The organism is Rufibacter ruber (assembly GCF_001647275.1).
GTDB classification, from domain to species: Bacteria; Bacteroidota; Bacteroidia; order Cytophagales; family Hymenobacteraceae; genus Nibribacter; species Nibribacter ruber_C.
In genome coordinates, this window is record NZ_LRMM01000046.1 from 1 (window position 1) to 41,010 (window position 41,010).

Genomic DNA, 41,010 nt, shown 5'->3' on the forward strand with positions numbered 1-41,010 from the left:
GCCTGTTTTTCAGAAAACAGGCCGAAAACAGAAGACTAGTTCAAGAATTTCAGGAAGTGAATAGAGCCAAGCAAGTATGATTCAGCATGTAGACAACCCGGTGTTGGAAGTGCACGACCTGACGGTAAGTTACCAGCGCAAGCCTGTGCTGTGGGACGTGGACCTCACCTTGCCCCCCAAAGCCCTGGTGGGGATCATTGGGCCTAACGGCGCGGGCAAGTCTACCCTTATTAAAGCGGTCATGGGGCTGCTTCCGCTGAACAGCGGCTACGTGCAGCTGTTTGGGCAGGGGCTGGACCAGGTCAGGAAAAAAGTAAGCTACGTGCCGCAGCGCGAATCTGTGGACTGGGATTTCCCGGCCTCTGCGCTTGATGTGGCACTCATGGGAACGTATGGGCAGTTAGGTTTATTTAAACGCCCCACCGCCCTCCACCGCCAGCAGGCCATGGAAGCACTTGAGAAGGTAGGCATGCAGGACTTTGCCAACCGGCAAATATCCCAGCTCTCAGGCGGGCAGCAGCAGCGGGTTTTCCTGGCCCGGGCCCTGGCGCAGAACGCAGATCTGTACCTCATGGATGAACCCTTTGCGGGCGTAGACATCGCCACAGAAACTGCCATCATTGAGCTTCTGCGGCAGATGCGCGAAGCGGGCAAAACGGTAGTGGTGGTACACCATGACCTGCAGTCTGCCCAGGATTATTTTGACTGGATCATCCTGCTCAACATGCGTCTGATCGCCTCCGGCCCCACCGCTGAGACGCTCACCCCTGCCCTGCTGGAAAAAACCTATGGAGGGCGGCTCACTGAGCTAAGCCGGGTAAGTGAACTGCTCCACAAGAAGAACTTCCCCATCAGGGAAACCAAACCGGCCAAGAAATGAATGCCTTGTGGGAATTCCTGAGCATGAGTGATGCCAACGTGCGCTACGTAACGCTGGGCTCTGTTTTACTGGCGGCCAGTTCTGCCGTGGTGGGCTGTTTTACGGTACTGAGAAAAAGAGCGCTGGTGGGTGACGCCGTGGCCCATGCCGTGCTGCCCGGCGTCTGCCTGGCATTTTTGTTAAGCGGTGAGAAAAACCCGCTGCTGCTGCTCCTGGGCTCCTTTGTCACCGGCTGGCTGTCTCTCATCGCCATTGACACCATCACCTCTAAGAGCCGCATTAAAGAAGACACGGCCATTGGGCTGGTGCTGTCAGTGTTCTTTGGGGTGGGTATTCTGTTTCTCACGGCTATCCAGCACTCCGGCAACGAGAACCAGAGCGGGTTAGACAAATTCCTGTTCGGCAGTGCCGCGGCGTTGGTGGGCCAGGACCTGATCACGTTTGGCGCCGTGGCTACGCTCCTGCTCCTGAGTGTGCTGCTGCTGTACAAAGAATTTAAACTGGTTAGTTTTGACATGGCGTACGCCCGCACCATTGGCCTGCCCGTGCGGGCCCTGGAACTGGTATTGACCACCCTCACCGTTTTGGCGGTGGTAGTGGGAATCCAGTCGGTGGGGGTGGTGCTCATGTCTGCCATGCTGATCACGCCCGCCGCCGCCGCCCGCTTCTGGACAGACCGCCTGGGGGTCATGGTCACCATTGCCGCCCTCATGAGTGCCGTGTGCGGGGCCGCCGGGGCCTTTGTCTCCTTCACCGCCCCGGCCATGCCCACCGGCCCCTGGATTGTCATGATCCTTTCGCTGCTGGCCATCCTCTCCTTTCTGCTGGCCCCCCGGCGGGGTCTTGTGGCGCGGCTTTTGTTACAACGGCGTGTGCGTAGGCAAATGATGCGGGAGAACATCTTGAAAACGCTTTTCCTGCTGGGCGAATCAAAGAACGAACAAGGCCTCAGCTATACCAGAAAACAGATCAGTGAACGCAGAAAAATGCCCTTGCTCACCATGCAGGAGAGCCTGCGCGTACTGCGCAGCAAGGGGCTGGTCACCCACGGCTCTTCCGGCTGGTCTCTGACAGAGGCGGGCATGAAGGAGGCGCAGCGGGTGGTGCGCCTGCACCGGCTTTGGGAGCTATACTTAACTGAATACCTGCAGGTGGCCTCAGACCATGTGCATGAAGACGCTGAATCTATTGAACACGTACTTACCCCAGAGCTGGAGAAACGGCTGGAAGAACTTCTAAACTACCCTACCGCAGATCCGCACCAAACCGTTATACCCCAACAACCATGAACTTAGACGCCTTCTGGATCATCCTGACCGGCTCTCTGGTAGCTGTATGCTGCAGCCTGCTGGGCTGCTTCTTAATACTGAGGCGCATGGCCATGGTGGGAGACGCCATCTCCCATGCCGTACTGCCGGGCATTGTACTGGCGTTCCTGTTCAGCGGCACCCGCGAAGTCTGGTCTATGCTGCTGGGTGCGGCGGCGCTGGGGGTGGCGTGTACCTTTCTTATTGAATTCTTCCATAAGAAGGCCAGGGTATCGGCAGACGCCTCTATTGGCGTCACCTTTACCTGGTTGTTTGCGTTGGGCATTATCCTGATCTCAGTCTATGCCGGCCAGGTAGACCTGGACCAGGACTGCGTGCTGTACGGCGAGATCGCCTACGTGCCCCTGGACACCTGGATCACCGCCGCCGGGCTGCACCTGGGGCCGCGCACCGTTTGGATGATGGGTGGTGTTTTAGCCCTCATTCTCCTGTTCATCCTGGTATTCTACAAGCAGCTGTACCTGACTTCTTTTGACCCGGCTTTTGCTACTGCCATTGGGCTCTCCACCACCCTCTGGTACTACCTGCTCATGGGGGCTGTGTCTCTGACCACTGTGGCTGCGTTTGAATCTGTGGGGGCCATTCTGGTGGTGGCGCTGATGGTGGGGCCGCCAGCCACCGCCTATCTGCTCACAGACAACCTCAAGGTGATGCTGGGGCTTTCTTCCGCCTGCGGAATTGTAGCGGCTGCCCTGGGGTATTACCTGGCGCTGTGGCTGAACGGATCTGTGGCAGGAGCCATATCCGTCATCATAGGACTTCAGTTTTCTCTGGCGTTTGTTCTTTCCCCCACCCACGGCCTGGTTTCCAGAAGCCGAAAAGTGCACCCCTCCCCCGCCGTTGTTCCTTCTTGAGAGTACCTCTCAAATCTGAAGGCGGGCTATTTCAGGAAGACAGCACCTCAGTTCGGGAAAAGACAACAATAGAAATGCTCTTTTTACGTCTTTAACGTTAGGTAGCTTCTTGAACAGGAACTGTTTTGGAGCTACTTTTTGTAAAACAGAGGAAAACCAGCCAACCCATGTACCTTCTGCTCTTTATCCTGACCTTTATCCCCTTCAAAGACCAGCCGCCTCTGCCAAAAGAGGCTTCTGGTCCCGCTTCTGTTGCCGCCCCTAAGGCAAAAGTAGAATGGCTCACGCTGCCAGAAGCCCTGGAACGGAGCAAGAAGCACCCAAAGAAGATCCTGATAGACGTTTATACTGACTGGTGCGGCTGGTGCAAAAAGATGGATAAACAGGTGTATGCAGACCCGGCCGTGGCCAATAAGCTGGCGCAGGATTATTACGTGGTCAAGCTCAATGCAGAGCAGCGGCAACCCATTACCGTGAACGGCACCACCTACCAGTACCTTGAAAAGTACAAAGCCCATGAACTGGCGCTGTCGTTGCTGCAAGGGCAGATGAGTTACCCTTGTACCGTGGTTTTAAATGAGAAGCTACAGGTAATGCAACGGGTGCCGGGTTTTGTTCCGGCCAAGGACTTTCTGCGGGTGCTGGCGTATTTCTCAGGCAAATAGCCTATCTTTTGATTCATCTTAATAGCCGCTGCGCAAGAAGCCGCCCCAGTATTCTGGAGCAGTTTTCTACATTCTTCTGTTTTTAGGCTATTTTTGTAAAAACAGGCCAAAAACGGCTTTTGATCTCTTAGAACCTTCTGAACTTGATACCCTCTACCCTTTCTAATGATACCATTGTGGCACTGGCCACCGCCTCAGGCCACGGCGCCATTGCCGTAATACGGATTTCCGGGCCAGACGCCATCCCGCTGGTAGACGCGGTTTTCAAAGGCAAGAACCTGGCCCACCAGCCTTCCCATACCCTGCATTTCGGTACAATACGGGAGGGTGACCAGATTCTGGACGAGGTAGTGGTTTCCCTGTTCAAAGGCCCTGCGTCTTACACCAAAGAAGATGTGGTAGAGGTTTCCTGCCACGGTTCGCCTTTCATCACAGAGCAGTTGATCAAACTGTTTCTTAAAAAAGGGGCCCGCCTGGCCTTGCCCGGTGAATTCACCAAAAGGGCTTTCTTAAACGGCCAGTTTGATCTGGCCCAGGCCGAAGCGGTGGCCGACCTCATTGCCTCAGACTCGGCCCTCACCCACCAGATTGCCATGAAGCAGATGCGGGGTGGCTTTTCAGCCGAAATCAAAGCACTGCGGGCCCAGTTGATTCACTTTGCCTCCATGATTGAGCTGGAGCTGGACTTTAGCGAGGAAGATGTAGAGTTTGCAGACCGGGCGGGCTTACGGAGACTGATCACCACGCTCCAAAAGCTGATCTCAGACCTGCTGCAATCGTTTGAGATGGGCAACGTGCTCAAACATGGGGTAGCCACGGTGATTGCCGGTAAACCCAATGCCGGTAAGTCAACCCTGCTGAACGCCCTGCTGAACGAGGAAAAAGCCATTGTCTCAGACATACCGGGAACCACCCGTGATGTGATTGAAGATGAGGCCACCCTGGGCGGCATAAGGTTCCGGTTCATTGACACCGCCGGCCTGCGGGAAACCTTAGACACCGTGGAAGCCATTGGGGTAGCCCGAACCAAGGAGCAGCTCCAAAAGGCGGCGGTGGTGCTGTATCTGTTTGATGTGACCTCCACTTCTCCCGCCCAGCTGCAAGAGGAGCTGCAGCAGTTGCAGCTTCCAGGGGTGCCACACCTGCTCCTGGCCAACAAGAAGGATTTAGCCACCCCCCAGCAGTTGGAAAGCTTTATACACCTGGAGAACCTGGTCTTTCTTTCCGCGGGGCAGAAAGAGGGGCTGGAAGAATTGCAGAAGGCGTTGCTGGCGCTGGTACATGCCAATGAGGCGCTGACCGGTGACCGCACTATTGTGACCAACCTCCGGCACTTCCAGGGTCTGCAAAAAACCGACGAGGCACTGCAGGAAGTTCTGCAGGGGCTGGATAACGGCCTCACCGGTGATTGGCTGGCTTCTGATATCAGAAGATCCCTCTACTACTTAGGCGAAATCACCGGCGAAATCACCACAGATGATTTGCTGGACAACATCTTTACCAAATTCTGCATTGGAAAGTAGCCACACCTCCTTAAACTTAACATTTATAAATTGTGTGCCCTTATTCAGAGGTGAAAAGGTTGAGTCACCTTGAACTCAAAGTTGCTTATTTGTAGCCAAATAATGAATTCCCCAAGTTTTATCAGCATCTGCAACCACCTTATGAAGAAATTGATCTTGGCTATAGCGCTTGCCTTTGTTGGCCATTCAGTAACGGCACAAACCATTTCAGCAAACCGAATACAGGTTACCGTTGGGTTAGCCAGCCCTATAGGGAAATTCAGGGATATGGGGCATAACTTTGAACCTATGGGGTTCGCCAAAACAGGAGTTCAATTTGGGCTCAGTTACCAAGGAAGTCTTACTAAAAATATTGGCTTGGGAGCCACTTTCAACCACCGGATCAACCAACTTGATTTAGAAGGGATTGCAAGAGCAGCTAAAGCTGGAGAGAATGGCGGGCCAGCTGATCCTTACCTTTCTACATTTTTACTGGCAGACTTCTATTGGAAAGTCCCGGTGAAGAAGGTGGAGCTTTATACAAAAGCCTCAGTAGGCGGCGCCTTTAACCAATCACCAAAGGCGGAGCTAAAAGGCGCAGGAAACTCGCTAACCATTCTACCAGCTAATAAGTTTGCATTGGCTTATGGCGTGGCTGGGGGCGCTAGGTATGACTTTGGCAAAATGGGCCTAGGATTAGAGATTGGCTTAGTGGGCACTTCCCCAAAATTTGGGTATGATATGAGCGCTATGGGAGGAAGCAAAGATTTAAAGATTGTTCAGCCAATGAACGCAATTCATGTATCTTCCATTTTCTCTTATAGAGTAAGCCACTAGCCTCACCTTGCCTATTTAAATTATTTTGCCCTATTATATCTAACTGGTTTAACTGTATTTCCAAGAATTTTACCGCTACCAAAACGGCAGAAGCGAAAGGCAGGTATTTTCCAGGAGCTTGTATACAGAATTCCCTTTTACATTGACCTAGCTTTACAGTAATATAATTGCCCCATGTAAACTTATACGTTAAATGTTATTAATAAGGCAATCATAGTAATAGGTAAAACAGCATTCTTAAAGGCTATACTAAAGTAACACTCCGTGCTAAATATCATTTATGAAGATGCGCAGTATGAAGCCATCAACAAGCCCAATGGGCTACTGGTGCACCGCACGCGCATTGCCGAGGAAAGGAAAGAGTTAGCACTGCAGATGTTACGGGACCAATTGGGGTATAAGGTGCATGCGGTACAACGTTTAGTCAGAAGCACCTTTGGCGTGCTGCTCTTCGCCAAATCATCCCAGGCTACCGCGCCATTGGTGCAGGCGTCTGCTAAGCGTGAGCCGGATAAAATTTACCTAGCAATAGCAAGAGGCTTTGCGCCCTAAGAAGGTACCATGGACAGTCCCATACGGCCAAGGGACAACGTACTCAATAAGCCGCAAGCCATACCGGGAACCATAAGACGGACCAGCTTTTACCACACGCTGCTCACAATGGCGGCAGAGCTTCTACTCTTTCGGGATTCTGATATAAAACGTGGTACCTTTTCCCTCTTTGCTGTCAAACCAGATGGTGCCCCTATGCCATTCCACCAGGGTTTTACAGATAGACATGCCCAGGCCAATGCTCTCCTCTCCCAGTAAGCCGGGTCTTCTGGCATCGGTAAATTTCTCAAAGAGGGTAGAATGGTATTTCTGGGGAATACCTACGCCGGTATCCTCTACTTTTACCAGAACAGTAGTTTCCTCATCTTCCAGGAAAACGGTAATGGTTCCCCCTTCGGGGGTGAACTTGATGGCATTAGAAAGAAGGTTGGTAAGGACCTGCAGGAATTTCAGATCATCTACCATGGCAAAAATCTCATCTTTGCTGCTCACGAAACTCACTTTCTTGCTCAGGAAGGTCCCCTTCTCCCCCCCATATTCTTCTATGGCTTCTTTCAATTTCTCCACCAGATTCACCCTTCTGGTGATCAACTCTGTTTTTTCAGATTCCAGAAACTCCTGGCTCATGAATTCCCTGATGAGGGCGGCCCCCTTTCGGCTATTCTGTTCAATGAGTCTGATGATCTCCAGGGCTTGTGCTTTCCCCTCTGGCGGAAAAGTCTGCTCTAACATTTGAGCAAGGCTGTGAATGATGCCTAAAGGGCCAGATAGGTCATGGGAGAGGATATTCAGGATGGAGTCCTTCTTGTTTGAGAATTTTTTAAGGTGGTCGTTGTATTCCCGCACGGCGGTTATGTCTTCGGCCCGGCCTATTATCACCTTGTCCCCCTCTGCCCGGGCAAGGAGGGAAAGCTGCAGACACACCCATTGCTCCTCCTGTTCTGGGAGCTGCACTCTCAGCTCCAATTGGTGCACCCTTCCTTTATCCAGCAACAAGCGCAGACTTTGCCGCACATACTCCTGGTCTTCCGGATGTACCAAAGACAGCAGGCCCTGCGGGTTCACAAGAACGTTTGCCCCCTGATAAGTTTCTATAAAAGACGGACTTTGATAGATGAAGCTTTCCTGGGAAACACTATAGGCAAAAAAAGCCTGTCCGGTTTTTTCTAAGAGCTGCTGGTAAAAATCAGAAGGATACGGTTCCAGTGACATGGGTGTAAGATAATCTCCTATGTTAAACATAAAGTATAGTACCGTTTTTATATAACAAAGGTTGAATAATAAAGGAGAGCCTGCTCTGAAGGGGGTGCAGAAACGAATGTGCAAGTACTGGTTTTTAGCAGCTCTGGCGGCTTTCTGCCATGGGGGTGTTTCTGTTTATGGCGTACTTTTCTGAAATCAGGCCCAAACCAAGGCTAACGGTTCTCACCCGGCAAAGTGCCATTCACAGAACCTGCGTTCACCCTCTCCATACCGCGCAGCTTAGAACCGCATATGCAGAACTTTTCTCTGACACGCTTTCCCAGTAAAATGGGAATTTACGCATGCTCTCCCTCAGGAAAGGTCTGGACTTATTTGAAGGAGCTTCCGGTAAAAGACAGGCTATGCACTACTCCCCGGTATAGCATTCTGGGGCAGAGGGAGCGCATGAGCAGCTGCTCAGTGGTGGGGTCATAATTCTGGAATCCGTTTTGCCAGTAGTTGATCCCGTGGTGATCATAGGGGTTGTGCTCGCAGGTTAGGTTCCCCTTTTCATGCACGCAGAGCAACCCCCAGTGCAGGGGCAGTTCGCGTTCTGTTACTACACCTGCCGGGGCACAGATAAACCGGAACTTCCCAATCTCCCGTGCCGGGTCCTGGTATCCGAAGCGCTGCATCTCGTGTTGAAACGCCTCTTTTGTCAGTACCACCTCCACATAGACACTTTTCCCAAAGGAAGCCACCCCAAAGACAAACGGCCCGCCGACAGGTGCCGGAACGGGCGTATTTCCTTTCATTGAAAATCCACAACCGGCCTGCTTCAAAACCCATTCCTGAGCAAGGTGTAGTAAATCTTCTTCTGTCATTTGGCTATTTCCTCTGCGGGATTCCTGTACGGTTCTGGAGGCAAAGGTAATTAAAACCGCTGTGGGAGAAGGCACCTAACTTGCTTTATTCTGCCTGAAGGAGCAGGTTGTTGCTGTACAAAGGCAAAAAAGCGTACAAGACGACTGCCGGCACTACCTCTTGCTGTAAGGGGAACCAAGCCGGTTGGCTGATTCTAAAACCACTCCATTTGCCAACCCGCCCTTGCCGCAGCTCCCATTCCTGGCGGAGAACGGGAGTAGATAAAAGCTGTTTTCGGCCTGTTTTCTTGAAACAACGCGAAAACAGCTATTTTAAAAGCAGGCAACAGGGGGGCAAACCAAAATCTCACGCTACCTCCAGACCCTAAAGAGCCAAATGCAACCTACCCGTTCTCCTGTAGCAGATAAGATAGGGCAGAGATTTTCTAAGCTGATTCTAACCGGATTACCACCCCTTCATCTCCGGACAGGTCTATTTTATCCTGCACCGGTTGGCCATCCCGCTCCGGTAGGGTTGCCACCTCTATCCTTCCCTTGAAACTGAAGTCTTTGGGTTTGAAATAGCAGGTGCGGTGGCTCAGGTTCAGCACCACCAGAAAACGGCTGTCTGCGTCTTCCCTTACAAAGGCCATCATCTGCCGGTCTGCGAAAACAGGTGTGTAGCTGCCCACGTTGAGGGCCGGCTCCTGCTGCCTGAGCTGAATTAATTTTCTGTAAAGGGTGAGCATTGAATAAGGATCGTGCTCCTGCGCCTCCACATTCACCCGCCTGTAATCTGAGGCAAGCCGCAACCAAGGGTGGGCAGAAGAAAAGCCGGCGTGCTCCTGACCGTTCCATTGCATGGGCGTGCGGGCGGGGTCACGGCTCAGGTTCAGGTCAGGCATGTTCAGCCCCTGCGGGTCCCGTACCTCCTCCGCCGGAATGGGCACATCGCGCATGCCAATCTCCTCTCCGTAGTAAATGGTGGGGGTTCCCCTTAACGTAAGCAGAAGCATGGCCGCCACCCGCGCCTGCGAGTAGCCCACCCTGCTGGCAATTCTGGGCTGGTCATGGTTGCCCAAGACCCAATTGGGCCAGCCGCCCTCGGGCAGAGACCCTTCGTACTGGTCAATAACCGTGGCAATCTGCTGCGCCTCCCACGGCAGCACCAGCAGCTGAAAGTTAAACGGCAAATGCACCCCCGTGTGGTTCACCCCATAATAAGAGACCAGCCGGTTCAGGGGCAAGTAAATCTCACCTATCAGTACCCGGTCCTCGTACTGGTCTGTCACCTGCCGCATCATGGCCACTATCTCATGCACTGCCGGCTGGTCAGTAGAATACACGGGCAGCAGCTGGTCATAGTTGTTCATGTGCGGCTGGTAGTCAGGGTTCACCGGGTTGTTCCGGAACTGGTCATCTTTCACCATATGGAAGATCACATCTACCCTGAAACCGTCAATCCCTTTATCCAGCCAGAAGCGCATCACCTCCATCATGGCCTTCTGCACCTCGGGGTTGCGCCAGTTCAAATCTGGTTGCTCTTTCAAAAAGCCGTGGTAATAGTACTGCTGGGTGTGTTCATCCCACTCCCAGGCGCTGCCGCCAAACATGCTCAACCAGTTATTGGGCTCAGCGCCGTCTGGGTGGGCGTCTTTCCAGATGTACCAGTCCCGCTTGGGGTTGTCCCGTGATGATTTTGACTCCTGAAACCACGCATGCTGGTCTGAGGTGTGGTTGGGTACCAGGTCCAGCAACAGTTTCATATCCCGCCGGTGCACCTCGGTCAGTAACTGGTCAAAGTCGTCCATACTCCCAAAGAGCGGGTGAATGGCTCTATAGTCAGAGATGTCATAGCCAAAATCTGCCATGGGCGATGGAAAAATGGGGGAAATCCAGATGGCTGTCATCCCCAGGTCCTTCAAATAATCCAGCCGGGAGATGATGCCCTGCAGATCTCCCACGCCGTCTGCGTTGCTGTCTTGAAACGATCTGGGGTAAATCTGGTAGATGATGCCGTCTTGCCACCAATGGTAATGCTGGGTTGCTGCTGCCATGTTCAATAAAGTAGTTGTCAATGATTCGCCTTCGTGGTTCAAACAGGTACACTGGCAGCGTTGCCAGTTGCTGCTCCTGCCTGCCCTTTACCTCCGGGCGCCTAAATTGGGCACCTAAGTTGAAGGAACAGGCAAACGTTTGAAGACAGTGTTTCTTTTTGTTTTATCTGGAGTACGTAAAAAAATACGCATCAGAATAAATACTGATCTCCGGCAACTGCCAGAAAGTGGCAGAGCCGGGCTTACCACCAGTCTCTGTTTTTGGCTTATTTTATGAAAAACAGTCCAAAAACAGCCCATTTCTGCGTATAGAAAGAGAAGGAGCTTTATCACAAGAAAAAAATTGAAATGGCAGAGGTAGTAGTCAGTGCCGCGCAACCCAATGGCTTGGTAGCACAAATACAGATGGGAGTTCACCAGTTTACCATAGATGAATCTGACGTACAGAAACAGGGGGCGCCCGTGCCGGGACCCAATGACTATATTCTCAGCGCCCTGGGGGCGTGTACGGTGGTGACCCTCCAAATGTACGCCCAGCGCAAAAACTGGCCGCTGGAAAAGGCGGAGGTGCGGCTGTCACAGATGGTGCTGGAGGCCACCTCTCCCCTCACCGTAAACCAGCCCCACCCCAAGCGCATGCTCATCACCAAACGGCTGAAACTGACCGGGCCGCTTACCCCTGAGCAGATTAAACGCCTGGAAGAAATTTCTTCCCGCTGCCCGGTGCAAAAGACGCTGGAGGCCGGTGTGGTGGTGCAAACCTTCCTTGATGAAACCCTGCCCACGTAAGCCCTTTCCCGGCTGTGAAACAACCATCTGCTCCCCCGTGAGTAAAAGTAATAGAAAGAATAAACGAAAGGCTATGCAGATCTTAAAGTTCAAAACCGACATCAGCGGCCAGGAGGCTATTGACAAAGTAACCCCGCTGCTCAACCAGAAAGAGAACATCAGCAAATGGGACATTGACCCCAACTCAGATGATAATATTCTCAGCATCTCAGGAGAGAAAATTGACCCGCAGCAGATAGAGAACCTGGTACAGGAGGCAGGGTACAAAGCCGAACCCTTGCGTATTGTAGGTACAAGCGGCGAAGGTCTGTAAGGCACCCTCTTAAGAAAACACCGTTTCTGTTTTCGGCCTGTTTTTCTAAAAGCAGCCCGAAAACAGATACGGGGGAAGGTGTGCCGAGACCTAAAGGGAGCCGGTGAATTCTTCTTTTGGGATGCTACGTGCGGTTCAACTCATCTAAACTGTTGTTCCTGCGTTTGGGGGGTGTTCACCAGGTAATTGTGCGCGGTTATAAACTGTTGAGGGTGCTGCGGCTGGTTCCCTATCAAAGTGGCGGTGTTGAAATCTTCCCAACGTTTGTTCTGGTTAAAGTACACCATGGTCCCAATGCTGTGGCGACCATTCAGGGTGAAGTCAGTGCCAAGCCTTAGGTTGGGTGGCCCCAGGTTTTTGCTTTTCCCGTAGGCCTCCTGGTCATAGTAGGTGGTTTGCTGCCCGTTATAAAACACGCGGGTAAAGGTTCCGTCAAGGTTGTACGCGCGTTTCAGGTGCTCCAGGCTCAGGAAAGAATTCCACTTGCCCGCTTTGTAGTTCACGTTGCCGCCTACCGTCCCCCCCCATTGTTTAAAGTTATAAGTACCCGTCCCGAAGACGCTTCCGTTCACGCCCCGCAATTCATTCTTCCTGAGGTTGATGTTCAGAATGCCAGATGCCCCCTCGGCATCAAATTTGGCACTGGGGCTGGTGATGATCTCTATGTTCCTGATGTTTTCCACAGACATGCTCTGCAGCAGATTTCTGAGATCACTGGCTAAGAGGTAGGTGAGTTTTCCGTCCAGCATGAACGTGACACCGCTTCTCCCGTTCAGCTGGATATTGCCATCCTGGTCTACAAACACCCCCGGCGATTTTGTCAGCACATCAAAGACGGTTCTCCCGGCGGCCAGCGCTGTTCCCTCAATACTCACCACCAGTTTGTCGGCCTCCTGGGTAATAGTGGGCCTCAGCGCCGTCACCGTGACTTCCTTTAGGTTTGTGGCCGTCTGCCGAAGCGTCACCGTTCCCAGCCTGGCCTCTGGTTGCGCCTCAGACAGCAAGACCGGTATGTTGCCCCTGATCATGTACCCAAAAAACTGAAAACTAAGGTGTACTGGCCCAAGGCAATTTTGTGAAAAGAAAACTGGCCCTGAGTATTGGTCAGGGTGCCACCCACGGCAGCGGAAGTACCTTTAGCAACCAAGGCCACCGTGGCATATTCTATGGGTTTCCCCGAAAGGGAGTCTACCAGTGTGCCCGAAATGGTTCCCGGTGCAGCAACGGTAGCCGGGGCCTGGGGAGTGACTTGCGCAGCTCCACTGCCCGGCAAGCAGAGGCAAAGGCATAGCAGTCCCAGCAAAAAGAGGGCTCTTTTTTTCATAGCAAGTAGATTGGAAAGTACGTCTGTGGTGGGTGGTAGTGGTAATCAACCTAAGAGACAAGGGAAATTTGGCGCCGTTGCATCTGTTTTCCTCTTTTTGCCAGAGATCATGCTATAATCCTGTTTTTGCAGAGGTTGATCAGACTAATGCCAGCTTATGCTTACGTGCAGACCTACGGGGCATCTGTTTTTTATGGAGACAGAACTACCGCCTCTTCTCGTTTCCTGCCAAGTGCTATTAAAGTTACCAAGGGCAAAATAATGCTGAACAGGCTTCTTCCGGGACCCGTCTTCCCCGGAAAACCAAAGATTTATCAACTTCTGTTGCCCTTCCTTCAAGAGCGGCTGAAAGAAAGGAGCAGTTTTCTTTCAGGTGGTATGAAATGGTTTGCCTACTTTTGCAGCATGTTTGCAAATGAAGTACGGCTAGGAAACATTGTGCTGGAATCTGGTAAACCCGTGATGCTAGACGCCCCCCGCCTTATTGCCCTTCTCAGTGGCAATGATACTTCCTTTGCGCCCGTTCCCCTTTCACTTGCCTGGATTGCAGGGGCCAGCTACAATGAGCTGGAGAATGAATACATGTTTCCGGAGCTCAGCCAATGGGCCTTAGACCTGGAATATAAAGAGATTGTTTTCAACGGGGGGTTCATTGCCACCAGTGCCCCGGTGGCGTATGTGCATCAACTCCAGAACTTCTTCTTTGCCATGACGGGTCAGGAGTTGGAATTGCCGCTGGAGCACATTCAACAGGGCTAACGTTCTGTTTTTGGCCTGTTTTTCTGAAAACAGCCCCAAAACAGAAAGCCGGCACAGGAGCTACATCAAAGACATGGACTGCTGCACGCCTTTTTCCTGAGGAAGAAGCGAAGCAGGCAAGTTCACCGCAAATACTGATCCCTTGCCCAGGGTGCTGCTGATGGAGAGTCCTCCGCCGCTCTGCCTGAGTAAATCATCACAGATCATCAACCCGAAACCACTGCCCGTTTCACGGGCTGTGCCCACGGTGGTGAAGTACATTTTCTGCTTTATCTTCTGGAGGTTCTCCTCGCTAATACCTACCCCCTGGTCTTTTATGGCAATGGTGACCCCGTCAACGGCTTTAGAAGTGATGGTTACCTCCCCTCCCTGTTTGGTGAATTTAACGGCATTAGACAGCAAGTTCCTGAAAACCACTTTCAGCATCTCCGGATCCCCCAGCACCGAAAGGTCTTCCTGCACCTGGTTCCTGACCACCACAGATTTAGCGGCCAAAGCTTCTTCATGGTCTATGACAACGTCTTGCAAAAGCGATGACAAGGCCACCTCCCGCACTTGCACCTGCGCCCCTTCCAGCTGGCTTTTAATCCATACCAGAAGATTTTCCAGCAGGTCTGAAGACCGTACGTACTGTTTCTCCAGCTCCTCCAGCTTGGGCGCGTACTGCTCCTGCGTCACCATGCCGCTGTTGATGATGTGCAGCAGACCCTTGGTGTTGTTCAACGGCTTGCGCAGATCATGCGAAAGAATAGAGAACAGTTTGTTCTTCAACTCGTTGGCTTGTTCCAGCCTTAGGTTTTGTTTAGAGATAGCCTTGTTTAACTGGTCTAGCGCCACAGAACTTTTCTGGATTACCTGGTTCTTCACGGCTAACTCCTTCCCTATAGAGCGCGCCCTTTTAAAGTTACGGTACCAGAAGTAGGCAATTGCCAGCAACACCACTGAAGCCACCAGAGACACCTGAAGGATAAGATGGGTCACCTCTGCCTTTTGGGCGGCCAGTAAGGTTTGTTTTTCAAAAGCCGCCTGTTTTTCCTGCTTCTCTTTGAGCAGGTCCAGCATGTTGATGGCTTCGGTTCGCTCGGTCTCATAGAGTTCTGCCTGTTTCCGCACCAGACTGTCTTGCCAGGCAATGACGTGTTGCAGGTGGTTGCGAGCCTGGTTAATGGAAGCCAGGCGCTCCAGCGCCTCTATCTCCAACTGGGCGGCTTTGATTTCCCGGGCGTACCGGAGTGATGCCAGGGCCAGGTTTTCGGCTTCGGCATTCTTCCCCTCCTCACTGGCAATCACTGCCAGGTGCCCCGTAGCCAGGGAGAGGCCGTAGCTGTCATGTTTCTCCTGGTCCATGACCAGGGCGTGGCCCATGTAGTTTCTTGCTTTAGCAAGCTCGCCGGTGGCTTTGTACAGAAGCCCCAGGTGAAAATACGCCTTCTTCAGGCCATAGGTGTACCGACTGCCTTTGCTTTCCGCCAGGGCCTCTTGCAGGTATTTTTCTGCTTCTGAGTATCTGCCCCGGTCAAGCAATACCAACGCCAGGTTGTTTTTAATATTAATGACATCCTTCCCTTGTTTCAGGGCCAGAAACTGCCCCAAGGCCTCTTTGTAAAGTACTTCAGCCTCTGGCAAACGGTCGGCGTCTCTATAGGCATTGGCAATCTGGTGGTTGGCACGCGCAATGTTAAAGGTGTCTTTGAGCTGTTTGCTGATTTCAACCGATTGAAAAAACAAATACAAGGCGCGCTTGGCGTAGCCTTTCTGCTGGTAAATCCCTCCCTCATAGAGGTAATTGATAGCTTCGCCTTTCCGGTACTGGTGCTGAAGGGAAAGGGTAAGGGCTTTGTGGAGAAGGCCCAGGGCGGCCGATACATCCTGACGCTTTACTTCAAATGCTTCTTCATTCAGGGAGTCAATTTTAGCGGCCAACGCCGGATCAATTACTTTGATTTTATCTGGTCCAGAGACAGCACCAGACGCGAAAGGTTTGCCCAAAATCAGACACACCAAAGCAAGAACCACCGCAAGAGGCCGTATTTTGTTTTTTTTAGATAATTTAAATATGCGCCAGAGCATTGCCAATAGCTAAAACAGGTAACAATCCCCTGCCAGTACAAAGATAATCAAAAAGAAACAGATTGTTGTATGTACAATCTTGAGTTTAGAAAATTGTTTTATAATTGAATTTTACTCATTTTATTCATTTACAAACCAAGGTGTTTCTAGTAATAAACAAGCGGAGGTACGGCTATGTTTAGGATTGAGGATGTTTATGACCGCCTTCCAGCCCAGTGGTAGGTTTTTGTTCAGGTTTTCGTGGGGGCGAACATGATAAAGTATCTGAGTGAAGGACAGAATAATCATGGGAGGCGTTCAGTCTTTACGGGACGCAAACAGCGTACTTTTTACTTTAGCTTCCCGCTCTCAAGCACCAGCGCCAGAAACTAAATTGACTCTTACCAGTGTTTGAAACCCCAGTGGTGAAAATCAGAATGTCTTCATCAGACCCCTCTTACTCTGGTCACCTCCTTTCCCTCATTCAAAACGTCACATTTTCTCTGCAGGTTTTATTGGCTCAAGGTGGTTACGCTCATTCTCTGTGCTGCGTTTGCTTTTAAGTCTTCCTAAATAGCTTACTTTTACATCAGCTCCTGAGCGGGTTTCAATAGGGTTTCTTTGAGCCGAAAAGTGCCTTATGGCTGCTTTCTTTCCCTCCTGGCAACACCTTGCCCAGCGGAGCGCATAGTTTGTTTAATGGCAGTGGCTACTGGTCATGCTGCTGCTTTCTAACCTCTTACCTGATACCATGGCCGACCATAAAGACAAAGATTCTATCCTACACCTGTACAACCAGATCCTTCCTAAACTGGCAGAGCGCATTTACCAGAACCTGACAGAGGTATTCCCGCTGTTTGATGATTTCCGGCTAGAGAAGATGGCAGACACCTGGACGAAGGACAAAACGAACCCCACTGACAAAGAAATCAGCCTGGAGAACGGAAACGTGGCGCAGATAGGGCTCCGGCTGCAGTTGCTGGGCTTTCACCGGGCAGGGGCCGATGCGTTTGATTTGGCAAAAGACCTCCTCTTCAAACTGGAACACACCTCCTATACCGTAGGCCCCTCCCCAGATAAAACATGGCTGGAGAAATTATATTTTGAACCGTGGTCGTCAGCAGAGCTTACTGACATAGCCTCCAGATGGAGCGAAGAGGTGGTAGATGACCTTACGCAGCAGCTCCAGCAACAGGGATAAGTGACTTTCTTAAAAAGGACTTCAAACTTCCGACTCTGGAGGCAAAACGTAGCAACAGCAGGCATTTCTCTTTGGGAAGTGCTTCTGTCCTGCTCTCCAGTTTTCATTTCAGGTTGTATCAGGGGTTGGTTTAACTTCCTGTTTTGGGGCTGTTTTTGCAAAACCAGCCCCAAAACAGGAAGCCTTTCAAGAAGGCTTCCGTAGCTGAAATTTATAAAGGGTTCCTTCTCCCCTTCCTGAGATTGATCTGCGGCAGGGAGAGAAGGTGGTCAGATAAACCGTACCTTTACCTTTTCAACCCATACCTCATGCAGCAGCGAATACTGGACCGACTCAAGATTGCCCAACTCACCCCCATGCAGGAAGCCACGGTGCAGGCGGCTACCCAACACGATGTGGTGGTGTTATCGCCCACCGGGTCAGGTAAAACGCTGGCGTTCCTGCTGCCGTTGGCCCTGCGCCTGCAAGAAAACCAGAAGAGGGTACAGGCACTGGTGCTGGCCCCCACCCGCGAACTTGCCCAGCAGATTGAGCAGGTCCTGAAACAGATGAGCCTGGGCTATAAAGTAGACTGCTTCTATGGCGGCCACGGCATCTATGAGGAAAAAAAGAGCCTGGCCTCTCCCCCCGCGGTGGTCATAGGAACCCCTGGGCGCATTGCCGCGCATTTGCGCGAAGGCTACTTAAAAGCCGACACCCTGCACACGCTGGTGCTGGACGAGTTTGACAAGGCCCTGGAGATGGGCTTTCAGGAGGACATGGCCTACATTATTGGTCAGTTGCCAAAGGTGTCCCGCCGTCTCCTGACCTCAGCCACGGCCATGCCGCAGGTTCCGGCGTTTACCGGCTTACGGGATGCAGTTACCCTCAACTTCCTTCAGGATACCTCCAGCACCCCAAACCTGCTGTTGAAGTACGTGCCCGTAGAAGGTCAGGATAAACTCTCGCCGCTGTACCGGCTGCTCTGCCTCCTTGGCACGCAACCTACCCTTGTCTTCTGCAACCAGCGCGAGGCGGTGGAACAGGTCAGTACCTTCCTCCAGAAAAAGAAGCTGGCGCACGGCATCTTCCACGGCGGTCTGGAGCAGCCTGACCGGGAGCGCACACTGCTCAAATTCCGGAACGGCACCCATCATCTGCTGGTGAGTACAGATTTGGCGGCCCGCGGTCTGGATATTCCCGAAGTGGCGTTCGTAATCCATTTCCAACTGCCAGATGCCTCTACGTTTCTGCACCGCAACGGCCGTACCGCCCGCATGAACGCCAAGGGCACGGTCTACCTGCTCCTGCATTCCGGCGAAAAACCCGCCTACCTGCCCCACCTCCCGGCGCAGGAGAAGTTACCGGCCACTGCCACACCGCCCCCCCCTTCCTTCTGGGACACCCTCTACCTCAGCGCCGGGAAAAAGGACAAGGTGAACAAGGTAGACGTGGTGGGCTGGATGCTGCAAAAAGGCGGCCTGGAGAAAGCGGACCTCGGCAAGATTGAAGTGCAGGACAACGCCACCTTTGTAGCCGTGAACCGGAAGAAATTAGAAAAAGCCGTACAACTGCTCAGACCTGAAAAGCTAAAGGGGAAAAAAGTGAAGGTGGAGCGCGCGAGTTAAAGGTTCTGCTACCGTAGTGGCCAGTAGTGTATCTTTAATTATAGAACAATTATCCTAGAAGCTGATTAGCGTCTTTCCCCTCTCTGGCGCAACGTGTTTGTATGTGGTTTAAAGAGGGTAACTTCTGTTTATAGACTGATTTAGAAGAACATGTTTGAAACTGAAGATAAAATTACTTTTTAAACAAAAGATTTTAAATAGAATCCATATGTTGTTTCATGTCTAGAGATGAAAAACTAAGTAATTCCTTTTTTATTATCTATAGCTGAAAAGCGCATTATTCCTGAATTAAAAAATTAAACTTACTTTAAAGAAAAAATATCTGTCCCTCCTATATATGTTCAATAAGCAATCTCTCTCAGAAAGAGACATCTGTACCAAATTCATTACCCCGGCCTTAGTAGCCGCCGGGTGGGATATTCAGAAACAGGTACGGGAAGAATGGTCGTTCACCGATGGCCGAATTATTGTAAGGGGGCAGAAGTACACCAGAGGCAAACAGAAACGGGCCGACTATGTGCTCATTTATAAATCTACGCTGTTGGCCATCATTGAGGCAAAGGGAAATAACCATTCTGTGGGCGCGGGCATGCAGCAAGCCAAAGACTATGCGGCTATTTTGGATATTCCGTTTGTCTATAGCTCCAATGGTGATGCATTTCTGGAATTTGACACCACTAAAGAAGAAGGGCAGGTAGAGACAGAGATACCTTTGAGTGGCTTTCCGTCTCCGGAAGAACTCTGGCAGCGTTATGCGGCCCATAAAGGATTAAGCCAGCCGCAGCAAGAGATTGTTAAGGAAGAAAACCACAAAGACGAAACAGGCCTAGCCCCGCGCTATTACCAACAGATAGCTATTAACCGCACCATTGAAGCCGTGGCCCGAGGAGAGAAACGCCTCTTGTTGGTGATGGCCACCGGTACGGGCAAAACCTATACGGCTTTTCAAATTATCTGGCGACTCTGGAAAGCTAAGACCATAAAACGGATTTTGTACCTGGCCGACCGCAACATTCTGGTGGACCAGACCAAGACTGGCGACTTCCGGCCGTTTGGGTCAGATATTATGACCAAGATCCAGAACCGCGAGGTGGACAAGTCATACCAGATTTACTTTGCGCTCTACCAAGGCCTTACGGGGGCAGAGGAAGAGAAAAACGTCTTCAAGCAATTCTCCCGTGACTTCTTTGACCTGGTGGTGGTAGATGAGTGCCACCGTGGCAGCGCCAAGGAAGAATCTGCCTGGCGTGAGGTGCTGACGTATTTTGACAAGGCGGTGCACCTGGGCATGACCGCCACGCCCAAGGAAACGAAGGAAACCTCTAATATCACGTACTTCGGGGAACCCATTTACACCTACTCTTTAAAGCAAGGCATTGAAGACGGCTTCTTGGCTCCTTACAAAGTGGTGCGCCTTAGCCTGAACGTAGATGAAGGCTACCGCCCCGAGAAAGGCAAGGTAGACAAGTATGGCCATGAGGTAGAAGACCGCATCTACAACACCAAAGACTTTGACCGCACCCTGGTCATAGATGAGCGCACCAAGGTAGTGGCCAGAAAGATTTCTGAGTACCTCAAACTCACCAACCGCTTGGCCAAGACCATTGTATTTTGCGTGGACACTGAACACGCCGAACGCATGCGGCAAGCACTGGTGAATGAGAACAGTGACATGCTGAAACAGTACCCCAACTATGTGGTGCGTATTACTGGCGATGATGATATAGGCAAGAAAGAGCTGTATAACTTCTCGTCTGTGGTTGAAGAACAGCCCGTGATTGCCACTACGTCCAAACTGCTCACCACCGGGGTTGATACCAAAATGGTGAAAGTGATTGCTCTGGAGGCGGGCATTCAATCCATGACCGAGTTCAAACAAATTATTGGCCGGGGCACCCGCTTACGGGAAGACGATGGAAAGGTGTATTTCACCATCATGGACTTTAGGAAGGTGACCAACCTGTTTGCTGACCCAGACTTTGACGGCGACCCCGTGGTCATTTATGAACCCAAAGAAGACGAACCCATTGTACCTCCCAACCCGCCAGAAGGAGGAGAAGAGGATGAGTTTACTGGTGGGCAACCTATACCCGGAGAGGGCGTAGATAACCCGGATTCCCCTCCTCTAACGCCGCCCATCATTGACCCCGGCACCGGCAAACCTAGAAAATACTACCTCAATGATGTAGCCGTGACGGTGGCTAATGAACGGGTGCAGTACTACGGCGCAGACGGCAAATTAATCACAGAGTCTCTAAAAGACTACTCACGCAATAAGCTGCTGTTAGAATATGCTTCACTGGATGATTTTCTACAGAAGTGGAATGAAAGCGAACGCAAAGAAGCCATCATCAATGAATTAGCCGAGAAAGGCGTGTTGTTTGAGGAACTGCAACAGGAGATTGGCAAAGACCTGGATGCTTTTGACCTCATTACTCATATTGCCTTTGACCGACCGCCGCTCACCCGCAAAGAGCGCGCAGAGGAAGTGAAGAAACGCAACTACTTTGAGAAGTACGGCGCAGGTGCCAAAGAAGTACTGCAGACGCTGTTGGAGAAATACGCCGATGAAGGCATCAGTTCTATTGAAACCACGGCGGTGCTTAACGTGAAGCCACTCAATCAACTAGGTACGCCCATGGAGATTGTAAAAAGGTTCGGGAAGAAGGCAGACTTTGAGAAAGCGGTGCAGGAATTGGAGCAGGAACTGTATAAAACAGCTTAAATTGCCTTAATGACACCTATTGATTTTTAATTCTTAATTCTAATAATATATAACTATGGCAAGTTTAAAATCATTGAATGAATTATTTACGAATACCCTTTATAGAATTCCTGACTACCAAAGAGGTTATGCCTGGACAACAGACCAATTAAAAGCATTCTGGGATGATTTGTATAATCTCAACGATAGTAAGAACCATTATACAGGTGTTCTTACCGTTAAAAGCGTTCCACAGGAAATCATCAATTCCGTTAAGTGGAACGAAGAGCAGTGGGTACTACGGGAAAGAGGCTACAAAGCATTTTATATTGTTGATGGTCAGCAGCGCCTTACCACTTCAATAATTTTTATCCAGGCTTTAGCAGATGTGTATCAGGCAATGCCTGATAACTCAAAAGTGCATGAAAGTGATATTTATGTTGGCTCTTATTCACTAAAAGAAATAAAAGAAACATTCCTCTTATTAAAGAAACCTCCACACAATATTATTGCTACCTATAAGTTCGGCTACGAAAGCGATAATCCTAGTTTTGACTTCTTGCGCAGTAGAATATTCAATGAAAATAGTACCCAATCAGTAGACGAAACTTTCTATACCCTTAATCTTGAGAATGCTAAAAAGTTCTTTGTCCAGAAGTTAAGAGGCGTTTTTGATATAGAAGGACAAGCAGGATTAGTAGCACTGTTCAAAAAGCTTACTGTCAACTTCAGGTTTAATCTTTATGAAATTGAAGATGATTTTGATGTTTTTGTAGCTTTTGAGACCATGAATAACCGTGGTAAAAAGTTATCTAATCTGGAATTGTTGAAAAACAGATTAATATACCTTACCACTCTCTATGATGAGCAGGAGCTAAAAGAAGATGATAGAATCTCTTTGAGAACAAAAATTGACACTGCTTGGAAAGAAGTATATTATCAATTAGGCAGAAATAAACATCATCCTCTAAATGATGATGATTTCTTGGTAGCACATTGGATTATATATTTCCAATACTCTCGTCAGAAGGGAGATGATTACATCAACTTCTTGTTAAATGACCAATTCACCCCCCGAAATATATTTACTAGAGTTGAAATACCTGTCACTAGCCTGGAGGAATATGAATTAATAACTGACTCAGACGAAGAAAGTGAAGATGAAAGTGCAGAGGATATTGTGCAAAATACCCTACCAGTATCAAAACTAAAACCTAAGGAGATTGAAAATTATGTACTGAGCCTCCAAGCAGCAGCCGTACATTGGTATAATTCATTCAACCCTGTTAATAATCCCGACTTGACACACCAAGAACAAGTGTGGATTGATAGACTAAATAGAATTGGTATCGCCTATTTTCGCCCATTGGTCACTGCTTCATTTTTAAACGAGTCCATTTCCTCAGAAGACAGAGTAAATCTCTTTAAGGGAATTGAGAGATTTATTTTCATCGCTTTCAGAATGAAAAGTGCTGCTTCAACTTATAGGAACAGCGAATTTTTTAAAGCAGCTAGACATCTAAGAAATGGTGATTGGACATTAAAATATATCATCAGTTTATTAGATACTAGAATTCAGTACTCTTTTTATAATGGTGAAGAAGAAGAAACGTATTTTGATTATGGATACTTTAAAAAATATCTAGAAAAGCACTTCCAGAATGGAGGCGGATATTATAGATGGAATGCTTTAAGATACTTTCTGTACGAGTATGAAATGGAGTTAGTACAACAAAGAGGTAGTCAAAAAATTGACTGGAACCTTTTTGTAAAAAATGAAGGAGACAGAGTAAGTATTGAGCATATTTTGCCACAGACGCCAGATAACAAATATTGGAAGGAGGTTTTAAAGCCAATCCCTAAGTCTAAAAGAACCCGACTTATAGATACATTGGGCAACCTTGTTCCTTTGTCCTTAAGTATTAACTCCAGCCTTCAGAATGATGCTTTTGATGATAAAAAGAAGGCAAAACTTGATGACCGTGGCAACAAAGTAAGGCAAGGGTACAACAATGGCTCACACAGTGAAATTGAAGTGTCACTTAATGACCAATGGACTCACGAGGAAATTTTAGAACGAGGATTAAGGCTCCTTAGCTTTATGGAAAAAAGGTGGAATTTTAAATTTGAGTCAGAGGAAGATAAGATAGCCCTGCTTGGGCTAGAATTTATCACCGAGAAAGCAGATTAGTGCTTTCCCTTCAATATGATTAAACCCAAAGCAACCCCTTGAAATGTTAAGGGGTTGCTTTTTACTAGTGATTACGCTTACATAAACACACAATGAGTAACCTTTCCGGTATTATCAAATCCATCAGAGACATCATGCGCCAGGATGCGGGCGTGGACGGAGACGCGCAGCGGATTTCGCAGATGGTCTGGATGCTTTTCTTAAAAGTGTTCAGTGACAAAGAAGAAGAATGGGAACTGACCATAGAGAACTACAAATCACCTATTCCGGCGGGGTTGCAGTGGAGCCAGTGGGCGGCCAATGAAGAAGGCATGACCGGCGAGGAGCTGTTGCAGTTCATCAACAATGAGCTGTTTGAGACGCTAAAGAATCTGGAGGTATCGCCCAAGGCAGACCCGCAGGGCTGGATTGTGAAGCAGGTGTTTGAAGACACCTACAACTACATGAAAAGCGGCACGCTCATCAGGCAGGTCATCAACAAAATAAACCAGATAGACTTCAACTCGTCCAGTGACCGGCACTTGTTCAATGACATCTATGAGAACATACTCAAGGAACTGCAAAGCGCGGGTTCGTCTGGGGAGTATTACACGCCCAGGGCGGTCACGCAGTTTATGGTAGACATGACCGCGCCGCAGATGGGCGAGACTGTGCTGGACCCGGCCTGCGGAACGGGTGGTTTTCTTACTTGCGCCATTGAGCACGTGCGCGCGCAACTGAGCAACCCCAGTGATATCCAGACCTTGCAAAGCAGCTTTCAGGGAGTAGAGAAAAAGCCTCTGCCGCACATGCTGGCCACCACTAACCTCATGCTGCATGGCATGGATGTGCCCGTAATACGGCACGACAACTTGCTAGTGCGCCCCTATGACAGCTGGACAAGCAAAGACCAGGTAGACATTATCCTGAGCAATCCACCGTTTGGCGGCACCGAGGAAGACGGCACCGATGCCAATTTTCCGCCCAAGTTCAAGACCAAAGAAACCGCCGACCTGTTCATGGCCCTCATCATGCGCCTGCTCAAGCCCATCGGCCGCGCCGCGGTAGTATTGCCAGACGGCACGCTGTTTGGCGAGGGCGTGAAAACCCGCATCAAGGAAGAACTCCTGAGCAAGTGCAACCTGCATACCATTGTGCGCCTGCCCAACGGTGTGTTCAACCCGTACACCAGCATTAAAACCAACCTGCTGTTCTTCACCAAGGGCCAGCCTACCAAAGAGGTGTGGTATTTTGAGCACCCGTACCCGGCGGGGCAAAAAAGCTACAACAAAGGCAAGCCCATCCACATCAAAGAATTTGACCTGGAGAAAGCCTGGTGGCATAACCGCGAGGAGAACCAGCACGCTTGGCGCGTGTCTGTTGAGGACATTGCCGCCCGAAACTACAACCTGGACATCAAGAACCCGCACGCACCAGAGAACGACTTGGGTGACCCTGCCGACCTGTTGGAAAAGCTTCAGTTGACTGCCCAACGCGTAAAGGCGCTTCAGGCAGACATTGTGACCGCATTAGAAGAATCTTTACTAGCCTAAGCCCGCATGGTACTACTGGAGCAATTTGAACAACTCACCGGGCACCCCAAGAACGCCGCCAAACTCAAAGAGCTGGTGCTGCAACTGGCCGTGCAAGGCAAACTCACCGAGGCCTGGCGAAACCAACACCAAAACGTAGAACCCGCCTCGGAACTTCTCAAAAAGATTGAGGCCGAGAAGGCGCAGTTGGTGAAGGAGAAGAAGATTAAGGAAGATAAACCGCTGGAGCCGATTTCTGAGAAAGATGCTTATTATGAAATACCAGAAAATTGGGTATGGTGTAGGTTGCAACAATGTCTTGATGTTAGAGATGGAACACATGACACACCCAAGTATCATACAGAAGGTGTTCCTCTTGTAACTAGTAAAAACTTGTCTTCAGGAAAATTAAGTTTGGAAAACGTAAAACTTATTTCGCTTGAAGACCATGATGAAATTTCTAAAAGGTCGAAAGTTGAGAAAGGGGACATTCTTTTTGCAATGATTGGTTCAATTGGTAATCCAGTAATGGTTGATATTGAGCCAAACTTTAGTATTAAAAATGTTGCTCTTTTTAAATATTACCTGAAAGAGACTCCTATTCCAGCCTACCTTCTTCTATACCTTCAATTTGCGCAACAAAGAATGAAAGAAGCGGCAACAGGCGCTGTTCAATCATTTGTCTCTTTAGGTGATTTAAGGAGGTTCTTACTTCCCCTTCCGCCGTTAGCGGAGCAGGAAGCCATTGTGGTGCGGGTAGAAGAGCTGATGCAGAAAATTGAGGAACTGGAGAAAGGAACCCTAGAAAGAATACAGCTGCAAAAGAGACTGGGCGAGGCCGCGTTACAGGCGCTCACCACCGCCCCGGCAGACGAACTGGAGCAGCAGTGGCTTTTCCTGAAGGAGCATTTCCAGCTTCTCTTCACCCAAGAGGCCAACGTGAAAAAGCTCCGGGAAACCATTCTGCAACTGGCGGTGCAAGGCAAACTCACCACAGCGTGGCGCCAGCAAAACCCTACCGTGCAGCCCGCCGCCCAACTCCTGCAACAGATTCAGGCCGAGCAAGCGCAACTGGTGAAGGAGAAGAAAATCAAGAAAGAGAAACCGCTAGAACCCATCGCAGAATCTGAAGTGCCCTATGAACTGCCTGAAGGTTGGGTTTGGTGTAGGTTATCAAACATAATTGAAGATACTGATGCTGGAAAAAGTCCCCAGTGTGATAATCGCCCAGCAGAGCCTAATGAATTTGGCTTCATTAAGACAACAGCTATTCAATCTTTAAATTTCTTACCTAAAGAAAATAAGGCGGTATTAAAAGATGAACACATAAGTTTGGCTTATGAAATAAAAGCAGGAGATATTCTAATTACACGTGCAGGTCCTAGAAATCGTGTTGGAATTGTTTGTGCTGTAACTGCCACTAGAGATAAATTATTGCTTTCTGACAAAACCGTTAGAATTAAACCTATTCAAGGTAATTTTCTCAATTCTAGATTTTTGGCAATTACACTTAGTACAGGTGCTTCAGGTGATTATCTTGAAACTAAAAAGTCAGGTATGGCTGATAGTCAGGTAAATATTACTCAAGATAATATTAAATTAACTCCTGTCGCTCTTCCCCCACTCGCCGAACAAGAAGCCATAGTCGCCAAAGTTGACCAGCTTATGCAGTTGTGTGAGGCACTGGAGAATCAGCTAAAGCAGTCTAACCAGCAGTCTGAGGCCCTGATGCAGGCCGTGGTGCACGCCGCCTTGCAACCGCAGGAAGAACCGGTCTTGGAGGCGTAAACTTTTATTCGGTTTTAGTTTACCCATGCCTTTTCCGTTTTCGGCCTGTTTTTCAGAAATCAGCCCTAAAACGGAAATATTTCCCTGGCATCGTTTCCTTCTTTCAGGCGGTTTTCTACCATTTCGCTATCTTCAATACCCGTAAATCCTTTATTTCAAAGCTCCCTTGCATGGCACCGCTTTCCCTGTTTCACAAACTAGAGCTGCATTATTTCTTCACAGATGACACCCACACCATGGATGCCGCTGTCCGGAACAAGTGCGAGGCAGAATTAATAGCCGTAGCCAGTGAGATAGCCGCCATTCTGGGCATTAAGATAAAGCTGGAAACCGAACCTTATAAAGAGGGCGGCTTAAAGGAGAAGTTCAGAATTATCACCAAAAACCGGTTTCTATCGGGTATTCTGGCCTCCATTTTAAGCGGGGTTATTACCGCGGTGGTGTCTCACCAACTCAATTCAGACACTGATCTAGACGAACTGCAAAAGCAGAAGCTGCGGCTTGAAATAAAGAAACTGGAACAGGAGGTGAATGAGTTTAACCGGGCCCATGCCACGCTAGATGTGGCCAAAGCGGCAGATACCCTCAGCAACTACAGCTATAAAATTGTCAAGCATACATCTAATTTCTACAAGACCTTACAGCACTATTCAAAAGTAACCCACGTCTCCTTTACCAGATTGAATGAGCAGGATGATGAAATAGGCCAGCCCAAGGTGCTCCAGAAGAAAGACTTCGGTCAGTTTATTTTAGATACAGATGAGTTGCCTTCGGTGCTGGATGAGCAGGCTCAGATTAAAATCATTTCGCCCGTGCTCAGCCCCGGTCCCTACAAATGGAAAGGCTTTTACGCCGCCACCGGTGAACCCATAGATTTCTACATGAAAGACGAGGACTTCAAAAGAGACATCATCCTGAAGGCCGTCTCCTTCAGAAGCGGTAGCCGCATAGACTGCCGCTTAGAAGTAAAACGGAAACTCTCTGAGACAGGGTTAGTCATCCATTCTTCCTACGCGGTGTTAACCGTGCTCAGCGTACAAGACGGCCAGGCCACCGTTGAAACCCCGCAGGGGAAGAAGTTGAAAAGAGAGAAAGAATTACTCAAGAACCAGCTGGCCTTGTTTTAAAACTTCATCCCATTAACCCCTTCTCCGTTTTCGGCCTGTTTTCTGAAAAACAGGTCCAAAACGGGTAAAGAACTCAAAATCAAATAATAAATTCATATTAGGCATTACATACCATCATGAACAGAGAAGAGGCCATTGCCATTATTGATGCCCTGGCAGCCGGTTGTTCGCCCTTCACCGGAGAAGTGCTGGAAGACCACCCCATTTTGAATAACCGCAACGTGATCAGGGCCTTGCAAACGGCTTTGGTGTCTTTGTCTGGCTCTGTCCAGCTTGGAGCTGTGCAGAAGAACCAATCTGATGCAGGAGGCTCTTCCTCTGTTGAGTTAACCAAGGCAGATGTAAGTGCCGCTATTGATGTGCTGAAAGCAGCGAATCTCACTACTTCCTACAGTGCCCTGACTCGGTTCTTTCTGGGGAGCAGACGTTTTTTAGACACACCTGTAAGTGACAGCCCCATTTTTTAGTTGCTTGAAAGCACGGTACAAGTACAACTCCCTAAAGCCGGTAGTGATACAGGTGCTAAAAGACAACCCAGAGCTTAGACCTACAACAGCTGTAAACAAGCCTTCCCAAGAAGGAAAACCCTGGGATTCGGTGACTTATTTCTCTGAAACAAAATTTTGTAAACTATCGGCCAAAGCCCTAGACCAGTTAAAAGGGAAGATTGGTGAATTAGGAATACAAAAGCCTACTGAAACCTTAGCTGAAAATGTTCAACAGGCTCGTCTTTCGCACCCCAGAGCCTATGAACCCTGGTCTGAAAAGGAGACAGAGTACCTGGCCAAAGCCTTATTCTACACCAATGATCTGAAAGTCCTTTCTTCCTGCTTCCAACGCACCGCAAGCTCGCTCAGCTCAATGGGGAAAAAGCTGATTTATGACGGGAAAGCAACTATTAACACAGGTACTGAGGCTTAGAAACAATCCTCAAACACTAGAATACCAGTTTGAGCCGGTACCTGTTTTAGGCTTGTTTTCAGAAAAACAGGCGTAAAACGATCCTTAAGTTTCTGATTTAGTCAGAGTACCAAACAACCTTTTATGATGGCATTTGAATTCTTTTTGGGCGGCTACGGCCGAAGCAACTTTAAGGTGCGCCTGCAGGAAGGCCATTTGCATTGCGCTGAAAGCGAAGGTGGGCCATATGTAGAACAGGAAAAAACGGTCTCCATCACAGACGCACCTGCGTGGCTAAACCTGGTGGCGTTTCTGGAAAATTGCCGATGGAAGAAGAAGTATGTTGAAATGGTCTGTGACGGTACCCAATGGGAGCTGAATTGGCAAACCCCACACTAAAAGTTAAAAAGCTATGGTTCTAACAGCTATCCCGCAGATTTCAACCAGTTTCTGGCGCTGCTCAATGCCTGCCTCACCGAAATAAACGTAACCCTATCCTAAGAAAAGCTTCTTTCTTCACTGGCGTTGAGTGCAACAGTAATATTGCTAAAAAAAACACACCTTGCTATGCTTAAAAAGACATTCCTTCTCCTGCTGCTTTTCTTTTTTCTTCTGCCGTGCCAAAAGCTCTGCGCAGCACCTTTTCGAAGAGAAATTCAAGGGATGCGCCTTTAACCAGTTTGCTCTTGAGAAAGATTCTATCATGGCTGAGCAAACAAACAAAGAAATCTTAAGCGCCTTGCTGAGTGGCCTGCCAGAAAAAGCGCGGACCCAGGTGCGCGGCATTCTCACGCTGCAGATAATGGTGGAAGAAAATGGGAGCTCCTGCCTGGTGAGCCTTAGAAACGAGACGAACTATACAACCAGAAAATGGCACCTGCCAGAGAACATCAGCCAAAGGCTAACCTGGCACCACGTCAAGAAGAAAGTCTCAGTGGTGTTGGCCGTAAAGTTCTCAGAAAAAGGCGCCCAGTTCCTGCGATATGGCATAGAAGGCCTTAATAGGGAATGGAAACCTATCAAAACCTGGTAGGCTCCCTTTCCCTGTTTATGACTTGTTTTTCTGAAATGAAGCACAAACCAGTTCACAGAAGTACAGCAGCATTCAGGCGTCCTTGCAATCTGGGGAGCACCACAGCAACTTCTTTTATCTCACTGAATACATATCAGAAATGATATTCAAGATATCTGGACTAAACGGTTTGGAGAAATAGTCAGTCACCACTGACTGTTGCGGGGAGGGGCTAAGGTTCTGCTTGTCTATGGCCGAGGACAGCACAAACAGCTGGCAGTTCTGAATGAGCCCGCCCGGGAGCTTTTTGAATTCCTCTATAAACTCCCACCCGTCCATTCCCGGGATGTGAATGTCCAGGAAGATGATCTCCGGAAAACTGGCCGGATCCTCCTGAGAGAGGCTGGCAAGGGTTTGCAAAGCCTCTTCCGCCCATAGAAAACTGGTAACAGAGGCAGAGAACTTGTAACTCCGGATGATGCTTTCGCATAGAAAATTATGGAGTTCATCATCATCAATTAAAAAAACCTTCTGGTATCTACTCATTCTCTTACTGGTTCTTAACTACTCATGTGTGATGCCTTACTCCTTTGCCCCTACCCCTACCTGCCCTCATCTTCCACTAAGGTCTGGTCACTCGCCCTCCTGCTGCCCCGCCCCAAGCAGGCGCTACTGGTGGTACATTCCAAAGATCTTTTTTCACACTGCTAAACCAATTTCGTGCCAAGTCTTAGACTTAACTCCAAGACAAACAACAGTTTCTATAAAAACACCGGGAGGTGGAATAGAATCAGCCAACAGAAACCTGACGTTTTTGCCTTTGATAGTAAAACTTGAAAAGTGAAATACCTTTAGGTGCCCCCCCTACAGCATCAGTTAACAAATTCGTCTGTAGACCATCAATGACAGGAATTAGATTCTGAACAGGCAATCATCCCACTCACGTACCAATCCTTTTAGATCCGAAATAGACAAGGAGATTTAATAGAGAGACGCTCACCACTACCACAAATTAATCATGTCCAAATGTAAGGATATTAATAAAAAATATAAGCCGTCTGGATTTAACTTTATATTATTTTTGAACAAGTTCCCCTCGCAAGACCACTGATGTTGAACCCGTTCACAAATGAGTATTTTTTTCAGGAAGAGGATTCCAAAGGGTAAATATCTGCCTGACCCGCCGTTTCTGGGCTACTTTTCAGAAAACAGACCGGAAACAGGGAGCGTATTCTCTTACAAAACACAAGCAGACGTTGCGCCAGAGATGAGAAGATAGCTCTAATCAAAATCAGGGTATTACCGGCGAGAAAAGGCAGAGAATGGTTCAGCAGAAGCAGTTTTGGAAACGTGTATTAACGCTACGGAACAAGAAGAGGGTGATGCTGTTTCTTTTTAAGTCTTTTGCCCCGTCATAGGCAAATCATACAACCTACTCCAGGGAGGAGCGAAAGACCTCTGTTTCTGACCTATTTTCCTGAAAACAGGCCAGAAACGCGGGCGGTTAGTTCCGCCACTTCGGGTGCCGTGAGTGACCGCCACGCTCCCTGCGGCAGGTTTCCCAGTTCCACCGTCACCATGCGGGTCCGCACCAGCCGGTTCACCGTATACCCCAGTTGGTAACACATACGTCTGATCTGGCGGTTGAGGCCCTGCGTCAGGATAATGGTAAATGTCATCTCCCCCACCTGCTGTACCCGTGCCGGTCTTGTCATTTGTTCCATAATCACCACCCCAGAAGCCATTCGGGCCAGGGCCTCCGGGGTCAGCGGCTGGTCAACCGTCACCAGATACTCCTTTTCCTGATGGTATTGGGGCTGGCTGATGCTCTTGTACAGATGACCATCATTGGTGAGCAGCAGAAGCCCTTCAGACTCTTTGTCCAGCCTGCCAATGGGGAACAGCCGCTCCTCCAGGTTCAACGCGTGCACCAGGTTGTGGTCAATCTCTGGGTTCAGGGTTGACTCCACCCCCCTGGGCTTGTAGTAGGCCAGGTAGGTAAAGGCCTGTGGGGCTTTCAGGACCTGCCCGTTGAGGGTTACCCCGTCTTCTGGCCTGAGCACCTGCTGCAGTCTCCCCTTCTGGCCGTTCACCAACACCCGCCCCGCCAGAACCGCCTCAATGGCTTCTTTGTTAGACAGCCTCGCCTTCTGCACCACAAAATACTGCAGGGAGGAATTCCATGATTTCATTTTTAGCGCATTTTACTTTTAAAGTGGAAAGCGAAAGTGGTTAAAAGTGGTTAGAAGAGGTTCCCCTATTGTTGTGTTTGAGCCAGGTAAAGGCCATATAAAGCCATAACGGGTTCATGGGGGCAGGGCAACAACGGCGAAACGAGCTCATGCGCTTTGCCAGCGTCAAAAAAAAGTGCCAGGGCAGAAAGTTTCCTCTGCCCTGGCACGCAAATATTCCATTCAGCCCACGGCAGATTATACCACCGCTACCCGCTCTTCCATCTGCCATTCTTCGGCGTTTTTGGTGCCCAGGTTGGCAGGGTCATAGACAGGATCTTTGCCGGCCTTCTTCTGTGCCTGGTAATCTTTTAAAGCCCGTAGCGCCGGTTTCTGCAGAAGCAAAATGGCAATGATGTTCAGCCAAGCCATCAGGCCAACCCCAATGTCTCCCAGCGCCCACGCAGATTCTGCGGTTTTCACAGACCCGAAGAACGTAGCCGCCATAATAGCAGCCCGCAGCCCCCACAGCGCCCATTTGCTGGTGCCCTTCTTCATGAGGTAGCTCAGGTTGGTTTCAGCAATGTAGTAGTAGGCCATGATGGTGGTAAACGCGAACAGCAGCAGCGCAATGGCTACAAACCCACCGCCCAAAGACGGGAAATGGACATTCACCGCATTTTGGGTAAACTCAGAGCCAATGGCCACCCCCGGCATATTCTCCACCAGAAAACCACCCTCCGGGTTCACAATATTATATTGCCCGGTAAACAGGATCATAAAGGCTGTGGCCGTGCACACAAACAAGGTGTCTACATACACGCTGAACGCCTGTACCAGCCCCTGCTTTACCGGGTGGCTCACCTCAGCGGCGGCCGCGGCGTGGGGAGCAGTTCCCTGCCCCGCCTCATTGGAGTAGATGCCTCTCTTCACGCCCCAGGAAACCGCCATCCCAAAGACCCCGCCAAACGCCGGCTCCAGATCAAACGCCGACCTGATGATCAGACCCACCACCTCGGGCACCTGGGTAATGTTCATGCCAATGATCACCAGGGCCATCAGGATATAGGCGCCGGCCATGAAAGGCACCAGCACCTCGGCCACTTTGCCTATCCGCTTCACCCCGCCAAAAATGATGAGGCCCAGCACCAGGGTCACCACGCCCCCGGTCACCGCCGGCGGAACAGGAAACGCATTGGTGATGCCCAGGGCAATGCTGTTGCTCTGCACGCCCGGCAGCAGAAACACCATGCTGATAATGGTAGCCACTGCAAAAATCACCGCGTACCATTTAATGCCCAGGCCTTTCTCAATATAAAATGCTGGGCCGCCGCGGTATTGCCCGTCTTTTACTTCTTTGTAGATCTGCCCCAGGGTGGCTTCAATGAACGCCGAGGCACTGCCCAGAAAGGCGATCATCCACATCCAGAAGATCGCCCCGGGTCCGCCCATGGCAATGGCGGTGGCCACGCCCGCAATGTTGCCGGTACCCACGCGCCCGGCAATGGCCACAGAGAATGCCTGAAAGGAACTGATGCCGGTGGCCGAAGACGTATTGTTAAACAGGAGCCTGATCATTTCCCTGAAATACCGTACCTGAAGGAAACCGGTTCTGACAGAAAAGTAAACGCCTGTGCCCAGGCAGAGAAGAATCAATGCGTTACTCCAAACCACATTGTTGATGTCGGCAATAAGTTTTTCCATGAAAGAGGTTTAACCAGAAAAAGAGGCAGCGCCAGTTGAAACGGGTGGTGAAAAGGACAAGACGTGCCATTCCCAGTCCAAAGTAAACAAAAAATCTTAGAACTGCCCACCTTTCTGCCCCACCCATCCCTCCAAAAGGCAGGAAAAAAAGAGGGTAAATACGGATGTCTCCCGGTATAACTTCTTACAACCGTACCCGTGAAAGAAGAGGGAACAGGGCACCTGAACTTTCTATCCCCAACTATACGCCTCCATGAAGCCATCTTTCCCTACTGTTATTTTTCCACCCGCTCCGGTACCCGCCGGCAGCAGGCCGAAGCCCCTGGCTCAACAGAGCAGCCCCACCGGTTTACCCTTTACCGCAAACTGTAAAAGCAAGTCCCCAGAAAAAAAACCAGGCTCTTCTCTTCTGACCGGGGTGAAAGCCTCTGCCCTCTTCCTGCTGTTGCTGGGGCTTGTTCTCAGCAGCTGTGCCACCTCTGAGCTAGGGGCATCGGGCCAAAAGAAGATTGCCGGTAAAACGGTGGTGATTGTGGGTGCCTCCAGCGGCTTTGGCCGGGGCGTTGCCGAAAAACTGGGGACCTACAAAGCCAACGTAGTGCTGGCTGCCCGCCGCGGGGATCTGCTGGAGGAGATTGCTGCGCAGATAAGGGCAGCAGGTGGCACCGCGCTGGTGGTGCCCACAGACATCAGCCAACCAGACCAGGTGGAGCGGCTCATGGCGCTGGCCCTGCAGCAGTACGGGAAGGTTGACGTCTGGATCAACATGGCGGGCGTGGGCGGCATTGGCCGGTTTTGGGAGATTCCGCTGCAAGACCAGGCGCGCATTGTAGATGTGAACCTGAAAGGCATCATCTACGGGAGCTTTGCCGCCGTCCGGCAGTTCCGCACGCAAGGCTACGGCACGCTCATCAACATGGGCTCCATAGAGAGTGTGAACCCGCTGGCTTACCACGCCTCCTATGCCGCCACCAAAGGCGGGATAAAGAACCTGGGGCAGGCGCTCAACCAGGAGCTGCGCCTGAACGGTCATAAAAACATAAGGGTGGTAACGGTAGAGCCCTGGGCCGTAGACACCCCTTTCTGGGGGCATGCCGCCAACTACACGGGCAAAACACCCCGCATGGTCATGATGGACCCGCCCGGCAAAGTAGTGAACGCTACCATACGGGCCACGCTGCGCGGCAGGAATGAACGGCCCGTGGGCTGGAAAGCCAAAGCCTCCTGGGTCAGCCACCGCTTCTTCCCCCGCTTCACAGAGCGTATTTCTGCCAATGCCATCCACAAATCTCAGATAAGAAACGGCTTGCCCATGCCGCCAACCGCTGGTTCTGTGCATGAACCCATGCCCACAGGCAGAGGCGTAGATGACGGGGTGAAAAAACGTATGCGGGAGGAAAACAAACAGCGCAAGCAAAAGAACTAAAGCCCCGCAACAGAAGGGCCTGCTTAAATTTTGGCTTGCTTGCTAAGAAAGCCATAGCCAGAACCGGCATCCATGCTTTTTCGGGGGAAAGTTTTTGGTTTTGGACCCGCTCTAGAAGACCTCCCGCTGTTCCTGTTGGTAGGCAAACCCAATACATACTCCTGAGCAATTTTCTGTTTTCGGCCTGTTTTTCAGAAAACAGGCCGAAAACAGAAGGCTTCTATTTCGGCAGGGCCAGCTCATACTCTTTCCCGGCGGTCACGGTCAGTTTGTAACTTTTGATCCAGGGGTTGTACAGCTTGAGGGTTTTGTAGTTGGTGCCCTGGTCCAGCGCGTACTGGGGCAGATCAGGAATGGTGGAGGTAACGGTGAGGGTACGCACGTGATGGGGGGCGTAGCCTTGCGCCTCTGGCAGATCAAAGCCGTACTTCTTCGGGTTTCCCAGGATTTCCTTCAGCGCAAGAATCCGGAAAAGGTAGCGGGAGGTCTCGTCATTGAGGAACAGGTCATAGAACGAGTCCACCCGCTGACGTTTTAGCGCGGCATCCAGCCCCGCCATGCCGCGGTTATAGGAGGCGGCAGCATTGGTCCACGTCCCGAATTTCTTTTTGGCGGTTTTGAGGTAGCGGCAGGCGGCACGGGTAGCCTTTTCCAGGTGGTAGCGCTCGTCCACCTCGGCGTTCACCAGCAGGCCGTAGCCGCGGGCGGTGTCTGGCATGAGCTGCCAAAAGCCAGAAGCCCCGGCAGGCGAGGTCACGTGGCTGAAAAGGCTTTCGGCCAGGGCCAGGTACACAAAATCTTCGGGAACGTCATTTTCAACCAGCAGCTGCTTAATCTGGGGCAGGTAGCGCTGCATGCGTTTAAGCCCCAGCAGCGTAGTGGCTTGCAGGTACGAGTTGGTGAGCAGTTCCCGGTCCAGCCGCTCGGCCACATCTGGCACCTCCAGCGGCACGGGTTCGCCGGCAAACGTGAGGCGGGCGGGCAGCTTGGGCGCCCTGATCACCGTGGCCTCCCTAAAGGAAGCTGTTTCTTCTGTGGCCATGGCCCCTTGCTGAATAGCCCGCTGGCTACACAGGTGCAACGTAAGGGCTAGCAGACCGCCCACCCCCAGGGTTTTCCAGATTTGCTGTGACACGCGTTCCTCCTTTATTTTCTCTTCTCCCTTATACAGGCCCAGAAGCGGTAAAAGTTATCTTCTTTGCAGATAAGTTACCGCCCCTGTCTTACAAGAAACGCTCCAGAAGCCCCTAAACGTACCCCATGCGCCTACTTTCACAGCTTTCGTTGGGGTGACCCTTATCAAAACGCCTTCTGTTTTAGGGCTGTTTTTCAGAAAACAGCCCCAAAACAGAAGGCGGGGAAAGATTGCCAGGAAATGGAGTTCTATTTAAACATACGCCCCAGTAGACAACGTTTCTGCCTTCATAGCGGCCTCTGCCCTTCTTATTGGGGAATGGAAAAATTGCCCGTGCTGCGTCAAATATACCAGAAAACCTTTCTGACGCATTTTAAAGTTGAGGCAATTTGTACTTCCACCGCTCCCCCAAAGGGTACGTGAAAGCTTATCTTTCCCTGGCACAGGTTAGGCAGAAGAACAACAGCTGACGGGTCAGGTCAGATTTCCTTTTTACACCGTAATGCGTTGCAGAACGGCTTTGCAGGGAACCTGGGAGGTGACTTTGATCATGTGCGGCGTATGCAACGGAACGGCAAAGAAATCTCCGGCCGCCAATTGGTGTATGTCTTCGCCCGCCACCATGTCACAGGTGCCCTCTAAGATCAGGAAACGCTCGTATTCTTCATGGTGCACCTCAAAATCTGTCATGTCTTTGACCCAGACTATGGCCGTGGTGGCTTTGGGCGTATAGCCTATGATCTTGGCAAAGATATCTTCGGCGTCATCTGGGAGCGTCATGTCTGGCCGCTGCAGCCATTTCTCATAGTCTGCCACGGTTGACGCCGGGGTAAGCTCAGGCGGCGAGGCGGGCACCTCCCCTTGTTTCATGCGCTCCATGTAGTCTACCGTGGCCAGGACCAGCGGCTTTATGGTGTGTTTAGGCTCTACGGCATGGGCAGAGGCATACGCCTCCAGCGCCAGGCTCACCTGGTCAATTTCCTGCCGAACCTCCGGGTATGCCGCCGCCATTTGCTCCACATCAAGGGACTCCTGCGGGCTGGTCGCCCCTAGTACGTACAGCTCAATGATGCCCGATTGCAAAAATTCTTCTAGTGGGTTCATGCTGTTTTCTCTGCCCTTATTTGTGTAAACGCTATTCTCAGTTTCACCTTGAGCGCCTCTTCTGTCAACCCCAGCTCTTCTGCCGCCAGCGGGCAGGTGTATCCTTGCAGATAGACCAGATCCAGAACGGCTTTTTCAGGGGAAGCGAGCCCGTGAAAGGAAGGAAAGCGGGTGTCCGGTTGGTTATCAGAGGCAAAAGTAGTCATTTTCTGATCTTGCCCGGGAGCAAACGCCCTGGTGGAATTTTTCTTTGCCAGTGCCAACTGCCGCGCAATGCCCAGCAACCAGGTCAATAGGCGGTGGGTAGCGGGGTTGAAGTCCCTGATCTTGCCCCAGACATGCACAAAGCAGGCCAGGAGCACCTCCTCCGCGGCTTCCTGGGTGGGCAGAATACGGGCCACCAGCCCCAGCAGCACCGGCGAATACGCGTCATACAGCAGGCTGAGCGCCTCCCGCTGACCCGCCTGCAGCGCCCTGACCAGGTCTTCCTCCGTCTTACCCTTTAAATCAATTTCCAGCATAACCGCTCCTCTCAAAAAAAACATCCGCATGTTTTAGCCCCAATAAGGACCATTGACCTCCCAAGATAGCAACCGCCCCTCTTAATCCCTACGCCGCGCCACTTTTTATCACCGCCGCGCCCCGTTCATGCCGCTGGTCAGATTTTCTGTTTTGGGGCTGTTTTCAGAAAAACATCCCCTAAACAGAAACCGTCTCCCCCTATCTTAACACCCTGTCATAGTTACGGTTACCTACCGTCATTACAGGTTCTGCTTTATGGCACAGCACAGCACAGCACTGGCCTCCAACCCTTGCCCATGGGCCTTCTGGTTCCTGTAAGCCCAACCGGCAGGCCACGGGCAACCTTCCCTTCGGCAAAGCCGAAGGAGTAAACGTTGAAAGAAGGAACAAAGTAATGGATTACACCAAAAGGAAGAAAAGAGGCAAAAAGCCTTTTCGCTGCCAAAACTTTGTTTTCTTTGTTTAAAACCCAAACCTATGCTACCACCAGAAGAGGACGGGGAGGAATTCTCGCTGCCAGACCAGTTGGAACTCTACCAGAAAGGGCGGGAGATTTTCCAGCTGACCGTGAAGATTGCAGCCCTCATTGAAGAGGACCAGGAGATTCATGTGAGCCTGATGGAGCAGATGCTGGAAGACGCTTCCCTCCTGACGGTGAAAGTGGCGGGCGCCGAGGCCTCTGACCTCTACGACCTGCGCATGGAGAATGCCACCCTCATCAGAAAGGCGGCCCGGGACCTTCTCACCCACTGCACCAGCCTGGAGATGTTCGGGTTTAAAGACGTGCACTACTTCCGCCTGCTCCGTGAAGCCATTGAAGAATACCGGCTCCTTTTTCTTGAATGGGTGAACAGCTTTGACCCCTGGAATTATCTGCTGGACACCTGGGGGCTTTTCAACCCGCCCGGTATTTCGCCCAATACAGGAGACAACCAAGATTAACCTCTTTCAGGCCAGTAGGTTATCATAAATCTGTTCACGCGCCCAAACCAAGAGCGCCAGAAAAAAGTACACCAAAGGGCAATCTTCATGGTAGACTTTGCAAGCGGTACAGGGTCTGCCAAAGCTTCTGTGCCGTACCAAAGACCAATTAAACCCATGTGCTTTCGTCCATACACTCCCACATTAGCTTCTTTCCCTTTCCATGAAAGAAATTAAAGAAATAGCAGAAGCGTACCTGCGGCACCAGGCAGCCGGTATAATGACCGCCCTGGCCACGGTGGTTTATTTAGAAGGCTCCTCTTACCGAAGGCCGGGGGCCCGCATGCTTGTCTCTGAAGACGGCGAGCTCACCGGGGCCATCAGTGGCGGCTGCCTGGAGGGGGACGCACTGCGCAAAGCCCGCCTGGCCATGGCCCAGGGGGTACCAGCCCTGGTGAAATATGACACCATGGATGATGACGATTCGCATTTAGGTGTAGGGTTGGGCTGCAACGGAATCATCTATATTCTCATTGAACCCCTTACCCCCGGTACGAACGACCAGGCGGTGCTGCTGCTACAGCAGGCGCTTCAGCAACGCAAACCCGCAGTGGTGGTGACGCTCTTTTCGCTCCAGGACCGCAAAGGGCAACAGTTTGGCACTTGCTTTCTTGCACAGGAGGCGGGCACCCAGGCCACCCCTGCCTTGCCCAAAGCCCTTCTGCCCCAGGTGGAAGCAGACGCCCGCCATGCCCTCCGCTCCGGTTGCTCCCTCCATACCTCGTATGCATTCCAGGAGAAAGCGTACACGGCTTTTGTAGAAGTACTGGAGCCTGCTCCTGCCCTGGTGATTTGCGGGGCCGGAAACGACGTGATGCCGCTGGTAAACCTGGCCCACCTGCTGGGGTGGCCCACCACCGTGGTAGATGGGCGGGCCAATTACGCCACCCGGGCACGTTTCCCCAATGCGCAGCGGGTCCTCATCTCCAAACCAGAGGGCGTACTGCCGCAAATGGAGGTAGATGCCCGCACAGTATTCCTGCTGCTTTCCCACAACTACCACTATGACCTGGCCATGCTCAGGCAGCTGCTCCCGCTTCAGGTCCCTTATGTTGGGGTGTTAGGACCCAAGAAAAAGATGGAGAGAATGCTGTCAGAACTGGCTACCCAGGAGGCTTCTTTTTTTGACCCTGAGGCCCTGAAGAAGGTTTACGGGCCGGTAGGCCTGGATGTGGGCGCGGAGACCCCAGAAGAAATAGCCCTCTCCATCCTGTCAGAAATCAAGGCAGTGCTTTCCCAATGCCAGGGTGGGTTCCTCAGAGAGAAAAAAGCCCCTATTCACGCAGTCGGCCAAACGTCCCCCCTGGCTGAAACGCCCCTCTAGGTCATGCAACTCCTGGGAACGATCATTCTGGCCGCCGGGGCCTCTACCCGCCTGGGGCAAGCCAAGCAGCAACTGGTGTTTCAAGGCCAGACACTGCTCCAGCACACCCTGCAAGCGGCGTTGGCGCTGCAAGCCGGTCCGGCTGTGGTGGTGGTAGGCGCAAATGCCCCGGCTATTTTACCAGACATTTCTACCTTCAATGCCCTGGTGGTACACAACCCTCTCTGGCAGGAAGGCATGGCCTCTTCTATCAAAGCGGGGGTAACGCATCTGCTTTCTGTCTCCCCAGACCTGGAGGGAATTCTGGTGCTGCTCTGCGACCAGCCTTTTGTCTCTACCGCTCTTTTACAGGAGATGGCTACTGCTTTCCAATGTTCAGGTCAGAACATCATAGCCTGCTCGTACCAGGGCACGGTGGGCGCGCCGGTGCTTTTCAGCCAGCATTTCTTTCCGGCGTTACGTCAACTCAACGGTCAGGAAGGCGCTAAGAAACTGTTATCCCAATACCCGGCAGACGTTGCCGTAATTCCCTTTCCGCTAGGCGGAATAGATATTGACACGCCAGAAGATTACCAACGGCTGCTGCAGTTATAGAACCCGGTTCTTGATGCTATCCTTCTGTTTTCGGCCTGTATTTATGAAACAGGC

General features: G+C 50.7%; 37 protein-coding genes. 25 read left to right on the forward strand and 12 right to left on the reverse strand.

What is annotated here, in order from left to right; translation table 11 throughout:
- Positions 1-76: 76 nt before the first annotated feature.
- The 7 genes from A8O25_RS15530 (at position 77) to A8O25_RS15560 (ending at position 6,618) form a co-directional block, all read left to right on the forward strand.
- On the forward strand, positions 77-880 hold the full coding sequence (locus tag A8O25_RS15530) for a metal ABC transporter ATP-binding protein (protein ID WP_066836522.1): 804 nt from the start codon (positions 77-79) through the stop codon (positions 878-880).
- Positions 877-2,169, forward strand: a complete 1,293-nt coding sequence (locus A8O25_RS15535) for a metal ABC transporter permease (RefSeq protein ID WP_066836525.1) — start codon at positions 877-879, stop codon at positions 2,167-2,169. The genes A8O25_RS15530 and A8O25_RS15535 overlap by 4 nt, the downstream gene beginning before the upstream one ends.
- Complete coding sequence (locus tag A8O25_RS15540) at positions 2,166-3,062, forward strand: metal ABC transporter permease (protein ID WP_066836527.1); 897 nt, start codon at positions 2,166-2,168, stop codon at positions 3,060-3,062. The genes A8O25_RS15535 and A8O25_RS15540 overlap by 4 nt, the downstream gene beginning before the upstream one ends.
- 167 nt (positions 3,063-3,229) lie before the next feature.
- Positions 3,230-3,727: a thioredoxin family protein gene (locus A8O25_RS15545; RefSeq protein ID WP_082893687.1), complete on the forward strand. Its 498-nt coding sequence runs from the start codon at positions 3,230-3,232 to the stop codon at positions 3,725-3,727.
- Positions 3,728-3,870: 143 nt separating this feature from the next.
- A complete protein-coding gene (gene mnmE, locus A8O25_RS15550) occupies positions 3,871-5,250 on the forward strand; it encodes a tRNA uridine-5-carboxymethylaminomethyl(34) synthesis GTPase MnmE (RefSeq protein WP_066836529.1) in 1,380 nt (459 codons plus the stop codon).
- Positions 5,251-5,391: 141 nt separating this feature from the next.
- Positions 5,392-6,066, forward strand: coding sequence for a hypothetical protein (locus A8O25_RS15555; protein WP_066836531.1), 675 nt, complete (start codon positions 5,392-5,394; stop codon positions 6,064-6,066).
- Between the two features lie 264 nt (positions 6,067-6,330).
- Positions 6,331-6,618 carry a pseudouridine synthase gene (locus A8O25_RS15560; protein WP_066836533.1) on the forward strand — a complete coding sequence of 96 codons (288 nt, stop codon included), beginning with the start codon at positions 6,331-6,333 and terminating at the stop codon, positions 6,616-6,618.
- 123 nt (positions 6,619-6,741) lie between these two features.
- On the opposite strand, the gene A8O25_RS15565 is transcribed toward A8O25_RS15560, so the two are convergent.
- The 3 genes from A8O25_RS15565 to A8O25_RS15575 all read right to left on the reverse strand — a co-directional run bounded on the left by A8O25_RS15565 (position 6,742) and on the right by A8O25_RS15575 (position 10,720).
- Positions 6,742-7,830, reverse strand: a complete 1,089-nt coding sequence (locus A8O25_RS15565; protein WP_066836590.1) for a PAS domain-containing sensor histidine kinase — start codon at positions 7,828-7,830, stop codon at positions 6,742-6,744.
- A 359-nt stretch (positions 7,831-8,189) separates the two neighbouring features.
- Entirely contained in the window at positions 8,190-8,615 is a 426-nt protein-coding gene (locus A8O25_RS15570) for a hypothetical protein (protein WP_066836535.1), read from the reverse strand.
- A gap of 494 nt (positions 8,616-9,109) precedes the next feature.
- Positions 9,110-10,720 (reverse strand): alpha-amylase family glycosyl hydrolase, encoded by a 1,611-nt coding sequence (locus tag A8O25_RS15575; protein ID WP_066836591.1) that lies wholly within the window; start codon positions 10,718-10,720, stop codon positions 9,110-9,112.
- 348 nt (positions 10,721-11,068) lie between these two features.
- Here A8O25_RS15575 and A8O25_RS15580 point away from each other — a divergent pair, with 348 nt between their 5' ends.
- Positions 11,069-11,509, forward strand: a complete 441-nt coding sequence (locus A8O25_RS15580) for an OsmC family protein (protein ID WP_066836537.1) — start codon at positions 11,069-11,071, stop codon at positions 11,507-11,509.
- A 73-nt stretch (positions 11,510-11,582) separates the two neighbouring features.
- Positions 11,583-11,822 (forward strand): hypothetical protein, encoded by a 240-nt coding sequence (locus A8O25_RS15585; protein ID WP_066836539.1) that lies wholly within the window; start codon positions 11,583-11,585, stop codon positions 11,820-11,822.
- Between the two features lie 140 nt (positions 11,823-11,962).
- Here the strand turns inward: A8O25_RS15585 and A8O25_RS15590 are convergent, their stop codons facing one another.
- Positions 11,963-12,850, reverse strand: a complete 888-nt coding sequence (locus tag A8O25_RS15590) for a TonB-dependent receptor (RefSeq protein WP_066836540.1) — start codon at positions 12,848-12,850, stop codon at positions 11,963-11,965.
- Positions 12,847-13,146: a carboxypeptidase regulatory-like domain-containing protein gene (locus tag A8O25_RS15595; RefSeq protein ID WP_066836542.1), complete on the reverse strand. Its 300-nt coding sequence runs from the start codon at positions 13,144-13,146 to the stop codon at positions 12,847-12,849. Before A8O25_RS15595 ends, A8O25_RS15590 begins: the two co-directional genes overlap by 4 nt.
- A gap of 405 nt (positions 13,147-13,551) precedes the next feature.
- Here A8O25_RS15595 and A8O25_RS23030 point away from each other — a divergent pair, with 405 nt between their 5' ends.
- Positions 13,552-13,905: a hypothetical protein gene (locus A8O25_RS23030; RefSeq protein WP_153042779.1), complete on the forward strand. Its 354-nt coding sequence runs from the start codon at positions 13,552-13,554 to the stop codon at positions 13,903-13,905.
- Between the two features lie 60 nt (positions 13,906-13,965).
- On the opposite strand, the gene A8O25_RS15605 is transcribed toward A8O25_RS23030, so the two are convergent.
- The gene (locus tag A8O25_RS15605; protein WP_161947767.1) at positions 13,966-15,921 is read right to left on the reverse strand and encodes an ATP-binding protein; all 1,956 of its coding nucleotides are present in this window, start codon (positions 15,919-15,921) and stop codon (positions 13,966-13,968) included.
- A gap of 784 nt (positions 15,922-16,705) precedes the next feature.
- Here A8O25_RS15605 and A8O25_RS15610 point away from each other — a divergent pair.
- The 11 genes from A8O25_RS15610 (at position 16,706) to A8O25_RS15660 (ending at position 30,016) form a co-directional block, all read left to right on the forward strand.
- On the forward strand, positions 16,706-17,155 hold the full coding sequence (locus tag A8O25_RS15610; protein ID WP_066836592.1) for a hypothetical protein: 450 nt from the start codon (positions 16,706-16,708) through the stop codon (positions 17,153-17,155).
- Positions 17,156-17,463: 308 nt separating this feature from the next.
- Positions 17,464-18,762, forward strand: a complete 1,299-nt coding sequence (locus A8O25_RS15615) for a DEAD/DEAH box helicase (protein ID WP_066836595.1) — start codon at positions 17,464-17,466, stop codon at positions 18,760-18,762.
- Between the two features lie 337 nt (positions 18,763-19,099).
- The gene (gene hsdR / locus A8O25_RS15620) at positions 19,100-21,487 is read left to right on the forward strand and encodes an EcoAI/FtnUII family type I restriction enzme subunit R (protein WP_066836548.1); all 2,388 of its coding nucleotides are present in this window, start codon (positions 19,100-19,102) and stop codon (positions 21,485-21,487) included.
- A 55-nt stretch (positions 21,488-21,542) separates the two neighbouring features.
- Positions 21,543-23,657: a DUF262 domain-containing protein gene (locus A8O25_RS15625; RefSeq protein ID WP_066836550.1), complete on the forward strand. Its 2,115-nt coding sequence runs from the start codon at positions 21,543-21,545 to the stop codon at positions 23,655-23,657.
- 92 nt (positions 23,658-23,749) lie between these two features.
- Positions 23,750-25,189, forward strand: coding sequence for a type I restriction-modification system subunit M (locus A8O25_RS15630; protein WP_066836552.1), 1,440 nt, complete (start codon positions 23,750-23,752; stop codon positions 25,187-25,189).
- Between the two features lie 6 nt (positions 25,190-25,195).
- On the forward strand, positions 25,196-26,956 hold the full coding sequence (locus tag A8O25_RS15635; RefSeq protein WP_066836554.1) for a restriction endonuclease subunit S: 1,761 nt from the start codon (positions 25,196-25,198) through the stop codon (positions 26,954-26,956).
- Positions 26,957-27,126: 170 nt separating this feature from the next.
- Positions 27,127-28,083: a hypothetical protein gene (locus A8O25_RS15640; protein ID WP_066836556.1), complete on the forward strand. Its 957-nt coding sequence runs from the start codon at positions 27,127-27,129 to the stop codon at positions 28,081-28,083.
- Positions 28,084-28,199: 116 nt separating this feature from the next.
- A complete protein-coding gene (locus A8O25_RS15645) occupies positions 28,200-28,550 on the forward strand; it encodes a hypothetical protein (RefSeq protein WP_066836558.1) in 351 nt (116 codons plus the stop codon).
- Positions 28,551-28,602: 52 nt separating this feature from the next.
- Positions 28,603-29,004 (forward strand): hypothetical protein, encoded by a 402-nt coding sequence (locus A8O25_RS15650; RefSeq protein WP_153042780.1) that lies wholly within the window; start codon positions 28,603-28,605, stop codon positions 29,002-29,004.
- 123 nt (positions 29,005-29,127) lie between these two features.
- On the forward strand, positions 29,128-29,382 hold the full coding sequence (locus A8O25_RS15655; RefSeq protein WP_066836562.1) for a hypothetical protein: 255 nt from the start codon (positions 29,128-29,130) through the stop codon (positions 29,380-29,382).
- A 304-nt stretch (positions 29,383-29,686) separates the two neighbouring features.
- Entirely contained in the window at positions 29,687-30,016 is a 330-nt protein-coding gene (locus tag A8O25_RS15660) for a hypothetical protein (RefSeq protein WP_153042781.1), read from the forward strand.
- A gap of 114 nt (positions 30,017-30,130) precedes the next feature.
- Here A8O25_RS15660 and A8O25_RS15665 read toward each other — a convergent pair whose 3' ends face one another.
- From A8O25_RS15665 to A8O25_RS15675, 3 genes are all read right to left on the reverse strand, one after another.
- Complete coding sequence (locus A8O25_RS15665) at positions 30,131-30,541, reverse strand: response regulator (protein ID WP_066836566.1); 411 nt, start codon at positions 30,539-30,541, stop codon at positions 30,131-30,133.
- Positions 30,542-31,464: 923 nt separating this feature from the next.
- On the reverse strand, positions 31,465-32,187 hold the full coding sequence (locus A8O25_RS15670; protein WP_066836568.1) for a pseudouridine synthase: 723 nt from the start codon (positions 32,185-32,187) through the stop codon (positions 31,465-31,467).
- Positions 32,188-32,424: 237 nt separating this feature from the next.
- Positions 32,425-33,870: an alanine/glycine:cation symporter family protein gene (locus A8O25_RS15675; RefSeq protein ID WP_066836570.1), complete on the reverse strand. Its 1,446-nt coding sequence runs from the start codon at positions 33,868-33,870 to the stop codon at positions 32,425-32,427.
- Positions 33,871-34,288: 418 nt separating this feature from the next.
- Between A8O25_RS15675 and A8O25_RS15680 the strand changes: the two genes are divergently transcribed.
- Entirely contained in the window at positions 34,289-35,296 is a 1,008-nt protein-coding gene (locus tag A8O25_RS15680) for an SDR family NAD(P)-dependent oxidoreductase (RefSeq protein ID WP_206598699.1), read from the forward strand.
- A 220-nt stretch (positions 35,297-35,516) separates the two neighbouring features.
- Here A8O25_RS15680 and A8O25_RS15685 read toward each other — a convergent pair whose 3' ends face one another.
- The 3 genes from A8O25_RS15685 to A8O25_RS15695 all read right to left on the reverse strand — a co-directional run bounded on the left by A8O25_RS15685 (position 35,517) and on the right by A8O25_RS15695 (position 38,086).
- Positions 35,517-36,431, reverse strand: a complete 915-nt coding sequence (locus A8O25_RS15685; protein WP_066836572.1) for a lytic transglycosylase domain-containing protein — start codon at positions 36,429-36,431, stop codon at positions 35,517-35,519.
- A 492-nt stretch (positions 36,432-36,923) separates the two neighbouring features.
- Complete coding sequence (locus A8O25_RS15690) at positions 36,924-37,535, reverse strand: cupin domain-containing protein (RefSeq protein ID WP_066836574.1); 612 nt, start codon at positions 37,533-37,535, stop codon at positions 36,924-36,926.
- Entirely contained in the window at positions 37,532-38,086 is a 555-nt protein-coding gene (locus tag A8O25_RS15695; RefSeq protein ID WP_082893691.1) for an RNA polymerase sigma factor, read from the reverse strand. Before A8O25_RS15695 ends, A8O25_RS15690 begins: the two co-directional genes overlap by 4 nt.
- A 448-nt stretch (positions 38,087-38,534) precedes the next feature.
- Here A8O25_RS15695 and A8O25_RS15700 point away from each other — a divergent pair, with 448 nt between their 5' ends.
- The 3 genes from A8O25_RS15700 (at position 38,535) to A8O25_RS15710 (ending at position 40,956) form a co-directional block, all read left to right on the forward strand.
- The gene (locus tag A8O25_RS15700; RefSeq protein ID WP_066836578.1) at positions 38,535-38,999 is read left to right on the forward strand and encodes a hypothetical protein; all 465 of its coding nucleotides are present in this window, start codon (positions 38,535-38,537) and stop codon (positions 38,997-38,999) included.
- A 202-nt stretch (positions 39,000-39,201) separates the two neighbouring features.
- Positions 39,202-40,362 (forward strand): XdhC family protein, encoded by a 1,161-nt coding sequence (locus A8O25_RS15705; protein WP_066836580.1) that lies wholly within the window; start codon positions 39,202-39,204, stop codon positions 40,360-40,362.
- 3 nt (positions 40,363-40,365) lie between these two features.
- Positions 40,366-40,956, forward strand: a complete 591-nt coding sequence (locus A8O25_RS15710; protein ID WP_066836582.1) for a nucleotidyltransferase family protein — start codon at positions 40,366-40,368, stop codon at positions 40,954-40,956.
- The last annotated feature ends 54 nt before the right edge of the window (positions 40,957-41,010 follow it).

Coding starts and splice junctions, on each gene's coding strand:
- A8O25_RS15530 (WP_066836522.1), top strand. CDS start 77: ATGATTCAGCATGTAGACAACCCGGTGTTGGAAGTGCACGACCTGACG.
- A8O25_RS15535 (WP_066836525.1), top strand. CDS start 877: ATGAATGCCTTGTGGGAATTCCTGAGCATGAGTGATGCCAACGTGCGC.
- A8O25_RS15540 (WP_066836527.1), top strand. CDS start 2,166: ATGAACTTAGACGCCTTCTGGATCATCCTGACCGGCTCTCTGGTAGCT.
- A8O25_RS15545 (WP_082893687.1), top strand. CDS start 3,230: ATGTACCTTCTGCTCTTTATCCTGACCTTTATCCCCTTCAAAGACCAG.
- A8O25_RS15555 (WP_066836531.1), top strand. CDS start 5,392: ATGAAGAAATTGATCTTGGCTATAGCGCTTGCCTTTGTTGGCCATTCA.
- A8O25_RS15565 (WP_066836590.1), bottom strand. CDS start 7,830: ATGTCACTGGAACCGTATCCTTCTGATTTTTACCAGCAGCTCTTAGAA.
- A8O25_RS15570 (WP_066836535.1), bottom strand. CDS start 8,615: ATGAAAGGAAATACGCCCGTTCCGGCACCTGTCGGCGGGCCGTTTGTC.
- A8O25_RS15575 (WP_066836591.1), bottom strand. CDS start 10,720: ATGGCAGCAGCAACCCAGCATTACCATTGGTGGCAAGACGGCATCATC.
- A8O25_RS15580 (WP_066836537.1), top strand. CDS start 11,069: ATGGCAGAGGTAGTAGTCAGTGCCGCGCAACCCAATGGCTTGGTAGCA.
- A8O25_RS15585 (WP_066836539.1), top strand. CDS start 11,583: ATGCAGATCTTAAAGTTCAAAACCGACATCAGCGGCCAGGAGGCTATT.
- A8O25_RS15590 (WP_066836540.1), bottom strand. CDS start 12,850: ATGATCAGGGGCAACATACCGGTCTTGCTGTCTGAGGCGCAACCAGAG.
- A8O25_RS15595 (WP_066836542.1), bottom strand. CDS start 13,146: ATGAAAAAAAGAGCCCTCTTTTTGCTGGGACTGCTATGCCTTTGCCTC.
- A8O25_RS23030 (WP_153042779.1), top strand. CDS start 13,552: ATGTTTGCAAATGAAGTACGGCTAGGAAACATTGTGCTGGAATCTGGT.
- A8O25_RS15610 (WP_066836592.1), top strand. CDS start 16,706: ATGGCCGACCATAAAGACAAAGATTCTATCCTACACCTGTACAACCAG.
- A8O25_RS15615 (WP_066836595.1), top strand. CDS start 17,464: ATGCAGCAGCGAATACTGGACCGACTCAAGATTGCCCAACTCACCCCC.
- hsdR (WP_066836548.1), top strand. CDS start 19,100: ATGTTCAATAAGCAATCTCTCTCAGAAAGAGACATCTGTACCAAATTC.
- A8O25_RS15625 (WP_066836550.1), top strand. CDS start 21,543: ATGGCAAGTTTAAAATCATTGAATGAATTATTTACGAATACCCTTTAT.
- A8O25_RS15630 (WP_066836552.1), top strand. CDS start 23,750: ATGAGTAACCTTTCCGGTATTATCAAATCCATCAGAGACATCATGCGC.
- A8O25_RS15635 (WP_066836554.1), top strand. CDS start 25,196: ATGGTACTACTGGAGCAATTTGAACAACTCACCGGGCACCCCAAGAAC.
- A8O25_RS15640 (WP_066836556.1), top strand. CDS start 27,127: ATGGCACCGCTTTCCCTGTTTCACAAACTAGAGCTGCATTATTTCTTC.
- A8O25_RS15645 (WP_066836558.1), top strand. CDS start 28,200: ATGAACAGAGAAGAGGCCATTGCCATTATTGATGCCCTGGCAGCCGGT.
- A8O25_RS15655 (WP_066836562.1), top strand. CDS start 29,128: ATGATGGCATTTGAATTCTTTTTGGGCGGCTACGGCCGAAGCAACTTT.
- A8O25_RS15660 (WP_153042781.1), top strand. CDS start 29,687: ATGGCTGAGCAAACAAACAAAGAAATCTTAAGCGCCTTGCTGAGTGGC.
- A8O25_RS15665 (WP_066836566.1), bottom strand. CDS start 30,541: ATGAGTAGATACCAGAAGGTTTTTTTAATTGATGATGATGAACTCCAT.
- A8O25_RS15670 (WP_066836568.1), bottom strand. CDS start 32,187: ATGAAATCATGGAATTCCTCCCTGCAGTATTTTGTGGTGCAGAAGGCG.
- A8O25_RS15675 (WP_066836570.1), bottom strand. CDS start 33,870: ATGGAAAAACTTATTGCCGACATCAACAATGTGGTTTGGAGTAACGCA.
- A8O25_RS15690 (WP_066836574.1), bottom strand. CDS start 37,535: ATGAACCCACTAGAAGAATTTTTGCAATCGGGCATCATTGAGCTGTAC.
- A8O25_RS15695 (WP_082893691.1), bottom strand. CDS start 38,086: ATGCGGATGTTTTTTTTGAGAGGAGCGGTTATGCTGGAAATTGATTTA.
- A8O25_RS15700 (WP_066836578.1), top strand. CDS start 38,535: ATGCTACCACCAGAAGAGGACGGGGAGGAATTCTCGCTGCCAGACCAG.
- A8O25_RS15705 (WP_066836580.1), top strand. CDS start 39,202: ATGAAAGAAATTAAAGAAATAGCAGAAGCGTACCTGCGGCACCAGGCA.
- A8O25_RS15710 (WP_066836582.1), top strand. CDS start 40,366: ATGCAACTCCTGGGAACGATCATTCTGGCCGCCGGGGCCTCTACCCGC.